We start from the raw sequence: 57671 nt of genomic DNA, 5'->3' as shown, positions 1-57671 counted from the left end.
CCTCGCCGTGGCGGGCAAGAAGATCGCCCCCACCTGGGGCCGCGCCCTCGACATCATCGAGGCGCTGCTCATCGTGTCGATCCTGCCGCTGGTCGGCTGGGTCTGCGGCCTGTACACGATCGCCCTGGCGCTTCGCGGTTAGAGCTCCGGTTCCCTAGTCCCCTCGACTCCGAGAGAGGCGAATTCGAATGGCGCAGATGCGCTCCCGCCGCGAACAGGTGGAGGCCCACAAGTTCATCACCTCGCGCATGAACCAGGCGCTGGTGCTGGCCAACCCCGACTCGATCGAGCGTCCGCTGCGGCGCATCGGCGTCTCGATCTTCGCTTCGGTGATGGTGCTGGCGTTGATCTTCGGCGGCTTCGCGATCGCGACCCTGTTCGGCAAGGGCAACGCGGAGCCGGTCGTGGGCAACATCATCACGATCAAGGGCTCCAACGCCGTCTACGTGTACATCACGCAGAACGGCGAGGAGCACCACCCGACGGACAACCCGGCCCGCCTCTGGCAGGTCACCAACTACACCTCGGCGCTGCTGCTCGCGAAGCCCGGCTCCACCGGGATGCCGGAGGTCCAGGACCTCAAGCCGTCCTCGTTGGCGGGCGTTCCGCGCGGCTCCTTCACCATCGGCATCCAGGGCATTCCCTCGCAGCCGCCGGACAAGAGCGAGCTGCTGCAGAAGATCAACTGGAACGTCTGCTCGATGCCGCGCGAGGACGGCGGCACGGACGACTACCAGCTGACGCAGCTCGTGGTCGAGGACATGGAGCAGCCGAGCGAGTGGCTCAGCGACGACAAGTGGATCCTGGCGAAGACCACCGTCAAGCCGCAGAGCGACGAGGTCCCCAAGTACTACCTGCTGTGGAACGGCGCCCGGTACCCGATCGAGGACACCGAGGAGTACCCGGCCGCGACCCTCATCGACGACCTGGGGCTGCTCGCGAGCGATGCGATGACGCTCAACGCGAGCATGATCAACACGATCCCGCCGGCATCGCCGATGGCCCCGGAGGACCGGACCGAGTTCGGGACCGCGTCGCAAGTGGCGGCCGCGGGCGGCGGGACCATCACCTATGGTGTGCCCGTTGAGTCTTCAGGCGAAAAGTACGTGCTCATCAACGAGAACGGCGCGGACACGTTCGCGCGGATCTCGGACACGATGGCGAAACTGCTGGAGAAGCACAACGGCGCCACCCAGCAGGTCGATCCGACCACAGTGTCCGACCTCGGCAGCCAGGCTGCGTACGAGCACAAGAACTACCCGAAGGAAGACCTGAGCGAGAACCCGTGGACCTCCCAGTCCAAGCGCCCGGCGGTGTGCGCGGTCTACGACCCGCGCGCGCAGAACGACGAGTCGACGGTCATCAAGGTCGCGATGTACGAGGCGGCTCCGAAGACGCTGACCGACAACGCGAAGGCCGTCGAGGTGCTCAAAGACGGCACCATCTTCTCCGATGTCGAAGGACTGCAGGCGCAGACGGTACTCCCGCAGGGCACGGCCGCGCTGGTCGACAGCCGCACCGACCGGGGCGCGACGATCTCGGGCATCACGTACATGGTCAGCGACCAGGGCGTCAGGCACGGCATCTCCGACGACGGCAAGACGGACACGACCCAGACGATGCTCGGCTACGCCGGGGTCGATCCGGTCTCGGTGCCGGACACGATGATCCACTTGATTCCCAAGGGCCCCGACCTCGATCCGTTCGAGGCGAAGAAGCAGATGACCTCGAACGCGGAGGACGTCCCGGTCTTCGAGACCGCCCCGGCGGAGGAAGAAGGAGCGGGCGGCTAAAGCCGTATGACGCTTGAGCAACGCCGGGACCTGGAAGGTTCCGGCGTTGCTCGTTCCCCGGCCGATTCGGGGGACTGAGGCGGTGGCGTCTGCGTGTTAACCTGGCGCAACCCACTCCCGACTAACCGAGGACTCGTCATGGCCTACCCGCCCCAGCAGCCGGGGTTCGACCCGAACCAGCAACCGCCCCAGTACGGCCAGCAGCCGGGGTACGGTCAGCAGCCTCCGCAGCAGCCGGGCGGTTATGGCCAGCCCGGTGGGGTGCCGCAGCAGCCCGGCTACGGGCAGTCCCAGCCGCAGCAGCCGGGATACGGTGTGCCGCAACAGCCCGGCTATGGACAGACGCCGCCGCCCGCCGGTTACGGCCAGCAGCCTGGTTACGGCCAGCAGCCCGGATTCGGCCAGCAGGGTGGGGGGCAGCCGCTGCCCCCGGCCCCGAAGAAGTCGAAGACCGGCCTCTTCGTCGGCGTCGGCGCCGGTGTCGTGGTGCTCGTCGCCGTGATCGTCATCCTGGTGGCCAACCCCTTCGGCGGCGGAGCGCCTTCGAAGTCGGACTCCCCTGAGGACGTCGCGAACGAGCTGCTCCCCAAGATGGGCGAGATCTTCGAAGCCGCTTTCAGCGGGGACACCGAAGCGGTCCAGGGCATCATCGAAGACATGAAGCCGTACATGTGCGAGGACATGCAGTCGGAGATGACCGCCACGACCGAAGAGCTCGACTTCAGCGGGCAGATGGAGGAGCTCGGCTTGTCCGATGTGCCTCCGATCGACATCGCGGTCGACTTCGAGTACGAGGTCGGGGAGACGACCGAGGACGGCGACACCGCAACTGTCGACTACACCATCAGCTACAACCTCCCCGAGCCCGAGATGTCTGCCGACGGCCTGTCCATCACCGGCTGGACTGAGACCCGCACGGAGGACGAGGCGGACACCATGGACTTCATCAAGGAAGACGGTGTCTGGAAGGCCTGCGGCGAGGTGTAGCGCCGAACTCGAGAAGGGCTCCGCCGGGATTCCGGCGGGGCCCTTTTTCGTTGCGGGTCAGTGCTTCAGGAGCTCAGACGAAGTCGTCGAGCACTTCGAAGTAGCCGTCTTTCTGGCCGGTCTTGTTGGGGTGGTAGGACTCGGCGATCGGGTAGGAGATGCCGTTGAGCCATTCGGCGTCGTCGCAGACGGCGTGGTCGTCGAAGGCGGCGCGCACGTCGGCGTAGGCGAAGTCGTGGCTGGCGGCCACGGTGCCGATGACGTCGCCGAGGAGGTCGGCGGCGTCGTTGAGGGCGGCCTGCTCACCGGGGCTGATGCGGGTGATGGCGTTGCACTCCTCGCCGTTGAACAGGAGCGGGTAGCCGAGCACGATCACGTCGGCGTTCGGGGCGGCGTCCTCGATGGCGTTGTAGACGTCGTGGAGCTTGGCGGGCAGCTGGTCGCGGACGAAGGCCTCGGCCGCGTCGATCTCCTTGGTGCAGGTCCACGGGTACGGGTAGGCGCATTTCTGGACCACGCCGGTCCAGCCGGTGTCGTTGCCGCCGATGGTGATCGTGACGAGGTCGGTGCTGGAGGAGAGGCCGCCGAGCTGGTTGTCGAGGACGTCGCCGGTCTTCGCGCCCGAGCAGGCGGCGAACGTGAGGTCGGCGCCGATCGCGTCGGCGAGGAGCGAGGGGTAGGCCGCATCCGAACGGCGGCAGGAGGAGTCGTCGATGTAGTCGCGGGTGCCCACGCCGGAGGCGTAGGAGTCGCCGAGGGCGACGTACTCGATGGTCTGGGCTTGGGCAGCACCGCTGGTGAGCGCCATTACGGACACGAATGCCGCGGCTGTCGCCGCGGCCATTGTGGAGATTCTCCGGGGGATGGACATTATGGGCTCCGTTTCGGATTTTGTCCGGAAGTGGGGCCCTATTTATAACTGTTGGGTAACATACAAGTCCACCAACAGAACGCAGATTGTCAGAATATTGACAATGAACGATCTATGGCGGATCGCCGTGCAGCCCTTGCTAGATCCCCTCGGGAAGATCGAGGCGGTCGAGCGGCTGCGGCTCGTCCGGGGTCTCGGCCAGGAGCCGGTCGGCGTCGTCCTCTTTGGCCGTCTCGGGTTCGGAGAGGAGGCGGCGGACCTCGGCGTCGAGGTGCGCGCGCATCAGCGCCGTGAACCGCTCGGCGTCCTCGGCGGCCAGCGCGTCGACGAAGGCCGCGTGCTCGGGCACGAGGTCGACGGCGACCTCGAAGTGCTCGTACATGGAGAAGGTGCACAGGCGCGTCTCGATGAGGAGCGTGGCCATCATGCGCGCCAAGCGGATCGAGCCACCCCAGGCGGCTAGGCCGCGGTGGAAGTCGAGGTAGGCGTCGCCGAGGGCGCGGGCGTCGTCCTTCTTGAGGGCGCGCTGCATGCGCTTGACCTCGGTGCCGAGTTCGGCGAGGACGGTCTTGCGCTCGGCGAGCGGGCGGGCGAGGATGCGGCGGCCGAGTTCGGGTTCGATGCGGGCGCGGAGCCAGTGGATGTCGCGCACGTCTTCGGGGGTCATGGTGCGCACGGCGAGGCCGCGGCGGCGCGGGATGACGAGGAGGCCTTCGGCTGTGAGGCGCTGCATGGCCTCGCGGAGGGGGCCGCGGCTGACGCCGAGCTGGAAGGCGAGTTCGGCTTCGCCGAGTGCGGCACCGGGCGGGAGCGACCCGTCCACGACCGCTTCGCGGAGCCGGTCGGCGATGAGGTCCACCGTCGAGGCGCGTCGCACCGGGGCCAGGCGTCCCACCTGGCGGGCGCTCGTGAGCCCGCTCAATCCGCTGCTGCGCGTCGACACTCTGGATGCTCCCCCTCTGTCTCTTCTGGGCAGCATCTTAGCGCTGCCGGTACATCACGTTCAGGTGCAAGCTCCGGTTGCGTCCCCCGTCAACATGCTTGCTTTTTTGTTATCGAACGTCGATCATCGTATTGTCGACAAACTTACAATAGAACGTTAGTGTCGGCAACGTACCTGACCCCCGAAACAGGAGGCGACCACCGTGTCGAACCAACTGCACCTCAATCGCCGCCATATCCTCGGCGGGGCCACCGCCGGAGCGGCGGCCCTCGCGCTGGCGGCGTGTTCGCGCACCGACAGCGGCGGCGGCGACGGGCTGCTCAAGCAGGCCCAGGACGGCGGGACGCTCCGCATCGGCTACGCCGACGAGGCCCCATACGCCTATACGGGCGACGACGACTCCGTCACTGGGCAATCGGTGGCGGTTCAGCTGTATCTGCTGGACAAACTGGGCATCGGTGAAGATCAGATCGAATGGAAGCTCACCGAGTTCGATTCGCTCATCCCGGGCCTGGGAACGAACCACGACATGGTCATCGCGGGCATGTACGTCACCCCGGACCGCTGCAAGGCCGTGGCGTTCACGAACCCGGACTACATCATGCCGGACGCGCTGATGGTCATGGCCGGAAATCCGGGCGGCTGGACGACGCTCAACGACATGGCCGAGACCGACGGCGTCATCGGCGTCATGAACGGCACCAGCGAACAGGAGGTCGCGGACGCGATCTTCGACGAGGAGCGCATCAACGTCCAGGCGAACCTGCCCGCGCTCATCCTCGAGCTCAAGGCCGGGCGCTGCGACGCGATCGGGCTGACCTCGGCGAACCTCAGGCTCGCGGCGGAGGCCGACAATGAACTCGAGGTCACCGAGGGCTTCTGGCTGGTCGACCCCGAGTCCGGCGAGGACATGATCGGCGCCGGCGCGGCGGTCTTCCAGCCCGACGACAAGGACTTCCGGGACGCGGTGAACGAGGAGCTCGAGAAGCTCCTGGCCGACACCGCCACCTGGGAGGGCCTGGTCGGCGAGTTCGGCTTCACCGTCGAGGAGAACCACCCGGACGGCCTCACCGCCGAGGACCTCTGCCCGGACACCTACCAGTAGGCCACTATGGATGTCCAAGAAGTCATCGACTCGCTGCCCCGCTACGTGCAGCCGCTGCTGGTCACCGTCGAGGTCACGCTCGCCTCGGCGGCGCTGGCGCTCGTGGTCGCGTTCGCGCTGGGCCTCATGACGAGCTCGAAGCACCTGGCGGTGCGCACGCCCGCGCGCGTGTTCGTGGAGTTCATCCGCGGCTCCTCGGTGGTGGTGCAGCTGTTCTGGTTCGCCTTCGCCATGCCGGTGGTGCTCGGCATCCAGTTCGACTACGCGATCGTCGCCGGCATCATCGCCCTCGGCCTCAACTACGGCGCCTACTGCTCCGAAGTGGTGCGCGGCGCGATCGCCGCGGTCCCCAAGGGACAGCTGGAAGCCAGTCTCGCCGTGAACTTCACCCCGTTCCAGCGGCTGCGCCTCGTGGTCCTCCCCCAGGCCTGGCCCGAGATGATCCCCTCGCTGTGCGCCTTCGCGATCATGCTGCTCAAAGCCAGCGCCCTGGTGTCGCTCATCAGCGTCACCGACCTCACCGCGATGGCCGGCCTCATCGGCGGGCGCGACGGCGGCGTGAACCAGCTGCCGCACTACGCCCTCATCCTCGTCGTCTACTTCATCCTCGCCTGGCTCATCTGGACCGGGATGCGGGCGCTCGAACGGAAGGCCAAGCGCGGCCTCGGCGTCGACGCGAAGCAGGTCAAGGGCCGCCTGACCCCGGCCGTCGCCGAGAAGGGGCTGACCTGATGAACGAGTGGAACAACGAGACCCTCGTCGAGGTCTTCCCCGCCATATGGCAGGGCTTCCTCGTGGTCCTGCAGGTCACCCTGGTGGCCGGACTGATCGCGGTGGTCCTGGGCCTGTCGGTGGCCATCGGAGAGCGCATCGGACCGCCCTGGGTCAAACGCGTGCTCTCCCTGGTCTTCCAGTTCATCCGGAACACCCCGCTGCTGGTGCAGGTGCTGTTCGTGTGGACCGCGACGAGTCTGTACATCAACCCCGAGTGGAGCGCCTTCGCGGTCGGCTCGGCCGTGCTGGGCGTGCACTACGCGTCCTACACCTCGGAGTCCTATCGCGCCGGGATCGAGGCGATCCCGTTGGGGCAGTGGGAGGCCGCGACCGCGCTGAGCCTGCCGACCCACCGCGTCTGGGGCGCGATCGTGCTGCCCCAGATGATGCGCCGCTCGACCGCGGCCGTCGCGAACTGGGTCATCGCCATGTTCAAGGAAGTGCCGACGCTGTTCGTGATCGGCGTGCTCGAGATGATCGCCCAGGCGCAGAAGTACCAGGGGCAGCACTACGACGGCGCCGTCGAGGGCTACACCATCGCAGGAATCCTGTTCCTGGCCGCCTCCTACCCGGTGGCGGTCGCTGCAAGGAGATTGGAGAACCGCCTTGCAAAATCCCACTTCTGACAGTCGACCGCTGATCCGCTTCGACCGCGTGAACAAGTCCTTCGGGGACTTGACGGTCCTCGACCGGCTGAGCTTCGACGTCGCCCCGGGCGAGCGCGTGACGCTCATCGGGCCGTCCGGTTCGGGCAAGACCACGATCCTGCGGCTGCTCATGACCCTGGAACACGTGACCCCCGCCAAGGACCCCGCCGCCGAGGGCGGCGTCATCTGGGTCGAGGGCGAACCGCTGTCCCACATGGAGAAGGGCGGCAAGCTGGTGGTCGCGAACGAGCGCCACCTGCGGCAGGTGCGCAAGAAGATCGGCATGGTCTTCCAGTCGTTCAACCTGTTCCCGAACATGCGGGTGCTGCGCAACGTCACCGAGGCGCAGGTCCACACCCTCGGCCGCTCCAAGGACGAGGCCGAGGCCAAGGCCCGGGAGCTCCTGGACCTGGTGGGCCTCTCGGCGAAGGTGGACAACTACCCGTCGCAGCTCTCGGGCGGCCAGCAGCAGCGGGTGGCGATCGCCCGGGCGCTGGCGATGGACCCGGACATCCTGCTGCTCGACGAGGTGACCAGCGCGCTCGACCCGGAGCTGGTGGCCGACGTGCTGGGCGTGCTGCGCGACGTGGCCGACACGACCAGCATCACGATGCTCATCGTCACGCACGAGATGGGCTTCGCGCGGGACGTCTCGAACCGGGTGATGATGTTCGACCGCGGCCAGATCGTCGAGGAGGGCGCCCCGGACGAAATCTTCTCCGATCCGCGAGAAGCACGCACGCAGGACTTCCTCCGGGCCGTGCTCGCGGAGTAGACTTGGGCTCTCCTCCATCCTTGGAGAGTGTTAGGGGTGTTCGAGGGGGGCGGCCATGAGGGGTTATCGGCCGCCTCCCTCTTCTCTTCGCCCCGGATCCTCAGTGGACGGCTCTTCGCAGCGGTGCGGCGGCGCCCCGGCACGGGTACGGACCCGCCCCCGCCGCGGGCGGGTGGCAGAATCAGACCCCGTGTCAGCACCAAACGTCAAGGCAGCGCTCCTCCACGAGGTGGCCCGATGAACCTGTTCGGTAGAGGCGAGAGCCCCACGGAGGAGACCGTGGCCGTGATCGGCCTGGGCCGCTTCGGGTCCGCGGTCGCCGAGTCCCTCACCCGCCTCGGCCACGAGGTCCTCGCGATCGACGAGCGCCCCGAGATCGTCCAGCGGGCCTCCGAGACCCTCACGCACGTGGTGCAGGCCGACTCCACCGAGTCGACCGTGCTGAGCCAGCTCGGCATCGGCGAGTTCGACCACGTCGTGGTCGCGATCGGCACCGACATCGAGGCGAGCGTCCTCACCGTGCTGGCCTGCGAGGAGGTCGGCGTCCGCGAGATCTGGGCCAAGGCCATCAACGCCAAGCACGGCCAGATCCTCCACCGCACCGGCGCCCACCACGTGGTCTACCCCGAGGCGGCCATGGGCGAACGGGTCGCGCACCTGGTGAGCGGCAAGATGCTCGACTTCATCGAGTTCGATGACGGCTTCGCGATCGTCAAGACCAAGGCCCCCGCGGAAGCCGTGGGCAGGACCCTCGGCGAGTCGAAGCTCCGCAGCAAGTACGGGGTCACCGTTGTCGGCGTCAAGCAGCCCGGCGAGGACTTCACCTACGCCACACCGGAAACCGTGATCGCCGAAGGGGACACCCTCATCGTCTCCGGAGCCACCACCAAGGTCGAGCACTTCGCGTCCACGACCTGACATGGCCACCCGACTCCAAGCCTTCTTCCGACACCCCGCGCGGATCATCCCGCTGATCTTCCTGGCCGTGATCATGGCCGGCACGCTGCTCCTCATGCTGCCGCTCGCGCACCTGGAGAACGACGTCACGCACTTCACGGACGCGTTCTTCACCGCGACCTCGGCCGTGTCCGTGACCGGCCTCGCGGTGGTGGACACCCCGTTCCACTGGAGCTGGTTCGGGCAGTTCGTCATCATGCTGCTCTTCCAGGTCGGCGGCCTGGGCATCATGACCAGCGCGGTGCTCGTCGGCCTGCTCGTGTCGAGCAAGCTCGGGCTGCGCACGAAGCTCATGACGCAGACCGAGATCAGCCAGGCGCTGAGCCTCGGCGACGTGAAGGCCGTGCTGCTGCGGACCGTGGCGCTCTCGCTCGTGGTCGAGGCCGCCACCGCGCTGGTGCTCGCGATCCGCTTCTCCACCTACGGGTTCGGGCTCGGCGACGCGATCTGGTACGGCATCTTCCACGCGGTGAGCGCGTTCAACAGCGCCGGTTTCGCGCTGTTCTCCGACTCGCTCATGAGCTACGCGACCGACTGGTGGATCTGCCTGCCGCTGTGTCTCAGCACCATCATCGGCGGCCTCGGCATGCCCGTGATCTTCGAGGTCACCCGCCGCAAGTGGGGCCGCAGGCAGTGGTCGGTCCACACCAAGATCACCCTCGTCGGCTCGGGCATCCTCCTCATGGGCGGCTGGATCGCGTTCCTGCTCTTCGAATGGTCGAACCCGGCCACGTTCGGGCAGTGGCCCTGGTACGACCGCATCCTGCCCGCGTTCTTCCAGACCTCGATGGTCCGCGCGGCCGGGCTCAACTCGGTCGACATCGGCGCGATGAACCAGGACTCGCAGCTCGCGTCGATCATCCTCATGTTCATCGGCGGCGGCTCCGCGTCCACCGCGGGCGGCATCAAGGTGGGCACGTTCTTCGTGCTGCTCCTGGTGATCTGGGCCGAAGTGCGCGGCGAACCCGACGTGACGGCCTTCCGGCACCGCATCAACCCCTCGGTGATCCGCGAGGCGCTCACCGTGGCGCTGGTGTACGTGGCCTGCAACGCCTTCGGCGTGTTCCTCATGCAGCGCTTCGAGCCCGGGCTGGACCTGATGTCGATCATGTTCGAGGTGACGAGCGCGCTCGCGACCCTCGGCCAGTCCACCGGCGTCACCTACGACCTGTCCGAACCCTCCAAGTGGCTCTTGGCGATCGCCATGTACACCGGCCGCATCGGGCCGGTGCTGTTCGCCGCGTCCCTCGCCCTCCGCTCCCGTCACCGCCTGTACCGATACCCGGAAGGACGGCCGCTCGTGGGCTGAACGGCCGACTATTGGAGTGAGCCCCGCCTCATACAGCCCTGAAAGCACAAGCGAAGATGGTCACCAGCACGCCGCAGCGCTTTCGCCCCTCAGAAAGGACGCCCCCCGATGGCTCGTAAAAGCCGGCAGCGCACCAGTCGCCTCCCGATTCGGGCGCAGTTGATGCTGCCGATCGCGGCGGCGCTCATGGGGATGCTGGTGCTCGGGCTGTTCCAGACGGTCACGGTGTGGGACGAATACCAGAACGCCGCCGACGCCGAAGTCCTCGCCGAACTCTCGGAGGGCCTGAACAACACCCTGGACCGGCAGCAGCTCGAGGTCGCCCCGCTCGCGAAGGCGGTGATCAACCAGGGCGGCGGCCAGTTCGACTCGGCCGTGGCCCGCCGCGAGACCGACAAGGCCTACAAGGCGCTGGAAGGCATCTCGGACGCCGCCGTGGCCCGCTTCACGGAGCTCGAGGACGACATGCGGTTGCTGTTCGAGAAGGCCGCGAACCTCGACGGCGCGCGGACCACCTTCGACGAGATGGCCAACGGCGACGCCGCCTACACCGACGAGGAGGTGACCGCCGCGTTCCTCGCCTACCGCGAGGCCGCCGACCACATCGTCGGCGTCGCCGCGATCCTCCCCCGCCTCGTCAACGACGCCGACGTCTCCTCGCACCTCGACTCCCTCGCCGCGGTGATGCAGGCCGGACGCATCGCCGCTGAAATCCAGTTCACCGTCTCCGCCGACCTGGCGATGCTCGAGCAGTCCGGCGAGATCCGGGTCGACCGCGACGCCCTCGGCCAGGTCGCGACCCTCTCCGGCAAGTTCGACCAGCAGATCATCGAGTTCAGGTCCAACGCCTCCAACGAGACCAGCACGACCTACCAGACGGCCATGGAGTCCCAGGAGGTCAAGGACGCGCGGACCGCCCTCGGGGTCTACCTCCGCGGCAACATCCCCACCATCTCGCCCGCGGACTTCCTGCAGGCGCAGGGCGCGGTCGTCGCCTCGCTCGACACCACCCAGGTCGCGGTCCTCTCCTACATGAGCGACGACGTGAACCTGATGCGCGAGAGCGCCTCGCGCACCCTCCTGACGACGTTCGCGCTGGTGCTCGTGCTGGCGCTGACCTCGATCATCTCCGCGGCGATGCTGGCCCGCCGGATCAGCCTCCGCGTCGACGGCGTCCGCGAGGCGACCCTGACCGCCGCGTACGACACCCTGCCGAAGACGGTGGCCGCGGTCTCCCAGGCCGCCAACGCGAACGAGGTCGACCGGCTGCTCCAGGCCGCGAAGCAGCAGACGGTGCTGCAGACGGACTCGCGCTACGCCGACGAGCTCGACAGCCTCGCCGAGGCCTTCAGCGCCGCGCACCACCAGGCGCTGCGGCAGACCGCGAACCAGGCCCTGCTCCGCATCGACGTCGAGGCGATGATGAAGACCCTGGCCCGCCGCGGCCAGAGCCTCATCCGCCGCCAGCAGCAGGTCATGGAGTCCCTCGTCGAGGACAAGGGCACCACCGCCGCCATTCCCGACGAGTGGCGCAGCGTCTACCACCTGCTGGCCCGCATGCGCCGCAACGAGGAGAACCTGCTCCTGCTCGCCGGCGGCGACCCGCAGCGCCGCTACAACCACCCGGCCGGGCTCGACGCCATCATCCGCGACGCGGTCGCCGAGATCGAGGACGCCGGGCGCGTCGTCGTCGAGAACCAGGTCGGGGCCCGGCTCGAGACCAAGCCCGCCGGTGACCTCGTGCGCATCCTCGCCGAGCTGCTCGACAACGCCGCGTCCTACTCGCCGCCGACGCAGTCGGTGCGGGTCACCTCCCGCCGTTCGGGTTCGGAGATCGTCATCTCCATCGCCGACGACGGCATCGGCCTCGCCCCGGAGCCGATGGCCGCGATCAACCGCCGCCTCGCCGAGCCGACCCAGCTCAACTCCGAGCTCACCGCGACCATGGGCCTCCTGGTGGTGGGGCGGCTCGCCGCCGAGCACTCGATCAGCGTCCAGCTGCACTCCACGATGGGCAAGGGCACGCTCGCGCTCGTGCGCATCCCCGCGAGCGCGCACGCCGAGGACCCGGTGGGCCTCTCGCCGAGCGACCGCTCCGGGACGGCCGCGCAACTCGCGCTCTCGGCCCGCGCCGCGAACCTGCCGGTGACCGGGACGGGCGCCGACACGGGGGTGCCGGGCGCCGTCGAGCCGATCGTGCCGCGCCCGCGCCGCGCCGGCTCCGCCCCCGAACCACTGCCTGTAGCTGGTACGACACTCAACGGCGGGAACGGTTCCCACGCCCCTGCGGGGCCTGCGCCCGAGACGCTGGATGTTACCTTCAGGAAAGTGAACCGAGCACTCGAAACCTCCGGCAGGGTCAACGGCGCGGAACTGCCCCGTCGCGCGCCCGGTTCCCGGCTGCTCCCCGGCTCCGTCCCCAGCTCGCGTGCGGGCGGCGGCGGAACCGACCTCGACCCTGCCGAGATCCGCGACCGGCTCGCCGGTTTCGCCTCCGGCATCGCGGCGGCCGCCGCGCACGAACAACGCCAATAGAAAGCAGCGAGATGGACAACAAGGACAAGAACGTCGGTGAACTCGACTGGCTCCTGACCTCCTTCGTGGAGAAGGTCCCGGACGTCTCCGAGGCGCTCACGGTCTCCGTCGACGGCCTCGCCATCGCCGCCTCGCGCGGCCTGTCGACCGACCGTGCCGACCAGCTCGCCGCCATCACCTCGGGGCTCGCGAGCCTGACGACGGGGGCGGCCAAGGTCCTCGACGCCGGCCGGATCCGCCAGTCCGTCATCGACATGGACGAGGGCGTGCTGCTCCTCATGGCCGTCGGCGACCGCGCCCAGCTCGCCGTGCTCGCCAACGCCGGCTGCGACCTCGGACAGGTCGGCTACGAGACGGCCCTCCTGGTCAAGCGGGTCTACGCCGCGCTCGAGCCCGACGCCCGCGGCAGCCTGTAGCACTGTAGGAGATTGCTCACCCGCGGGCGCCGGCCCGATGGCGCCGCCCGCGGGCACCACTCCTCACCGAAAGCCGGTCGCACGGCCCACCTGCGACAACCACGATGAGCGCAGCATCCGATCACGCTCCGCCACGACGCTACCGCAATCCCCCTCCGCATCGGCGGCCGTTCTCGGGGCTATGCTGCGTTCGCTACCTGGAAATGAATCATGGAGGCCCACAGGTGACCACGGTTGAGCCGAAGCTTGAGCCAACGCCTATCGTCGCGCGCCCCTGGCCGGTACGCCGGGAGCCCAACGGTTCCTGGCTCGCCCGCACGCTCCGCACGACGGACGCGAAGCAGATCGGTCTGCTCTACTTCGTGACGTCCTTCGCGTTCTTCGCGATCGGCGGCATCCTGGCCCTCCTGATCCGCGCCGAGCTGTTCCAGCCGGGCCTTCAGATCGTGTCCTCCGAGCAGTTCAACCAGCTGTTCACGATGCACGGCACCATCATGCTGCTGATGTTCGCGACCCCGATCGTGTTCGCGTTCGGCAACTACCTGGTGCCCTTGCAGATCGGCGCGCCCGACGTGGCGTTCCCGCGGCTCAACGCGTTCGCGTACTGGCTGTACCTGCTCGGCTCGATCCTCGCGGTCTCCGGTTTCATCACCCCGGGCGGCGCGGCCGGCTTCGGCTGGTTCGCCTACCAGCCGCTGTCGAACGCGGTCAACTCGCCGGGCATCGGCGCCGACATGTGGTTCGTGGGCCTCTCCATCTCGGGTATCGGCACCATCCTCGGCGCGGTCAACATGATCACCACGATCATCACGATGCGCGCCCCGGGCATGCTCATGTTCCGGATGCCGATCTTCACCTGGAACATCCTCATCACGAGCCTCCTGGTGATCCTGGTCTTCCCGATCCTCTTCGCCGCGCTCCTCGCCGTCATGGCCGACCGCCAGCTCGGCGCGCACGTCTTCGACTCGGAGACGGGCGGGGCGATCCTGTGGCAGCACCTGTTCTGGTTCTTCGGCCACCCCGAGGTGTACATCGTGGCGCTGCCGTTCTTCGGCATCGTCTCCGAGATCTTCCCGGTGTTCAGCCGCAAGCCGATCTTCGGCTACAAGACGCTGGTCGCCGCGACCCTCGCGATCGCGGGCCTGTCGATGGCCGTGTGGGCGCACCACATGTACGCGACCGGCTCGGTCATGCTGCCGTTCTTCTCGCTCATGACCTTCCTCATCGCGGTCCCCACGGGCGTCAAGTTCTTCAACTGGATCGGCACCATGTGGAAGGGCCAGCTGACCTTCGAGACCCCGATGCTGTTCAGCATCGGCTTCCTGGTCACGTTCCTCCTCGGCGGCCTCTCGGGCGTCCTGCTCGCCAGCCCGCCGGTGGACTTCCACGTCTCCGACTCGTACTTCGTGGTGGCGCACTTCCACTACGTGCTGTTCGGCACGATCGTGTTCGCCGTCTACGCGGGCGTCTACTTCTGGTTCCCGAAGGTCGCGGGCCGCATGTACGACGAGCGGCTCGGCAAGGTGCACTTCTGGCTGACCTTCATCGGCTTCCACACCACGTTCCTGGTCCAGCACTGGCTGGGCGCCGAGGGCTTCCCGCGCCGCTACGCCGACTACCAGGCGACGGACGGCTTCACGACGCTGAACATGATCTCCACGATCGGCGCGTTCATCCTGGGCCTCTCGACCCTGCCGTTCATCTGGAACCTGTTCAAGTCCTGGAAGGCCGGCCGGGTCGTCGAGACCAACGACCCGTGGGGCTACGGCGGCTCGCTCGAGTGGGCGACCAGCTGCCCGCCGCCGCTGCGCAACTTCGACCGCCTCCCGCGCATCCGCTCGGAGCGCCCCGTCTTCGACGAGAAGTGGGGCCATCTGGTCAAGGAAGTCAAGGGGCACTAAAGCACGCGTAAGGAAGCCCGGGACCGTACGGTTCCGGGCTTCTTTCGTTCGCTGCAAAGGAAAATCGCGCGCTGGCGCGCACCGGGGCTTCCACTGGCATGCCCGCGTCACTAGGATCGGAGTATGAGCCGGGCATTGATCGTGGTAGACGTCCAGAACGACTTCTGTGAGGGCGGGTCGCTCGCGGTCGCGGGCGGCGCGGCCGTGGCGTCCGCGGTCACCGACCTGATCGGCTCCGCCCCGGGCCGGTGGGACCACATCGTCGCCACGCGCGACTGGCACATCGACCCCGGCCTGCACTTCTCCGCTGAACCGGACTTCCGCGACTCGTGGCCGCCGCACTGCGTGGTGGGCACGGCGGGCGCGGCCTTCCACCCCGGTTTCGACCACACCGTCGCCGAGGCCGTGTTCGACAAGGGCGCGTATGAGGCCGCGTACTCGGGCTTCGAGGGTTCGGCGGGCGAGACGGGCCTCGCCGAGTGGCTGCGTGAACGGGGCGTCGACGCGGTCGACGTCGTCGGCATCGCGACCGACCACTGCGTCCGCGCGACCGCGCTCGACGCGGCGGCCGAGGGCTTCGAGACTACGGTGCTCCTGGAGTACACGGCCGCGGTCGCGGAGGAGACGAAGGCGAAGGCCCTCAAGGAACTCGAAGCGGCGGGCGTCGCGTTCGCCTGAACCCCGATACGGCGGTCAGTCGGTCCCGTCGTAGTCGAAGAGGCGCTGGGCGCGGTTGTTCTCCCAGTCGGTTTCGAGGACCAGGGCGTCGATCAGGTTGCTGGGCATCTGGACGCCCACGATGAACTCCTGTCCGTACGCCCGCCCGCTCTCGGGCCACTCCTCCCTCGGGTCGACCTCGATGGTCCAGGTCGTCTCGTAGGAGTCGCCGGCCCCCAGGCCGTCGACGGTCTCGACCTGGGCCGGGCCTTCCGAGCAGTCCCTGCTGTCCTCGCCTTGGAGGCGGATCGACTCGGTCGAGCAGATGTTGAGCGTGAACTGCGCGGCGTCGTTCTCGCCCAGGTTGGCCACGGTCACGACGACCTCCCGGGTGCCCTCCCCCGAGGCGACCACTTCGGCGGAGACGGCGAGGTCGGTGATGAACACGCCGGGCACGTCGCCGGTCAGCTTCTGGGAACCGCCGTCGCGGTACCGCTCGATCCAGCGATCGAGGTCCTGGATCTGCGTGGAGCAGCACGGCTCCTCCTCGAGGAGCCCGAGGAGCACGCCGTAGTCGGCATCGGGGGCGATGTCGTACACCGAGGCGGTCGCGCCGTAGTCGTAGAGGTGCAGCTGCTCGGTGGCCGCATAGCCGTCCCCTTCCGCTTCGATGACGAGGACCTGCCGGATCATGGCCTCGCCGGGTCGGCAGCCGACGAGCGCGACGGCCCGCTGCGGCCCGTCCTCGGAGAGGCGGGCGTGGACGACCTTGATGAGGTGGACCGGTCCTTCCCCGTCCGCCGCAGTGAGCTGGGCGGGTCCGGTCGGGCAGGCGAGTTCTGTGGAGTCGCCGAACGACGGCAGTTCGAGCTCTTGGCCCACGAGGTCGTCGAAGCTGGGCGGGGGCGCGGTCTCGGAGGTCCCCGTCTCGGTCTCGAGTGAGGGTTCGGTCGAGGGCGTGGGTTCTTGGGGTTTCGCGGACTCCTCGCCGCCGGTGGGGTCGCCGGTCCGCTCCTCGGCGATGACCGGCTCGTCGCGTTCTTCGGCCGTCGCGGCCTGCTGGAGGGCCCACGAGGCGGGGGCGAGGAGCGCCAGGGCGGCGACGGCGGCCACGGTGACGCGGGTGGCGCGGCGGCGGCGGAGCTTGCTGCGGATGGCGGCGGCGGTCGGCGGCTCGACCATGAGTTCGGCGGATTCGCCGAGCTCGTTGAAGGCCTCCGCGAAGCGGATCTCGTCTTCGGGGGTGCTCATCGCTGCTCCCTCTCGTCTTGGATGGTGAGTCGTGCTGCCAGTGCGGCTTTGCCTCTGAAGAGCCAGGACCGGACGGTGGCCTCGGCGGCGCCCTCCTGCTCGGCGATCTCGGTGACGGTGAGCCCGGCCATGTACCGGAGGATGACGGCCTTGCGGTGGTTGGGGGTGATCCCGGCGAGGGCGCGCATCAGGTCGACGCGGTCGCCGTCGGGCGCGGTCTCGTGGGTCTCCCGCTGCCGGTTGAGGAACCGCTGGATGACGCCGCGGCGGCGCAGCTGGCTGGTGGCGAGGTTCCAGGCGACGCGGCGCACCCAGGCCACCGGGTTCTGGTACTCGCGCACCTGCCTCCAGCGGGCGAGCGCCCGGCAGAAGGCCTCGGCGACGAGGTCCTCGGCTTCGGCCTTGTTGCCGGTGTAGGCGAGGAGCTGGCTGGTGAGGGCGCGGACGTTGGCGGCGTAGAAGTCGTCGAACTCCTGGTTCGCGCGCAGCGGCGGCTGCTCTACGGACACACTGTCCAATATGGCGTCTGGACTGTCGCGGGTCATCATCGGGGCTCCTCAACTCGGGTATGGCGGGGGTCCGCACTAGATACACGAGCGGCGCCCGCAAAGTAATGCAGCGGATGCCGCATGCGGTTCCAGTGGCGTCGCCCACTGTGGTTGGGGTGGCCGCTGCAGACGCGGCGAGGCCCCCGCGAGCGCTGCTCGCGGGGGCCTCGCCGCACGCTATTACTGGTAGAAGTAGTACACGCCGCCCTCTTGTCCCCAGAAGACGGTCTGCACCAGCTCGGGCCGCTCCTCCCACGGCTCGGTCGCTTCGAGGCCGACGTCGAACCGCGGCGAGATCCCGTCGTCGTCTCGGTCGGCGTCGACGGACACGGTCCACTCCTGGCTGTAGGACTGGCCGACCCCGAAGTCGTCGAGTTCGCCGAGCGTGGTCCAGATCCCTTCCTCGATGTTGCCGAGCGGCTCCCCGGACACGACCTCGATCTCCTCGTCGGCGCCCGCGTTCAGCACATGGTCGCTGATGTCCCGCGGCCCGTTGTTGCGGACCTCGAGGGTGACGGTCCAGATCCCCGCCTCCTCGGTCTCGGTCGCGGTGATCTGGACCGACAGGTCGGAGTAGCCCGCCTCGTCGAGTTCGGCGAGCACCTCGCGCACCGGCGCGCCCGCGGCGTCGAACCCGACGCTCTCGACCCAGTAGGCGAGGTCGTTCGCGGCGGGGTCGTACCGTTCGGCGAAGCCGATGAGGACGCCGTCGTCGTCGGTGCTCTGCAGGTACTGCGGCGATTCGCCGCCGGGCACCGAGTGGACGATCTGCTCTCGGGCCGCCCACGTGTCGTCCTGGACCTCTTCGAGGACGACCGCCTGGTACAGCGTCTCCTCGCCGTACCGGCATCCGAAGAGCCCCACCTCGGCCCAACCGCCGCCGTCACCGGCCAGCGTCCCCGGGAGGGCCTCTTTGAGGAACACCGAGCCGTGCTCGACGGGCTCCTCGTGCCTGCCGTCGCCGAGCACGACGCCGTCGAGCCCGCAGACGGCATCGATCTCGGCGTCGCCGGGGACGAACGGCGGCAGGTCCAGCTCGGCTCCGACGAGGTCGGCGCCCGGACCGAGCATGTCCAGGTAGTCCTCCTGCTCCTCGGTGGGCGTGGAGGTCTCGTCCGGGACGGTCGGCTCAGGGGTCTCCTCGGCGGCGGTCTCCTGCTCCTCGGGGGCCACGTTCTGCTGGAACGCCCAGGTCGCCGAGCCCGTCAGCGCGAGAGCGGCGACGCCGGCGGCGGCGACCTGGCCGATGCGGCGGCGCTTCGCCCTGCGCCACAACCGGTCGGCGTCGCCGGTCGAGGTAGCGGTGATCTCGCCGGTGTACCGGGCGAAGATCTGTTTCATCGGGTCCGGGGTGTTCATTGCGGCTCCTTCACGTCGTCGATGCGCAGTCGTTCAGCGAGGGCGGCGCGCCCTCGGGCCAGCCAGGTGCGGACGGTCGATTCGGCGACCCGCTCCTGGTCGGCGATCTCCGCGCCCGACAGCCCGGCGATGTAGTGGAGGATGATCGCCTTGCGGTGGCGCTCGTTGAGTCCGGCGAGCGCCCGCTCGAGGTCGACGCGGTCGGGTTCGGGCCCTTCGACGTCCACGACGCGCTGGCGGCGCATGAACGTGCGGATGAAGGCGCCGCGCCGCAGCCGGGAGGTGGCGAGGTTCCATGCGACGCGGCGGACCCAGACCGCGGGGTTGTCGTAGGTGCCGACGGTCTTCCAGCGGGTGAGCGCCCGGAGGAAGGCCTCGGCCACGAGGTCTTCGGCTTCCGCGGGATCGCCCGTGTACGCGCGGATCTGCGCGGTGATCGGGCCGATGTTGCTGGCGTAGAAGGCGTTGAACTCGGCGCGGTGGTCGGCCGGGCCCGCTCGGTCCAACGCGGCGGTGTTCGCGGCGATGCTGGCTGCCATAGGGCTCCTCTGGGGGTCAGCAGGGGCGATCGGTCGATCGCCTCATCCACACGAACGAGCGGTCCATAAAGTCTCACCCCGGAACCGGGTTTTCTCCAGGCGGAATCCGTCGGGTCCGCCTCGATCGCGGACGCGGGCGCTGCCCTCATGGTGAGGCGGAGCGCGAGCGGGCAGAGCATCGGACGGCGAAGGCCCCCGCGAGCAGCGCTCGCGGGGGCCTCGTTGTCGCTCAGGCGATCAGGGTGTGGACTCCTCCGAAGCCGAGGGCTCCTCGTCGTCGCCGGTCGTGGGCTCGTCGCCCCCGCCGGGAGTGGACTCCCCGGTCGGTTCCTCCTCGCCCGCTTCCGTGGGCTCCTCCCCCGCGTCCGTGGGCGCCCCTGCGGATTCGGTCGGCAGCTCACCGGTCTCCGACCCTTCCTCGGTGGGCTCGTCGCCGGGCGTGCCGCTCTCCTCGGAAGGCTCCTCACCGGTCGGATCAACGCAATCGGCCGCAAGTTCCTCAGCTCGCGCCTCCTCGTAAACGGCGACCACGAATTCCTCCTCAGATGCGAGGGTGAAGCCGTACTCCTCGACATCGAGGTAACCGTCGAGGTCCACATCCCCGGGAATGACCACGATCTTGATCTCAGGGTCGTCCCGGTAGCCCCGGATTTCGGAGCCCTCCGGGAGGGCCAGCATCATCGCCCGGGCCTCTTCGGAGGCGATGAACTCCTCCAGTTCGGTGCCTTCGGCATCCACGATCGGCGTCATCGTCAACACCGTCATCGGGCAGGTCGCGGCCTCCTCGCTCGGTTCCGCGGCGCCCTGGTCGGCGGCACCGACCGGTTCGTCGGCTCCGGCATTCTGGAGCGCCCAGACCCCCGGTACGGCCAGGACCGCGGCCGCGACGCCGACAGCGGCGAAGCGGCCGGCGCGGTGGCGGTGCATCCGGCGGCGCAACTGCCCGGTGGTCGACCGGGTGGTCTCGGCGGCGGTGGCGGCGGCGTACTGGTCGAACATGTCGCCCAACGGGTCTCGCTCAGGGGTGGTCATCGGTTCTCCTCGAACTCTTCGATGCGCAGTCGCTCCGCGAGCGCCGCTTTTCCTCGGGTCAGCCAGGAGCGGACGGTCGACTCGGCCACCCCCTCCTGATCGGCGATCGCCGCGGTGGTCATCCCGGCCATGTACCGGAGGATGACGGCCTTGCGGTGCCGCTCGTTCAGCTCCGACAGCGCCTGCTCCAGGTCGATCCGGTCGGGACCGGGCGCCTCGGCGGTCGCTGGCCGCTGCCAGCGCAGGAACCGCCGCAGCACGGCGGCGCGGCGCAGCCGCGAGGTCGCCAGGTTCCACGCGACCCGGCGCACCCATGTGGCCGGGTTGTCATAGGCGCTGATCGAGCCCCAGCGGGCCAGCGCCCGGCAGAAGGCCTCCGCCACCAGGTCCTCGGCCTCGGCGAGATCCCCGACGTAGGCGCGGATCTGCGCGGTGATCTGGTCGACGTTGGCGGCGTAGAACCCGTCGAAGTCGGCGCGGGCCGGGGGCGACGCGCGAGACACAATGGACTGTTGCGCTATGGGGCTCGCAGTCATCCGGTCCTCGTTTCCAGGATTGTGGCGTGCAGTCGGTTTGATCGCACTCTCCACACGAAGGACCCGGCCCGAATGACGCAGCGCGCGTCAGGAAATCTTCGGCGAGAACGCCGTCACTTGCCGTAGCGGCGGTCGCGGATGGCGAAGGACCGCACCGCGCGCAGGAAGTCGACCCGGCGGAAGTCCGGCCAGTTCGAATCGCAGAAGTAGAACTCCGAGTACGCCGACTGCCACAGCAGGAACCCCGAGATCCGCTGCTCGCCGCTGGTGCGGATCACGAGGTCGGGGTCGGGCTGGCCGGTCATGTAGAGGTGGCGGGCGATCGAGTCGGCGTCGATGGACTCGGCGACCTCCTCCAGGCTCGCTCCGGTCGCGGCCTGCTCGAGGATGAAGGAGCGCACGGCGTCGGCGATCTCGCGCTGGCCGCCGTAGCAGACGGCGAGGTTGACCTGCATGCCCCGCTTGTCGGCGGTGCGCTGCTGGGCGCTTTTCAGCGCGGCCTGGTGCTCTTCGGGGAGGAGGTCGAGGGCGCCGACCATGCGGAGCTGCCACGGCTGGCCGTCCTCGGCGAGTTCTCCGGCGAGTTCGTCGATGATGTCGAGGAGCGGGTCGAGCTGCTCTTTCGGGCGGGAGAGGTTCTCGGTGGAGAGGAGCCAGATCGTGACGTGCTCGACGCCCAGTTCGTCGCACCAGCCGAGGAAGCGCTCGATGTGCTTCGCGCCGGCGCGGTGGCCGTCGTTGGGGTCGGTCAGGCCCATGTCGCGGGCCCAGCGACGGTTGCCGTCGACCATGACGCCGATGTGCCGGGGCAGCGGCTGGCCGGTCAGCTCGCGCGCGAGCCGACGCTCGTAGATCCGGTAAAGCAGGTTCGAGATCGCCACAACCGGCAATTGTAGGCTGTGCCAAATTCACGGCTCGCAAGCTTCACCGTGGGGACCGAATCCACGGCTCGCGAGCGTCACCGTGCGGCCGGGGAATCACCGCTCATACGCGCCACTGGTGGTAGACCGCGGCGGACGCGCCACCGCCCGCGCGCTGGGAGGCGCGCGGGCGGTGGAAGTCGGCTTACTGCAGGTCGAGGCGCTGCTTGAGCGCGTCGAGTTCGCTCCAGAGCACGGTCGGGAGCCGGTCGCCGAACCGCGCGAACCAGCTTTCGACCAGCGGGATCTCCGCGGCCCATTCGTCCCGGTCCACCTCGAGGGCGGCCTTGAGGTCGGCCTCGCTCATGTCGAGCCCGTCCACGTCGAGCGCCTTCGGGGTCGGGCAGTACCCGATCGCGGTCTCGACGGCCTCGGCGCGCCCTTCGAGGCGCTCGACGACCCATTTGAGGACGCGGGAGTTCTCGCCGAAGCCGGGCCACAGGAAGCGGCCGTCTTCGGAGCGGCGGAACCAGTTCACGTAGAAGACCTCGGGCAGGAGCTCCTCGTCGGTGGCGGCCTTGCCGATCTCGAGCCAGTGGCCGAAGTAGTCGGCGGCGTTGTAGCCCATGAACGGCAGCATGCCCATCGGGTCGCGGCGGACCACGCCGACCTGGCCGGTGGCGGCGGCGGTGGTCTCCGAGGACATGGTCGAGCCCATGTAGACGCCGTGGGCCCAGTCGCGGGCCTGCGTGGCGAGCGGGATCGTGGTGGCGCGGCGGCCGCCGAAGAGGATCGCGTCGATCGGGACGCCGCGCGGGTCGTCGTACTGCTCGGCGAGGATCGGGCACTGCTTGATCGGCGTGCAGAAGCGGCTGTTCGGGTGGCTGGACGGCTCCTCGGAGCGGGGCGTCCAGTCGCGGCCCTTCCAGTCGATCAGGTGGTCGGGGGCCTCCCCCATGCCCTCCCACCACACGTCGCCGTCGTCGGTGAGCGCGACGTTCGTGAAGAGCGTGTGGCCCTTCTCGATGGTGCGCATGGCGTTCGGGTTGGTCTTGTAGTCGGTGCCGGGGGCGACGCCGAAGAAGCCGTACTCGGGGTTGGTGGCCCAGAGGCGGCCGTCCTCGCCGAAGCGGAGCCAGGCGATGTCGTCGCCGAGGGTCTCGACCTTCCAGCCCGGGATCGTGGGCTCGAGCATGGCGAGGTTGGTCTTGCCGCACGCGGAGGGGAACGCGCCGGTCACGTGGTAGACCTTCCCTTCAGGGCTGGTCAGGCGCAGGATGAGCATGTGCTCGGCGAGCCAGCCCTCGTCGCGGCCGAGCACCGAGCCGATGCGCAGCGAGAGGCACTTCTTGCCGAGCAGCGAGTTGCCGCCGTAGCCGGAGCCGAAGGACCAGATCTCGCGGTCTTCGGGGAAGTGCGAGATGTACTTCGTCTTGCTGCACGGCCAGGGCACGTCGGCCTGTCCGGGTTCGAGGGGCGCGCCGACGGAGTGGAGGCACTTGACGAAGTCGGCGTCGCGGCCCATCGCGTCGAGCACCGGCGTGCCCATGCGGGCCATGATGCTCATGGAGACCGCCACGTACGCGGAATCGGTGATCTCGACCCCGAACTTCGGGTCCTCGGCGTCGATCGGGCCCATGCAGAACGGGACGACGTACATGGTGCGCCCGCGCATCGAGCCGCGGTAGAGGCCGGTCATGGTCTCGCGCATGTAGTCGGGCGCGGTCCAGTTGTTGGTGGGCCCGGCGTCCTCGGGGTCGTTCGAGCAGATGAAGGTGCGGTCCTCGACGCGGGCGACGTCGTCGGGATCGGTGCGCGCCAGGAACGAGTCGGGCTTCGCGGGCACGGGCTCCAGAGTCCCGAACGCGACGAGCTCGGCGGTCAGGCGCTCCCATTCGGCGCGGCTGCCGTCGCACCACACGATCTGGTCGGGGTCGGTCAGCTCGGCCACCTCGCCGACCCAGGCGAGCAGCCTGTGGTGGCGGGTGGGGGGATCGGTGAGTCCGATCGAGGCGGTGCTGGTGTCAACGACACTGGCGGTGGAGACTTCGATGCTCACGGTGGCTCCTTCGGTGCTGTTCTCTTGCACGGCGCGCTGTCCGCTGGTGGCGGCTCGCGGCGGCCCGTGCCGATGGGCCGGGGCTGGTCGCCCCGGCCGGGACCGGTCATTCGGACGCTACGGGAATACCCGGGCACGCGCAGGCAGTCGTGCGCGATTGGTCCGGTCCTGAACAGGAACTCCGTAGCCGCAACCCGGCCTCGTGCGCATTCAAGCTCGAAACGAGCATAACTACTCGCACTTTCTGCGTGAGCAAGCAGTAACGCGCATACGGGACTGAATTCGACCAACCCTCGCAACTAATGCGATCGGTTTCGATCATGGAACGAGCGCGTTAGCGCGCCGTCGCGAGCACGTTTCGAGCGCGAGTCATCGCCTTTTGACCTGAATCCCCGCATCACGACGCGTCTTGGGTGAAGATGCAGGTCTGCACAGCCGCATCCGAGTGTCGAAGCGTTGGAGAGGCCCATGGCGCACCGAGAACCGGAACCGCAGCCGAACCGCGCCAGAGGCGCGACGATCGGCTTCGTGGTCGCGATCCTCATCATCATGGCGATCGTCCTGGCCTACCTGCTGCTGAACTGAGCACGCGAAAAGGGCGGGAACGCACGCGCTCCCGCCCTCTCCACACGCCCTTCGCGCTACACCGAAGGCCCCCGGCGCCGCAGCTCGTCGACGCTCACCATCGCCTCGCGCAGCTCCTTGAGCCAGTCCTCCGCGTGCTGCTCGACCAGGCGCACGCACCAAGCGAGCGCATCCGAGCGCGAAGCGGCCACACCCGAACCCACCAGCGTGTCCAGCACCAGCCGCTCCGGCTGCCGCAACCGCGTCGTCACCGGCAGGGACTGATGCGTGAACACCATCGTCGTGGAACCGCAGCGCGCACCCCACGAGGACTGCCGGTGGTACCGGTACTGCAGCTGCTGCGCGATCTGCACGCGCATGTCCCGCGTCGCCTCCCGGAACCGCGAGATCCGGCCCTCCTCCGTCGCCGCCCGGTCCGACTCCGTCGCGTCGGCCGGGTGGTCCGGGGTCGGCAGCGGACAGATGATGATCATCTCGTCGCGGTCCACCGTCACATCGGGCATCCCGGCGATCCAGCCGTCCGGGACGATCCCGTAGATCCAGGCGGGGGCGTCGTCAGTGGACGGCAGGGGGCCGTAATGCCACGAGCCGGTGTCGTCGATGGCGGCCATTGACGGGACTCCTCACGTTTCGTTGACGCATCAGGTGTACCCCATGACGTCAACCGCCCTCTAGAGCCCCCTCATGAACAAGCCCGCCAGCACGCACACCCCGACGATCGCCGCCCCGACGCACACCAGCGTCTGCCCCGGCCGCGGCCGCACCCGGTACTGCCAGGACAGCCACGCCCCCAGCACGATCGGCCCGGCCCCGATACCGACGAACAGCATCAGCGACGCCAGCCCCTCCGCGAACGCGAGACCCCCGGACCTCAGCATCCCCAGCGCCGCCCACACCGCCAGCGCCCCCAGCCCGAGGCCGATCGCGGCCGCGGTGATCTCGGTGTGCCGCGGCGCCTCGATCGGCAACTCCCCCTGCCGGGCGAGCGAAAGCAGACGCTCAGAGCGCTCGAGCCGGGCCCGCACCCGCTCCGGACCGGGATCCGGATCAGGCTCGCCCGCCGAAGGCATCGGCCCGATACGGCGGTGCCCCACGAAGCCCCCGAGGGAACGCCACAGCACCGCCACAGTGTTGTCGGTCTCGGCCACGAGCGCCGCCGCGCTCGCCGCGGCGCTGTCGGCCCCCTCCCGGGCGACACGGGCGGACCCGACCGCAGCGGCGAGCCGGTCCGCCTCGGCCCGGTACGCGGCGACGGCCGCGCGGATCTCCGCCCCGGCCTCCGCGCGCTCCTTCAGATAGGCGGCGACTGCGGTGGCGTAGTCGGTGACGATCGGCATGGGTGGCACCTCATTGCGGCAGGTCGAGGACGGCTTCGGGCCGCGGCAGCAGCGCCGTCGCCCGGTACGGGATGACGACCTGCGGCGCCCGATGCCGGGCGCGGTCGAAGTACAGGCCGCGGCGCTCCCGCGGATACCAGGCGGGACCGCCGCTGGCGGGCGAGAGCGGGGCGAGCTCGGGCCCCTGCACGTCGAGGGCGAGCCAGGCGTCCACGGCGTCGAAGCGGGCCGAGAAGCCGCCGAGGTCCTCGCGCAGCCGCGGCACCGACCGCCACCACCCGAGCGTGTGGAGGTGCCGTTCGGGGCCGTCGATGAGCATGGCGCGCAAGGCGGCCGTCCCGGCGGCGTCGAACCGCGCGGACCCGGCGTCCACGGCGTAGACCAGGTTGAGGCGCAGGGTGCCGTCGCAGCGGCGGTCCCAGTCCTTGCAGACCTCGTCGAGCCCGTCGTGCCAGTCGACTTCGGCGCCTTCGGCTTCGAGGGCGGCGGCGAGCGCGAGCGCGGACGGGGCGGCGTCGGGTTCGAGGCAGCAGAGGTCGACGCCGATGCGCTGGCCGCGTGCGGCGGTGAGGGCGGCGGCGGCGAGGATGTCGGCGGCTTCGGCGCCTCTGGTGCCGAGGATGGCGAGGTTGCGTCCGGGCGCGCGGTGGAGCGCGAGTTCGGCGCCGCGGGAGGCGACGTCGATGGTCTGGCCGAGGAGCGCGGTCTCGGGCGCGGGTGCGGCCTGGGTGAGGGCGGGAACGTGGTCGCCGTCGAAGAGCGCGGGCGGTTCGTTGCCGATGGGCCGGGCTTCCCAGAGGCGTTTCTGGAGCGGTTCCCAGGCGTCGGCGTGCCCCGCGTTGGGGACGGCGACGATCCTGTTGGCGTTGGCGTGCCCGGATTCGTCGTTGACGACGGCGTGGAAGCGGGCGACGGTGTCGGCGGCGTGGTTGTTCTCGGCGAGGACCCTGCGGGCCTTGGGGAGGGCGATGCGCATGGTGAACTGGGCGACGAGGCTGGGGCGGCCCCAGAGGGCCTCGATCCCGGCGATGTCCTGCGAGGCGAGCACGAGGTGGATGCCTTGGCTGCGTCCGCGGCGGGCGAGGTCCTCGAGGAGCTGCACGGCTTCGTCGGTGACGGCGTCGCGGGTTTCGAGCAGCACCTGGAATTCGTCCACGATGGCCACGATGCGCGGCCAGCGGCCTTCGGGGTCGGCGGCGCGGAGTTCTTCGAGTTTGGTGGCCTCGTGGGCTTTGGCGGCCTCGGCACGGCGGCGCAGCTCTTCTTTGAGGTGGCGCAGGAGGGCGAGGCCGAATTCGCGGTCGTCGTTGATGTTGACGCCGACGAGGCGGACGTGCGGGAGCCAGGAGGGGTCGCGGCGGCCGGAGGCGAAGCGCGCGAAGGAGACGCCCTCTTTGAAGTCGAGCAGGTACAGCTCCAGTTCGTCGGGGCTGTAATTCGATGCGAGGCCCGCGATCCAGGCGTAGAGCAGGTTGGTCTTGCCCGATCCTGAAGGGCCGCCGACGAGCGCGTGGGGCGGGTTGTCGCCGAGCGCGAGGCGGGCGACGTCGCCGGCGGCGGTCTCGCCGATGGCGGCGTAGAGCCCGGTGGCGGAGGAGGCGGCCCAGAGGCGCTGTGGGAGGAGGTCGACGAGCCGGGCGGGTTCCCTTCCGGCGCTGTGCTTCTCGGCGATGGCTTTGGCGGCGGCGGTGATGGTGCTCAGGGGCGGGGGGCCGTCGAGTTCGATGGCGGCGCCGGGGAGGCCGGTGTAGGCGTTCGCGGTGAGGCGGGGCAGGTCGGCGGGTCCGGCGGTGTCGTCGCCGACGACGACGAGGTGCACCCCGGCGGCGACGCCGGTGCGGCGCAGCCGCGCGAGCTGTGCCTGGTCGTGTGCGGGCCAGGAGGCGAGGTCGGCGTTGAGGAGCACGAGGACCCGCCAGGGTTCGGGGCGCCGGCCGGTGGCGGCGGCCAGTTCGGCGAGCGAGGCGTGTTCGCCTGCGAGGACTTCGGCGTTGACGCGGCGGACGGTCTCGACGAGCGAGTCGAGGGTCTCGCGCAGGCCCGAGGGGCCGATGAAGGCGAGCAGTCCGGCCTTGCCGAGGCCGGCGAACGCGGAGAGCGATCCGCCGAGATGCTCGGGGTCGTAGACATGCAGCCGCATGAGCCCGGCCGGCACCGACCCGACGGCCCGCAGCAGCAGCCCGGGAAGCGCTTGGGCCGCACCGGAATCGATCCGCAGATGCGCCCGGTCGAGCAACGGCACGAGTGCGGGCAGTGAGATCGCGGTCACCGAGGGTGCTGAATTGTCGTACCCCCCTGCCACACTGGAACAGCCGGCGGATGCATCCGCTGCACCGGAACGAATCCGGAATTTTCCGGAGGCACCGGAGGCATCACCACGCTCGACCGGAGCGCGCCCGATCGAGCTGGAAGCCGGCAAGGCGGTGGTGGTGGCGGGGTGGGTGGGCGAGGGGGAGGGAGGGAGGCCCCCAGAGTCCGCGAGGTCGCCGATGCGCAGCATCGGGGCCGCGCCGCGGCCCAGGCCCGATTCGGGCTTCCATGCGCTCCATGCCGCTCCGGCGGCCGCCGGGGCCGCCGCGGACGCCGCCGCGAGCGCGGTGTCGTGGCCCGCTTGCACCGCAGCGGCTTTGCGCGCTTCGAGCGTGGCGAGCATCCGCTCGTGAATGCCCTTGAGCTGCGCCTGCTTGCGGATCGCGTCGGCGATCGCCTGCTCGGCCTTGGCCCGTTCCGACTCGGCCTCGGCCGCGGTCCGCGCGGCGAGGAATCGGGCCTCGCCGCGGGCGCGTCCGAGCTCGTCGCCCATGGCCGCCACCAGTCGTCGCCGCCAACTGCTCATGCTCAGGCCCTCCGCTCGCTCTTGCTCAACCGGTGCAGGGCCGCGACCAGGGCGGGGCCCATCGCCGCGGTCCGGGCGGCGTCGTTTTCGTCGTCAGTGCCCTTGCGCCCCAGGGTGCAGGCCGAGGCGAGTGCGGCGCCGATGTGGTCGGGTTCGGCCTTCGGGACGAGGGACCGCACCTTGTCGGCGCATTGGTCGCGCAGGCCGGGCACGTCGCGCGCGGTCGGGGTCCGTCCCAAGTGCTCGGCGGCGAGGGTGCGCACGAGCGGCCAGGCCAGGCCGGGCAGTTTCACGCCGGTGCGGGGTCCGGCGTCGCGCAGGCGCTTGCAGTAGGCCTCGGCGTTGCCGTCGCCGGCGGCTTTGAGCAGTTCGTTGAACAGCCGGGTGGGCGGCACCTGCTGCGGGTCGGCGGCGCCGGTGCGGTCGCAGAGCTCGTTCACGCGGTCGGTCCACCACCGGCGCGGGTCGACCTGCGGCGGTTGCACGGCGTTCGCCTTGGGGGCGGCGGCGGTCGGGGCCGCGGCGGCACCGGCGCCGATGCCGTCGAGGTAGTCGTCGATCGCGGCGGCGGCCTCGGTGAGGCGGACGCGGGCCGAGTCGAGCCGTTCGCGGGCGGCGCCGAGCTTGCGGAGCCCGATCTCGGCGTTCGACTCGCGCGAGGCCTCCTTGAGTTCCGCTTGGGCGGCTTCGAGGCACTGGTCGGCGGTGTCGAGGGCGGGCAGCGGGAGGTCGGCGGCCAGGGCCTTGAGGCGTGCGGCGAGGGCGGCGACGTCCACAGGGGCTCCGTTCTTGGGTCTAGAGGGTCGCGGCGTAGGCCTCGGCCTGCTCGGCGGCGGCGAACGTGGCGGCCAGGGACTGCTCGAGTTCGGCGGCCGCCTGCGCGAGCGCGGCCTGGGCGGTGGCGACCGAGTCGTGGCCCGACCCTGCGGTGACGGCGGTGAGGCTCCCTTGGGCGGCTTCGATGTTCTGGCTGGCGGAGGTAATGGCGGCCTGGCCGTCGCGCACCTGCTGGAGGGCGGCGGCGATGGCGGACTTGAGTTCGGCGACGCTCACGGTGGACACAGGCTCATTCTCACCGAGAAAACGTCCACTTTCAGTGATCGAGGCATAACCCGGCGTGTCTGCTTTGTCGGATTTCCGACGCGCCGGTGACTACCAGTGTTGCTTTCGATGCATTTAACGGTGGCGGAGTGACGTACCTCCCAACTAGAGTGTGAGTACCAACGGGGGCCCGCCCCCTACACATCGACACCCGGGAGGCGACCGTGCCAGTGCAACGCACCTACGTCCTCGACACCTCGGTTCTGCTATCAGACCCTGGTGCGTTCTCACGGTTCGACGAACACCACGTGGTCATTCCACTCGTCGTAGTCAGTGAACTGGAGGCCAAACGCCACCACCCCGAACTGGGCTGGTTCGCCCGGGAGTGCCTCAGGCGCCTCGACGAACTCCGCATCAGGCACGGGCGCCTCGACCAGCCGATCCCCGTCGGGGACCACGGCGGTTCCATCCGGGTCGAGCTCAACCACGTCGACACCTCCGGCCTCCCGGCCGGGTTCGCCGTGGACACCAACGACTCGCGCATCATCGCCGTCACCCGGGCATTGGGGCTCGAAGGCGCCGACGCCGTGCTGGTCACCAAGGACATGCCGCTGCGGGTGAAAGCCTCCGCGGTCGGCATCCCCACCGAGGAGTACCGCCACGGGCAGGCCGTGGACCCCACGTGGTCGGGGATGGCCGAGCTCGCCGTTTCCGACGAGGTGATCGACCAGCTCTTCGACGGCGGCGACGCGGACCTCCCGCACGACGTGGACCTGCCCTGCCACACCGGGCTCGTCCTCACCGGCAACAGCTCGAAGGCGCTGGGCCGGGTCACTGTGGACAAGCAGATCCGCCTCATCCGGGGCCGGGACGCCTTCGGCGTCCACGGCCGCTCCGCCGAGCAGCGGGTCGCGCTCGACCTGCTGCTCGATCCCGACATCGGGATCGTCTCGCTCGGCGGCAAGGCCGGCACCGGCAAGTCCGCGATGGCCTTGTGCGCCGGGCTCGAGCAGGTGCTCGAACGCGAGCTGTTCAAGAAGGTCATCGTCTTCCGGCCGCTGTACGCGGTCGGCGGGCAGCAGCTCGGCTACCTGCCCGGCTCCGAGGGCGAGAAAATGAGCCCGTGGGGCCAGGCCGTGTTCGACACGCTCGGCGCCGTCACCAACGACGTCGTGATCTCGGAGGTGCTGGAGCGCGGGATGCTCGAAGTCCTGCCGCTCACGCACATCCGCGGCCGCTCCCTGCACGACGCGTTCGTCATCGTCGACGAGGCGCAGTCGCTCGAACGCGGAGTGCTCCTCACAGTGCTCTCCCGCATCGGGCAGGGTTCAAAAGTGGTCCTCACCCACGATGTCGCCCAGCGCGACAACCTGCGGGTGGGCCGCCACGACGGGGTCGCCTCCGTGATCGACGTACTCAAGGGCCACCCACTGTTCGCCCACGTGACGCTCACGCGCAGTGAGCGTTCGGAGATCGCGGAGATGGTCACCAACCTGCTCGAAGGCTAGCGGAACAGCTCTGGCATGCTGTGTCCCGGGCGTCTGTGGACAGACGCCCGGGACACAGGAGTAGAGCGCATGATCCCACTGCTGACCCGCTACGGTGCGAAACTCGCCGCCGTGCTCGTCCTCGCACTCGGGGCCGTCATAGCCGTCAACGCCGCGACCGACAAGCCCTGGGAACGCGACGCCCAACACCCCAGTCAGGCCGCCGCCGAGCAGCAGGCCGACGCCGAAGAGGCGTACGACGAGGTCCGCTACCTGCACGTCAACTACATCGCCGAGACCGCCGGAGCCGACGTCACCGTCAAGGCCGAGGCGGTCTTCGAGTACGCCGCCGACAAGGCGAACGGCCTCAACGACGCCCAGAAGGACGCCGACGAGGCCGCGCAGGCAGCCGAGGAAGCCGCCGAAGAGGCCGCCAACGCCGGCCGGACCGATGTGGATATTCCGGGCAGCTGCAGCGAGTACTCCGGGAACAAGGCCACCGGCTGCGCCCTCGCGCAGGAGCACGGCTTCGACCTCGAGCAGGTCGGCTGCCTCGTGGCCCTGTGGGACCGCGAGTCCGGCTGGAACGAGCTCGCCGCCAACGGCATCGGCGCGTACGGCATCCCGCAGGCCCTCCCCGGCGACAAGATGGCCAGCGAAGGCTCCGACTGGGAGACCAACCCCGTCACCCAGATCGAGTGGGGCCTGGGCTACATCGAGGGCCGCTACGGCACGCCCTGCGAGGCCTGGAACCACTCCGAAGACGTCGGCTGGTACTAGATCCGAACCGCTGCCCGGTCCCCCCGGGCAGCGGTATTTTTTTGGAGCACCCCTTCATGATCCAGAAGCTGACCCGCTACGGCGCCCGCATCGCCGCCCTCGCGGTGCTCGCGATCGGCGCCGTCATCGCCGTCTCGGCCATTACCGACGATCCCGCCCGGATCGACGCCGAACACCCCGGCCAAGCCGCCGCCGAGCAGCAGGCCGAGGCCGAAGCGGCGTACGAGGAGGCGCGCGGCCATCACCGCGACTACATCGCGGCGACCGCCGGAGCCGACGTCACCGTCAAAGCCGAAGCGGTCTACGAATACGCCGCCGACAAGGCGAACGGCCTCAACGACGCCCAGGAGGACGCCGATCAGGCCGCTGCCGCGAACACGAACCCGACGTCAGTCGACATCCCGTCCGGCTGCGACGAGTTCACCGGGAACCGGGCGACGGGCTGCGCGCTCACGCTCGAAGCCGGATTCGACCTGGAGCAGTTCGCGTGCCTGGAGCTCTTGTGGGACAAGGAGTCCGACTGGAACGAACTGGCCGAGAACTCGATCGGCGCCTACGGCATCCCCCAGTCCTACCCCGGCAACAAGATGGCGGCGTTCGGCGACGACTGGCGCTCCAACCCGGTCACCCAGATCCTCTGGGGCCTCGACTACATCGAGCGCCGGTACGACGCCCCCTGCGACGCCTGGGCCAAATCCGAGGCCGAGGGCTTCTACTGAGCCCTTGAGCCAGGCGCCCACGAACGCCAGCGCCACCAGCTCCATCCCCACGGTGGTGCGCTGCAGCAGGCCCGCCGCGAAGGCGCCGGGTTCGCGCGGCACACCGAACCATTCGGCGACGTACGGCGCGGAGCACGCGGTGAGGGCGATGACGGCGATCCAGCTCGCGGCGAGGATCGATTTGCGGGTCTTCTCGGGGCATTCGGTGCCCTTCGCCCAGCGGGCGAAGGCGAGGCCCATGACGGCCATGGTGCTGAAGGCGCAGAATGCCGCGTACCGGTGGATCGCCGAGATCAGCGAGACCTCGGGGAGGCCGGGCGGGTCGGTCGGGAAGAGGGCCACGAGGCCGAGGAAGCCGGCCCAGACCAGGAGCATCGGGCTGAGCCAGCGCGGGGCCGCGACGCGGCGCGCGACGGCGGCGAAGGCGGCGGCGCCGAGCCCGAAGAGGCTGAGCGCGACGGGCAGGAGCCAGCCGAGCGGGGTGTAGAGGTGGAGGCTGATGACGACCTCGACGGGGTTGAGTCCGGAGGTCGCGTGGAGGACGACCATCGCGGCGAACCCGGCGCCGAGCGCGGTGAAACCGGCCGTCGTCAGTCCCTTGAGGGTGGTCGCAGTGTTGGCACTGTCGCCAAGGGGCGCATGAATGATCATGGATTAAGCCTCGCGAAATCGGGCTCCGGAATCAGTGACGCGGGCACCCGAATCGCTCCCCCAGCCAGCACCCGGTGGTTGGTACCGCCAGCACTACCGGCCCGCTCCCGCCCACCGCACCGCCCGCAGCTGTCGCCGGGCGCGCCTGGGTGCCGCGCTTTGGCGCCGCTCCCGCTCGCTTCCCGTCCGCGTGTGCGAGGCTTGGGGGGTGAACGAGTTGGCGGGAGCCCTGTCCCCGTACCTGCGTCAGCATGCCGCGAACCCGGTGGCGTGGCGCCAGTGGAGTGCGGCGGCGCTCGCGGAGGCCGCCGAGCGCGACGTGCCGGTCCTGATCTCGATCGGCTATTCGACCTGCCACTGGTGCCATGTGATGGCGCACGAGTCGTTCGAGGACAAGACCGTGGCGGACTCGATCAACTCCCGGTTCGTGGCCGTGAAGGTCGACCGGGAGGAGCGCCCGGACCTGGACGCGGTGTACATGCAGGCGACGATGGCGATCACGGGCCAGGGCGGGTGGCCGATGACGGTGTTCGCGTTCCCGGACGGGACGCCGTTCTTCGCGGGCACGTACTTCCCGAAGTCGCATTTCCTGCGCCTGCTGGACGCTGTGCACACGGCGTGGACGACGCAGCGGGAGGAGCTGACGCACCAGGGCGCGGCGATCGTGGAGGCGAGTGCGCGGAGCGGTCCGGCGTTCGCCGATGTCACCGTGGCGTGCCCGCTCGACGGGCCGTGCCCGCCCGCGCCGCCGATCCGCACGGACCTGCTGGACGCGGCGGCGGCGACGACAATGGCGTCGGCTGACACGATGAACGGCGGGTTCGGCGCCGCCCCGAAGTTCCCGAGCGTGCCGGCGCTGCGGTTCCTCTGCGACGCGTACGTGCGCACCGGGGACACGGCGCTGCTCGACCACGTGAAGCTCACTGCGGAGCGGATGGCGCGCGGCGGGATCTACGACCAGCTCGAGGGCGGGTTCGCGCGGTACAGCGTGGACGCGGAGTGGACCGTGCCGCATTTCGAGAAGATGCTGTACGACAACGCCGAGCTGCTGTGGCTGTACGCGCGGCTGTACGGCGAGGGCGCGCTGTTCGCGCGGGTCGCCGACGAGACGGCGGCGTTCCTGCTGGAGCGCTTCTCGACCGAGGAGGGCGGTTTCGCGGCGGCGTTCGACGCCGACACCGACGGCGTCGAGGGCCTGACGTACGTGTGGACCATGCGGGAGCTGGAGTCGGTGCTCGGCGAGGACGCCGCGTGGGCCGCCGAGGTCTTCGGGGTCGATCCGGCGAATCCGAACTTCGAGCACGGCGCGAACGTGCTGGAGCTGCCGCGCGATCCTCAGGACAGCGCCCGGTGGGAGGCAGTGCGTCACCGGCTGCTGGGGGCCCGGCGCCTGCGGGCGCAGCCGGGCCGGGACGACAAGGTGGTCGCGGCGTGGAACGGTCTGGCGATCGCGGCGCTCGCCGAGTACGCGTCGCGCACGGGCCACCGGGATTCGCTGCTGGCGGCGGAGCGGGCCGCGGAGCTGCTGCGGCGCGTGCACATCGGCGCTGACGGCCGCTTGGCGCGGGCGTCGCTCGCCGGTGCGGCCTCGGAGGCGCCGGGGATCCTGGAGGACTACGCGGCGGTGGCGCTCGGGTTCCTGCGGCTGGGCGGGGACTGGACGGCACGCGCGCAGGGGCTGATCGAGCAGATCCGGGAGCACTTCACGGATTTCGAGGGCGGGTTCTTCGATACGGCCGCTGACGCGGAGGCGCTGGTGACGCGGCCCGCGGATGTGCACGACGGCCCGACGGCCTCGGGTTGGGCGCTGGCGGCGGCCGCGATGCTGGAGGCGTTCCAGGTCACCGGCGATGAGACGTACAAGGACGACGCGTGGCGGGCGGTGGCGCGGGCCGAGCCGGTGATGGCCGCGAATCCGCGGTTCACGGCGGGTCTCCACGCGGCGGCCGAAGCGCTGGCGCGAGCCCTGCGCACGGAGTTATCCACAGGGCACGGCGAGTTATCCACAGGCGGAAACTTTCTGTTGCCGCTTGACTACCCGGCATGCTGTAGTAGATAGCAAAAACGCCATCTGGCACCGGCGGGATGGCGGCGACACAAGGGGATTCGCGAACGTCGCCATACCGAGACCGCGCGCGGGAAGCCTCCCGCGCGCGGCCCCCCCCCCGCCCCCCCCCCCCCCGCGCCCCCCCCGACCGCAAGAAATTGCGCGGCCGCCGGGTGTGAATCACACTCCGCTTCGTCGCATATCTGCTTGCCGCTCGGCAAGTGACATGCCTACGTTTGTGAGTTGTGAAGCCCAACCCACTGCGCCCCCCTGCCTTGTCCACCGCGGACATTCCAGCCGACCCGTGGCGGTACCTCTGGTACGTCGCCCGTGCCCAGACGGGCCTGGTCGCGCTCGGGTTCGTACTGCTCAGCGTCTCCGGCTCGGCGTGGATCCTGCTGCCGTGGACGATCTCGAAGATCATCGACGAGGTGCTCCTGGCGGGCTCGGCGGAGCCGCTGCTGCAATGGTCGATCGTGCTGGTCGTCGTGGCGATCGCGTCGTCGTGGGTGTTCGTGGCCGGGTACCGGTCGCTGTTCATGGCCGAGTCGCACGCGCGCGTGCGCACGGTCCGGAACCTCACCGACCACCTGAACCTGGCCGGGACGGGCGTGCGCGGCGCGATCTCCCCCGGGGAGATGGTGAACCTCTCCACTGAGGACGCCCACAAGACCGGGTCGTTCATCTTCCAGCTCGGCTTCGGCTGGATGGGGCTGGTCATGACGGCCGTGGGCGCGTTCCTGCTGTGGCGTGCCAGCCCGGCGCTCGGGCTGACGACGCTCGCCGGCGTGCTGCTCATCGGGTTCGTGGTGGGGCCGGTGCTCGGCCGCCTGCAGCACCACCAGATCGCGTACCGCTCTTCAGTCGCGACCCTCACGGGCCAGGCGAGCGACGTCGTGGGCGGCCTCCGCGTGCTGCGCGGAGTCGGCGGCGAGGCGCAGTTCTCGCAGCGGTACCGGGCGGCCTCGGCCGAGCTGCGCGAGGCGGGGTACGGGGTGGCGACGGCCGACTCGTGGGTGCAGGGCTTGAAGGCGAGCCTGCCGCTGGCGCTCATCGCGGCCGTCACCTGGGTCGGCGCACGCCTCGCATTGAACGAGACGATCAGCATCGGGGAGCTCTCCGCCGCGTTCGGCATGACCGCGCTGGTCGCCCAGCACTCGGGCGCGATGATCGGCATGGCCCAGGCCGTGATCGCCGCGCAGGTCGCCTCCCGGCGGCTGACCGCGTTCTTCAACACCCGCAGCGACATCGCCGACGACGGCACGGCGACGGGCGCGGCCGGGACGCTCCGCGATCCCGAATCGGGCCTCGCGATCGAACCCGGGCGGCTCACCGTGATCGTGAGTGCCGAGGCGAAGCCCGCCGAGGCCGCGATGGAGCGCCTGGCCCGCTACCGCGAGTCCGGCGCGGAGAGGTGTTCAGAAGCATCGCGGGGTTCAGCGGCAGAGTGGGGGTCAGGAGCAGAGTGGGGCGACGCGAAACTCGCCGGCCTCGCACTCGACGAGGTGCGCGAACGCGTGCTGCTCCTGCGCGACGACTACCTGTTCGCGCAGACCCTCGGCGAGACCCTGCGGGTCGACGGGGCGCGCGCGCTCACGGCGATCAACGCGGCGGGCGCGGGCGACGTGTACTCAAGCCTCGGATCCACCATGGACGGCGAGGTTCACAACGGGGGGCGCAACCTCTCCGGGGGCCAGCGCCAGCGTCTGCGCCTCGCGCGGGCCCTCGCGGCCGATGCGGAGATCCTGCTCGCGGTCGAGCCGACCTCGGCCGTGGACGCGCACACCGAGTCGCTGATCGCCGAGCGGGTGGCGGCGGTCCGGGCGGGGCGGACGACGGCGGTGGTGACGGCTTCGCCGCTGTGGCTGGCGCGCGCCGACCTGGTGGCGTGGATGTGGGACGGCAAGGTCCGTGCCACGGGGAGCCACGCCGAGCTTTTGCTGCAAGACGAGTACCGGTCCCTCACCTCGAGGCAGGAGTCCTGATGAGCGCCAAGGAAACCAGTGGTCGTCTGCCGGTGGCGGACCGCGCCGCGATGATCGAGGCGATCAAGCGGCTGATCTTGGAGGACAAGCGGGCATTCGCGGGTGTGGTCGCGTTGTATGTGGCGGCCGCGGGTGCGAGTGCCGCCTTGCCGGTGATGCTCGGTGAGGTCATCGACGGTATCGGGACGGGTTGGACGGCGTCCCGTGTGGACTTGGTGTGCGGGGTGATCGTCGCGTGCGTGGTGCTGCAGCTGGTGTTGATGCGCACGGGTCGGCGTCTGGGCTACCGGCTCGGGGAGCGGGCGGCCGCGCGGTTGCGTGAGTCGTTCATCGATCGGGTGTTGCGGCTGCCGCTTGGAACGGTGGAGCGGGCCGGGACCGGTGACCTGGCGACGCGCACGTCGGGTGATGTGGGGGCGGTGGCGGAGCTGCTGCGCAAGACCGCGCCGGAGGTGGCGGTCGCGATGATCGAGGGGACGGTGATCATCGTGGCGGCGTTCGTGGTGAGTCCGCTGCTGGGGTTGCTGTTCGTGGTCGGGTTGCCGATGCTGTTCATCGCGGGGCGCCGGTATCTGCGGGCGGCGAGCCCGGTGTTCTTGAGTGAGCGGGCCGCGATGAGCGAGATCGCGGAGACCGCGACGGCTTCGGCGGCGGGTGCTGCGACGGTGGTCGCCTATCGGATGCAGGACGAGCGGGGCGAGGCCGGGTATGCGCGGGCGGCCACGCACCTGGAGCGGCTCAAGGGCATTGTGCGGCTGCAGACCTGGTTCTTTCCTGCGACGGATTTGACGTTCTTGACGCCTGCCGTGGTGGTCACGGTCGTGGGTGCCTTGTGGTACTTGAACGATTGGGTGACGGTGGGCGAGGTGGTCGCGGTGGCGATGCTGACGCTGCGTCTGGACGGTCCGGTGTTCCGGTCGATGCTGTCGCTGAGCGAGTTCCAGATGGGCGGGGCGGCGATGGCTCGTGTCGAGGGCGTTCATCTGATGCCTGATGAGGTTCGGGAGGCGGCTCCGGAGGGCGCCGAGGTGCGGTTGGACGGGGTGACGTTCGGGTATGGCGACGGCCCTGACGTGCTGCACGGCTTGAGTTTGCATCCGCGTCGCGGTGAGCGTCTGGTCGTGGTGGGTCCTTCGGGGGCGGGGAAGTCGACGATCGCGCGGCTCGTGGCCGGGATCGACCGGCCGCGCGCGGGTGCGGTGACGCTCGGGGGTGCGCCTGTGGCTGATATTCCGTTGGAGACGTTGCGCCGCAAGGTGATCCTGGTGACGCAGGAGCATTACGTCTTCACCGCGTCGTTGCGGGAGAACTTGAATCTGGCGGCGCCGGAGGCCGATGACGAGGCGCTGCGTTCGGCGCTGGCCACGGTCGACGCCCGTTGGGCGGCCGACCTGCCTGAGGGTCTGGAGACGATGCTCGGCGACGAGCACCACCGGCTCAATCTGGCCGAGGCGCAGCAGCTCGCGCTGGCGCGGGTGATTCTGGCCGATCCTGACGTGGTGATCTTGGACGAGGCGACGGCGGGGATCGACCCGGGCAGTGCGGGGAACGTGGAGGCGGCGCTCGCGGCGGCCTTGGACGGTCGCACGGTGATCGCGATCGCGCACCAGTTGCAGGCGGCGGAGTCGGCCGACCGGATCGCGGTGGTGCAGGACGGGCGGATCGCCGAGGAGGGCAGCCATGCGGAGCTGCTCGAGGCGGGCGGCGCGTACGCGAGCCTGTGGTGGGCGTGGAAGGGCGTAGCGGTCTGAGACGCGAAGGCGGCCCGGGGCAGGTGTCCCGGGCCGCTTCGCCCGGGTCGCTTCGTCTGCCCCGGAAGGCGGACATGCGCGGGGCAAAATACTGGCAATTCGCATTTCGGTCGCTAGGGTGATCTCCCGTACCTGCGGCGGCCTCGATGCCGCCGTGCACCTCGGACGGGAGCTTCTATGCCGCGCAACGCCGCCACCCCCCAGGTCTGCAAGCACCGCCTCGCGGGCTACACGTACTGGTCGCGGCGCACCCGTTCCGACTCGCTCCGCTTCGCGCCGGTCGTGCTCGTCGGCGGTGCGCTGCACCGCAAGGAGGACTGGGGCCGGATCGAGCAGGGCCTCCTCGATCACGCGGACGTGATCTGCCCGGACCTGCCCGGCTGGGGCCGCGCCGACCTCCTGCCGCCGTATCTCGGGCCGGACATCCCCGCGCAGGCGCTGGTGCGCCTCCTCGACGACCTGGGCATCGAACGGGTGAACCTGTTCGCGGGCTCCTACGGCTCGTCCGTGGGGTACCGGCTGGCGCAGACCCACCCGGAGCGGATCGCCCGCATGGTCCTCGCCGGGACCATGGGCGGCGTCCCGCCCGAAGCGCGTCCGATGATGCGAGCGGCTGTGGCGCTTGCGGAGCGGGGCCCGCGCGGGCGGTTCGGCCCGGCCGCGGTGGACGCGCTCATGAGCCCGCATCCGGACATCGCTGCGAAGGCCGTGGTCCGCCGCGTCCTCGCGATGCGCTTCGGCGCCGCTGACGATGCGGACCTCGCGAAGTTCATCGCGAACACGAACCGCCTGCTCTCCCGCGACATCATCGACCCGTCGATCCCGCCCGCCGTCCCGACGGTCTTCACCACCGGGGAGCACGACACCCTCACGCCCCCGGAGCTCTGCCGCGAGCTCGCGTTCACCTGCCCCGAGAGCTGGTACGTGGAGCTCGCCCGCGCCGACCACCTCATCCATCTCGAGCGCCCGGCGCAGCTGGTAGACCTCATGGTGCGTTTCTTCTCCCGCGAGCCGCTCGAGGACCTCCAGTACGCGACGGTCGTGGAGGACCTCCGCAGGATCCCTGTCGGTGTCTGAGCGCGAGCACTTCGCTTGGCGGCAACCGGAGTCCGGGGTGCCGAAGGGTGTGTCACGGCCGGGACTCAAGAGCCGCATCCGGCAGCAATGTGGGCGGCGCTGTCGGACTCCGGCGCTACCGTGGAACGGTGGCAGCGCAACCGGGCTACGAGGAACGCTCACCGCGAGGGCCGCTGGGGCAGTGGTCGCCCTGCGTGTGGGTGCGCCGCGCGCCCGACCGGGGAGACGACGCGGCGCCCGGCCTCATCCGCGACCTGGATGCGGACGAGGCGCGGACACGTCTCACCGGTGCGAGCACCGCGCGGGCCATACCGGACAGCCCGGGTGCGGACGCGGAGCCGGAGCGGACACTCGCCACCGGCGCGGGCATCGCACGGGTCGTTCCTGACGGGTGCACCGACCTCCTGTGGCGGCGTGGCGCACTTGAGATCGCGGGGCCGGACACGGCCCATCGCGAGGTGCCGCTCGAGCCCGGTGAGCTCATCGTCGGCGTCCGCCTGCGACCCGGTGCCGCCCGCCCGCTGCTCGGCGCGGTCCCGGCGACCGCCGTGACGAACGCCCAGCCGGGCCTGCGCGAACTGTGGGGCGAAGCGGCCCTTCGCCTCTCGGATGCCGTCTCCGGGCAGCGCGAGCCTTGGCGGATCGCCGCGACCCTCGCCGAAGCGCTCATGGCCCGCTGCGACGCCCATGCGCCGGATCGGGTCGCGCTCGCGGTCGCGGAGGCCCTGGATCGCCCCCGGCCTCCCGCGGTAGCAAGCCTCGCTTGGGAACTCGGCTATTCAGAGCGTCACCTTCGCCGCCGAGTGAAGGCCTCGACCGGGTACGGGCCGAAGACGCTTGAGCAGATCCTGCGCTTTCGCCGCACGCTCGAAGCCGCTTCGCGTATGGCGCCAGCTTCGACCGGAATCGCCTCATCCGAATCGGTCGGCGCCGCCGCAATCGGATCGGCCAGCGCAGTCGTATCGGGCGGTGCGCCCGCTGGCGCGGTTGATCCGGGTGATGTTCTTGCGTCCGTGGCGAGTCGAACCGGATCGTCCGCACCTGATTGGAACCGTATCGCCGCCGAGCAGGGGTATGCCGACCAGGCGCACCTGAGTCGCCAGGTGCGGCGCTGGTCGGGTGTGTCCCCTCGCGCGCTCGCGGCTCAGACGGACTGATCCCAGGCCCTGAGGGTCCGCAGGGCGGCCAGCGTGAAGCCGGGCCGGGCCTGCTGCTCGATGGCAGGGTGCCAGCGCCGGTAGTAGATCGGCCAGCCGCCGTCGTCTCGCTGTTCGGCGGCGAGATGATCGAGCGAGGCGGCCAGTTCCTCCTTGGAGAACCACCCGGCCGCGAGGCTCTGCGGTTCGGCGGCGAACTCGCATGGGTGTGTGAACTCTTCTTCGGCGTATCCGGGAGGTGTGGGGATGCCTTTGGGGTTCGCCGGGTCGAGCAGTACGAGGTCGCCGTCGCGTACGAGTGCTCCGATTCGTTCGGCTTCGGTTTGGGCCCAGGTCCGGTCGGGGGTGTGGTCGAGGAAGCGCACGACGCTGAAGACCTCGTACGGGTGCGTGGTCTCGAGTTCGCTGATCGCCTTGCGGCAGAACGTGGTCGCCCCGGTCAGCCATGGATGTTCGATGCCGTGTCTGAGGAGCAGTCCGGCGCTTCTTGCGGTGGTGAGCAGGCCGCCGCGGTCTTGCGGCGGGGCCTCGACCCACGGCGGGTGCGGGTATGCGGAGATGCTCGGCAGTAGGTCGGGGACGCCGCCGTCGGGTGCGGTGCGGCTGAGCAGCCAGTCGCAGATCGGCGCGGCGGTCTCCTGGTCGAGTGCGTCGGCTTCGTCGAGGATTTCGAGTGCTGCCATCGCTGAGAGTGGCTGCGGCGCGGGTCCTTTCACGTCGGGTTCGAGCGCGTGCGCGTAGCCGCCGTCGGCGGTCCGGTGTGCGGCCAGTGCGGTGAGGACCGCGTCGCGGTCGCCGTCGCCGCGGAAGCGTGCGAGGCGGCGCTGGTCGAGTGTGCTTCCGGTCAGCCAGATGAATTCGGCTGCTCGTTCGGTCATGGTTTCGGTGATTCGTCCCATGCCTCCACGCTAGGGCGGATCGGTCGCGGGGTCTTGAACAGAACGGACGTCGTTGGGCGGCAGTGCTGGGGCGGGGTTTGTTGTGGCGTGTCGTGGGTCTCTGTCGGACCCTGAGCCTGGTAGTTGACATATCATTCATCTCGGCGTAGCTTAAATGATGCGTCATGCAAATGGTTCGGCCGAATCGCGACCGAGCATCCTGCCACCGACCTATCGTCCCGGTTGGAGACGCCCGGGACACCGAACCGAAAGGCAACACCATGACCGAGCAGAAGATCATCGCAGTCGTCGGCGCGACCGGGCAGCAGGGCGGCGGGCTCGTCCGCGCGATCCTCGACGCACCGGAATCCGGTTTCACCGTGCGCGCCCTCACCCGCGACGCCGGCTCCGAGAAAGCCCGCGAACTCGCGGAGCTCGGGGCCGAAGTGGTCGAGGCCGATCTCGACGACGAGGCGAGCATCGCGAAGGCCTTCGACGGCGCGTACGGCGCGTTCCTCGTGACCAACTTCTGGGAGCACATGTCCCCCGACCGTGAATACGAGCAGGCGGGGAACCTCGCCCGGGCCGCGAAGAGCGCGGGCGTCGAGCACGCGATCTGGTCGACGCTCGAGGACACCCGCGACTCGGTCCCGCTCGGGGACGACCGCATGCCGACGCTCCTGGGCCGGTACAAGGTCCCGCACTTCGATGTGAAGGGCGAGGCGAACGCCCTGTTCACCGAGGCCGGGGTCCCGACCACGTTCCTGCAGACGACGTTCTACTGGGAGGGGTTCACGACCTACTTCCCGCCGAAGCGGCAGGAGGACGGCAGCCTGGTCCTGGCGATGCCGATGGGCGACGACAAGCTCGCCGGGATCGCCGCCGAGGACATCGGCCGTACCGCGTTCGGGATCTTCAAGCGCGGCAAGAAGCTCGTCGGCAGGACGGTCAGCATCGCCGGCGAGCACCTGACGGGTTACGAATACGCCGAGGTGTTCAGCGAGGTGCTGGGTGAACCGGTCGCCTACTACCCGGTCCCGTTCGACGGCTTCCGGGCCGCCGGGTTCCCGGCCGCCGAGGAGCTGGGCAACATGTTCCAGTACTACGCGGAGTTCGACGACGAGTTCACCGGCCGCCGCGACCTCGCAGCCGTGCGGGACCTGAACCCGCGGCTCAAGACCTTCCGGGAATGGCTCGTCGCGAACAAGGACGCCTTCACGGGAGCCTGATCACCAGCAGTGGAGCAGAGGGACCGCCCCGGTGGGGACGGTCCCTCTCCCGTCTCGGCGCAGGTCCGCGCGCCGACACCGCGCCGACCAGGGCAGGAGCGCCGTGCGGTGGACGCGACGGCCCTGGTCGCGAAGGCCTCGACCGCGTTGACCACGGCCTCGAAACGCGGCGAATGGAACAGGTCGAAGCCGTGCTGGGCGCCGGGCAGTTCGGCGTAGACGACCGGCTGCGCCGAGACCCCGCGGAGGCGTTCGGCGAAGCGGCGGGCCCCGGCTGCCGGGACGACGGTGTCGTGGCTGCCGTGCACGATGAGGAACGGCGGGGCGTCGGCATGGGAGTGGGCCATCGGGTCGCTGTCCGGGTCGCCGCCGAAGTACGAGCCATAGAAACCGCCCAGGCCCACGACCGCTGCAACCGACGTGTCGATGGTCTCGAAGCCCTGCTGGAACCGCGGATGGCCGGGAGTGAGCGCCGCCAGCGCCGACAGGTGCGCGCCCGCGGAGGAGCCGGAGAGGACGATGCGGCCGGGGTCGATGCCGTATTCGCGGCCGTGGGTGCGGACCCAGGCGATGACGCGTTTCGCGTCGTGGAGGTGGTCTTGGAAGCCCGCGTCGGGGCGGAGTCGGTAGTTGGCGCTGATGCACACCCAGCCTTGGCCGGCGAGGCGGTGGAGCAGCGGCAGGGCTTGGGAGTTCTTGTAGCCGGTCGTGTAGTAGCCGCCGTGGAAGTGGATGAGGACCGGTGCGCCTGCGGGCGCGGTGCGGTGGCGGTAGAGGTCGAGGAGGTTGCGTTTGCCGTGCGGCCCGTAGGAGAGGTTCGCGATCCGTTGGACCGAGCGGGGTCGGATGCCGAAGGGCAGCAGGAGGATGCGGGTCCACGGCAGGCGGTGCGGGATGCGGAGGCCGCCCATGGCGCGCATGAGGATCGGCCGGGCGCGGAGGCTGCGCCACATGGTGAGGGTCAGGCAGGCTCCCGCGAGGACGGCGGCGGCGATGGTGAGGGGCGAGTCGAGGTCGCCTTCGGCGATCGCGAGCGCGGTGCTGGCGGAGAAGCCGGCCGAGGCGAGGAACGGCAGTTCGAGGACGGCGATGCTCGCGAAGAAGAACGAGGTGCCGGGGCCGGTCGGCATGCGCGGCAGCCGGAATGCGGGGAGGGCGAGGATGAGCAGGCCGATGAGGTAGCCCCAGGGGAGGTTCATCGCCGCACCAGCCCGGCGATGAGGACGCCGCCGGTGGCGACGTGCATGCCCATGAGGACGAGCATCGCGGCGGTGGTGGCGGCGGCGAGCGGGCCGGTGAGGGAGCAGGCGAGGACGGCCGCGGCGATGATCGACCAGATCAGTCCGGCTCGGGCCGTGAGCTTCTCGAGGAGCGCGAGGAGGCCCCAGGCGGCGAAGCCGACGGTGAGGCTCGCGAGGGCGATGAGGACCGGTCCGACGGTGAGCGGGGTGCCGGCCTGGTCGACGGTGAGGTCGACGCCGGCGAGCGGGGCGGCTGCGGCCCAGAGGAGGAGTGCCGCCGCGGCGGCGGCGATGACGGTGAGGAGTCGGCGGGTGCGCTTGTTCATGTGACCAGTGTCGTTGGGGCCGAGGGGTGCCCGCATCGGTCGCGGGGCCGCGCCGTCCCCTGCTCGGGAAGGGGCCGTCTCCTACTTTCGGAGGTGACGGCTCCGGCCGGTCCGGGGCTAGCATGAGCCCGGTGACCGAGCGCCGACATCCCCGCCCCGCTGATGCGATCCTCCTGGTCGGCGGTGTGGCGCTGCTGACCGCGCTGGGGTTGTGGGCTCGTATCGACCTGGGGCCCTTGGATGTCGCGGTCGCGGTGCTGAGCGTCGGGGCCGCGGTCGTGCAGGTGCGGCGGCCGGTCGCCGGGGCGTTCGCGGCCGCGGTGCTCGCCGTGCTCTCGCCGGTCGCCACTCCGGTGGCCACGATCGGTGCGCTCCAGGCGGCGTGGCGCGGGCGGTTCCGCACCGCCGCGGCCGTGGCGGCCGCCGGGGTCCTGGCGCACCTCCTGCAGTGGCGGTGGTATCCGAACCCGGCGCTCGGGTTCGAGTGGTGGGCGTTGCTCGTCGTGGTCACGTACGGCGCGCTGCTCGGGTGGGGCGCTCTGGCCAAGGCACGCCGCAGGCTCCTCATCTCCCTGCACGAGCGCGCCGAGCGGGCCGAGGCCGAGCAGGGCCGCCGGGTCGCCGAGGCCCGCGCGGCCGAGCGCCGCGCCCTCGCCCGCGACATGCACGACGTGCTCGCGAACCGCCTCTCGCTGGTCGCCACGCACGCGGGCGCCCTCGAGTTCCGCCCCGACGCCCCGCCCGAGAAGGTCGCCATGGCCGCCGGGGTGGTCCGCGACGGCGTGCACCAGGCCCTTGAGGAGCTGCGGCAGGTGATCGGCCTGCTCCGTGAAGACGACGAGGCCGCGACGGGCGGCCCCGTGACCGTGGCGGACCTGGAGCGCCTGATCGAGGAGTCCAGGGCCGCAGGGCAAACCGTCGAAGTGCGCAACGCTCTCTCCGTAGCAATCCTCCCGCCTTCCATCGGCCGCACCGCGTTCCGGGTCCTCCAGGAAGGGCTGACGAACGCCCGCAAGCACGCCGCCGGGAGCCCGGTCGACCTCGCCCTGAGCGGCGCGCCCGGCACCGACCTGACCGTCGAGCTCGCCAATCCGCTTCCCGCGCAAGGCGACGCCCCGGTCGTGCCCGGCAGCGGACTGGGGCTGGTCGGCCTCACCGAGCGGGTCCGCTTGGCGGGCGGGCGACTCGACCACGAGCGCGGCGACGGCCGGTTCCGGCTGCGGGCCCGGCTACCATGGCCGACGTGATCCGAGTGCTCCTGGTCGACGACGACGCCCTGGTCCGGGCCGGACTGTCGATGATGCTCGACGGGATCGGCGACATCGCCGTGGTCGGCGAAGCGGGCGACGGCCGCGAGGCCCTCACCGCCGCCGACGCCCACTTTCCCGACGTCGTCCTCATGGACCTCCAGATGCCCCACGTCGACGGCATCACCGCCACCCGCAGGCTCCGCGCCCGCCCCAACCCGCCCGAGGTCATCGTCCTGACGACCTTCGACACCGACGAGAACATCGTTCACGCCCTCCGCGCCGGCGCCGGCGGCTTCCTCCTCAAGGACACCCCGCCCGCCCAGATCGCCGACGCCGTCGCCCGCGTCGCCGCCGGAAACCCCATGCTCTCCCCCGCCGTCATGCGGCGGCTCATGGACCGCACCGTCGCCCACACCGGCGCCTACGAGCGCGCCCGCACCGCCCTCGCCGCCCTCACGCCCCGCGAACACGACGTGGCGGTCGCGATCGCCAACGGCCGCTCCAACGCCGAGATCGCCGGCGCGCTCCTCATGAGCGTCACCACCGTCAAATCACACGTCTCGAGCATCCTCATCAAGCTCGGCCTCGACAACCGCACCCAGATCGCCCTCCTCGCCCACGACGCCGACCTCGTCTGAACCGGCTCCGAGCGCCCGCGCACGTAGGATGGGCTGATGCCCGAACGCGAACCGCCTGCACCTGCACCGAAGTCGCATCACGACGCCCCGAGCGGTGAGCAGTTCACCACCGCCGCAAGCGTGTTCGCCCTCCTCGCCGACCCCACCCGCCTGCACCTGCTCTGGACACTCGCGCAAGGCGAATCCGACGTGACCGGCCTGGCCGAACGCACCGGCGCCGCCCGGACCGCGGTCAGCCAGCACCTGGCGAAACTGCGCCTCGCCGGCCTCGTCCAGCCGCGCCGCGAAGGCCGCCGCGCCGTCTACAGCCTCACCGACGGCCACCTGCGCCGACTCGTCGTCGAAGCCCTCAGCCGCGCCGACCACCAGGTCACCGGCGAACCCTGGCACGCCTGAACCGGCGCACCGCCGCCCACGAACACGCCCATCTCCACAACTGATCAGTCGCGCGCCCCTTCCACCGGCGTGGAGGGGCGTTCGGGCGCCGACCACGAGCCGAGGAGCCGGAGCGCCTCGTGCGATGCGGTGCCGGGCTCGGCCGACCACAACACGAGTTGCTGGTCGGGCTCGCCGGTGTGGGCGAACATGTCCCAGCTGAGGGTCATCTCGCCGACCACCGGGTGGTCGATGGCCTTGGTGCAGATGCTCTTGGTGGCCACCTGGTGCTCGGCCCACCAGCGACGGAAGTCCGCGTCCTGCACCGAAAGCTCGCCGACAAGGGCGGCCAGCGCGGGGTCGTCGGGGTGTTCGGCGGCTTCCAGGCGCAGGTGGGCGACGCTGTAGCGGGCGATGAGCTCCCAGTCTTTGAAGAACTCGCGGGAGCCGGGCTCGCTGAACAGGAGCCGCACGTAGTTGCGGCGTTCGGGCGGCATCGCCGCGAAGTCGCCGAGGAGGGCCGCGGCGAGGGCGTTCCAGGCGAGGATGTCCATGCGCCGGCCGAAGATGACGGCGGGGACGTCGGTGAGCTGGTCGAGGAGGCGCTGGAGCTGCGGCCGGACCTTCTGGGCGGTGCGGCGGCGCGGGCGGGCGGTCTGCTTGCCCGCGAGTGTGAACAGGTAGGCGCGCTGGACCTCATCGAGGCGCAGCACTCGGGCGAGCGCGGTCAGTACGGGCGCGGAGGCGTTGATGCGGCCCTGTTCGAGCCGCGTGTAGTAGTCGTTGCTGATGGCGGCCAACTGCGCGACCTCCTCGCGGCGCAGGCCCGGAACCCGGCGCACGGCGGCGGTCCCGGGGAGTCCGACAGTCTCAGGGGTGAGTTCGGCGCGGCGGGCCTTGAGGAATTCGCCGAGTTCGTTGAGCTGCGGATCGCTGCCGGTCATGGGATCAGTGTGACAGGCCTGAAGGCTTCCAGGCAGGGAGAGATCTGTCCTAGGCAGCGGCGGTCCCAGGAGGGAATTCGACCATTGGCACGGTTCGGAGGGGCGGTGATGATCGTTCCGGGAGCCGGTGGCCGGCTTCCGCTTCGCGATGAGGAGGCGAACATGGAATACACGCGGCTGGGCGGATCGGGTCTGAAGGTCAGTCGGCTGGCGCTGGGGTGCATGAGTTTCGGTGTGCCCGGCGGGTGGTCGCCGTGGACGCTCCAGGGCGAGGACGCCGAGGCGGTCTTCAAGCAGGCCGTGGAGCTGGGCATCACGTTCTGGGACACCGCCAACGCCTACGGGGCCGGCTCCTCGGAGGAGCTGGTCGGGCAGGCGATGCGGAAGTTCTCGCGCCGTGAGGACATCGTGCTCGCGACCAAGGTCTTCTTCCCGATGCACGAGGGCCCCGGCGGCTCCGGTCTGTCGCGGAAGGCGATCTTCGAGCAGGTCGACGCCTCACTCGAGCGGCTCGGCACCGATTACGTGGACTTGCTCCAGATCCACCGCTTCGACCCCGAGACGCCGGTCGAGGAGACCATGGAGGCCCTGCACGACGTGGTGAAGTCCGGCAGGGCCCTCTATGTCGGCGCCTCGTCGATGTGGGCGTGGCAGTTCGCCAAGATGCAGTACAGCGCCCGGGCGAACGGCTGGACTCCGTTCGTCTCGATGCAGGACCAGTACAGCCTGCTGCAGCGCGAGGACGAGCGCGAGATGTTCGGCCTCCTCGAGGATGAGGGCGTGGGCTCGATGCCGTGGAGTCCGCTCGCCGCGGGCCGGGTCGCACGCCCTTGGGGAGCGAAGGGCACCTCGCGTTCGGAGGTCACCGGTGACACCGACTTCGACGGGCGCCCGACGGTCTTCGACACCGACAAGGCGATCGTGGACGCGGTCGGCACGATCGCGGCCGACCGCGGGGTCTCGATGGCGACGATCGCGATGGCCTGGGTCCTCAAGAACCCGGTCGTCGACGCGCCGATCATCGGCGCGACCAAGGCGCACCACCTGACCGACGCGGTCGCCGCGCTGGACATCGCACTCACCGACGCGGAGATCGCCGCGCTCGAGGAACCGTACGCGGCCCGCCAGCACACGTTCTTCTGATCGCGACAGGGCGCTCGCCGGTTCCGAGCACCTTGGCACGTGGTCGGTCCCCGAGCCCAGTGCTTCGGCACCGCGGCCGAGTGGGGCCGTGCTTGGCAGATGGCGAGGCGTCGGCTCTTATTGTCAACCCGCTCAACGAAACATCGCCTGAGTCCCTTGCCCAGAAGGGACCGGCTTGTTATGTTGGGTCTCAAAATTAAGTAAACGGTTACATATCCCTACCACCCCCATCACTCCTCTCCCATTTGGAGCACTCGTGCGACGACGCACTCTCGCCGCTTCACTCGGCGCCGCCGCTGTCGCGGCCGCCGCTGTTCCCACTGGCGCCCAAGCCAAGACCTCCGGCCGCTGCGAGGACGCCTACACCTGGCGCAACGCGATCGTGAACGGCGGCGGCTGGGTCCCCGGCATCGTCTTCAACGAGACCGAAGCCGGCCTCATCTACGCCCGCACCGACATCGGGGGCCTCTACCGCTGGCAGGAACCGACCCAGACCTGGAAGCCGCTGCTGGACTGGATCGGCTGGGACCAGTGGGGCTGGACCGGCGTCGTCTCGGTCGCCACCGACCCGGTTGAGCCGAACCGCGTGTACGCGGCGGTCGGGACTTACACGAAAGACTGGGACCCGACCTCCGGCGCGGTCCTCTACTCCGACGACTACGGGCAGACCTGGGGTGCGGCCGAGCTGCCGTTCAAGCAGGGCGGCAACATGCCCGGCCGCGGGATGGGCGAGCGCCTGGCCGTCGATCCGCACGACAACGCGGTCGTCTACTTGGGAGCCCCGAACGGCAACGGCCTGTGGCGCTCCCACGACCATGGCCGCACCTGGGCCGAGGTCACCGACTTTCCGAACCCCGGGAACTTCGTCGTCACCCCCGGCGACCCCTACTCCGGCGACAACCAGGGCGTCATCTGGATCGAGTTCGCCCAGGACGGCCGGATCCTCGTCGGCGTCGCCGACCCGGCAGACCCGCTGTACGTCTCCGCCGACCGCGGCCGGACCTGGCAGCCCGTCCCCGGCGCGGCGACCGCGCTCGGGACCGCCGACGGCAATCGCACCATCCCCAAGCAGGCCGCGATCGACCACGAGAACGGCCACCTGTTCATCGTCACCAGCTGGGACCCCGGCCCCTACAACGGCCCGCCCGCCACCGGCAGAGGCGGCTCGATCCAGCGCCTGGCGCTGGCCACCGGCGAGTGGACCGACGTCACCCCCGCGTACGACCCGCTCGGCACCATACCGGGATTCGGCGGCATCACCGTCGACCGGCAGCGACCCGGGACGCTGATGGCCGCGACCGAGAACCACTGGTACCCCGACGAGATCCTGTTCCGATCCACGGACTCCGGCGCCACCTGGCAGACCAGTTGGGACTACGCGTGGGACGCGAACTGGTCGTGGCCTCCGGAGCGCACCGACCGGTTCACCCTGGACCCCACCGGGAATGAGTGGCTGACGTTCGGCAAGGTCGACGACGGCCCGGCCTACGCGATCAAGCACGGCTGGATGATCGACGCCCTCTCGATCGACCCCCACGACTCCGACCGCGTCATGTGGATCGGCGGGACCATCTGGGGCACCGAGCAGCTGACGGCCTGGGACGCGCAGGGCCCGCTGGTCGGCTGGGACGACGCGGCCGGACGCCAGGTGCCGCTGCCGGTCGAGCCGTTCGACGTGGGCATCCGCGTCCAAGGGATCGAGGAGACCGCGGTACAGGACATCGCCGCGCTCGGCGGGACCCTCGTCTCGGCGATGGGCGACCTCGGCGGGTTCGTCCAGACCGACCTCGATCAGCCGGGCGTCATGATCCGCCGCCCGAACTGGACGTCCGGCCGCAGCCTCGACTTCGCCGGCCTGAACCCCGACGTCGTCGTCGGCACGGGCGATGTCGAAGGCGAGGCCGACGGGCACGTGGGCGTTTCCCTCGATCGCGGTGCGGCCTGGTTGACCACGAAGCGCCTGGACGGCGTCGCGGGCGGCGGCAACGCGGGCACCGTCGCGGTGAGCGCCGACGGGGCGGTGATCGTCTGGTCCCCAGGGGACGGGGAGACCACGCCGGTGTGCAGTACCGACCTCGGCCAATCCTGGACCGCCGTCGAGGGACTCCCCGCCGGAGCGCTCGTGCGGTCCGATAGGGCCGACCCGAACCGCCTGTACGCCTTCGCCTCAGGCGTCTGCTACGCCAGCACGAACAGCGGCCTGGCCTTCGCCGCGACGGGCGCGACCGGTCTGCCTTCCGAAGGGCCCGTGGAGCTCCGCGCGGTCCCCGGCAAGGCGAAGCACCTGTGGCTCACCGGCGGCGAAGCCGGCAAGGCGTACGGCATGTGGCGCTCGGTCGACGGCGGCAGGACCTGGCGGCGGGTGCGCGACTTCGAGGAGGCCGACGCGGTCGGCTTCGGCAAGAGCCGCACCCGGTACGGCTACCCGGCGATCTACACCTCGGCGAAAGCCGGTGGCGTTCGCGGGATCTGGCGCTCGACCGACGAGGGCCGCAACTGGCAGCGGATCAACGACGACGCCCACCAGTGGGGCTGGACCGGCAAGGCCGTCTCCGGCGACCCGGACGTGTACGGCCGGGTCTACATCGCCACCAACGGCCGCGGCCTGATCTACGGCGACATCATCGACTGAGACGTTGCGGGCGGCGACCAACGGGTCCACGCGGTACTCGATCGGTCTTTCGAGTGCGAAGAGAGCAGGGAACAGAGCGGCGTGAGGGTCCTCCTCGTCTGAGAGATCCTCACGCCGCCGTGTCAGTGCCTTCTAGGAGGCCGTGCCGGTCACGGTCGAGCCGTTCTTGGTGACGGTGTAGTCGACGGAGTCGCCGCCCCAGAAGTGGTACGTGATCGTGACGGGCTCGCCGTCCCTGATCGCGTTCACGAAGGAGGCCGGAACGGTGATCGTGCCGCCGCTGTAGTTCGGCAGCCAGCTCACGTTGGACTCCTGGTAGGGCGTCCATTCGGCGGGGCCGGCGTTGGAGCCGTCCGCGTAGTGCGCCTCCATCTGCTCGATGCGGTCGCCGTTGAACTGCGTCGGGATCGTGAGCGAGGTCGTCCCGGTCGCGTCCGAGAGCACGGCCTGATCGAAGGTGATGATGTTGATGCGCCACGGGACGCCCGCGGAGAAGCGGGCCTCGATGGTGGCGTTGGTGCCGTAGGCCCGGTCGCCCGCGAGACGGGTGAGGGCCGCGGCCTTGAAGGTCAGCGTGTCACCCGAGAGCGTGTAGTCGGTGCCCTCGACGAGCTGCGTGTCCCCGTCCCACAGGCCCTCGAACTCGAGGCCGTTGAGGTCCAGCGTCTGCGACACGTCGCCGATGGTCCCGGCCTTCTCGAGGTAGATCCGGTCGAACGAGGTCGCACCCGAGCGGGTCGTCCAGCTGGAGGAGATCCGATCTTGGAGGTACTGGTCGTGCCACTCCAGGGTGTTGCGGTTGAGGAACTGGATCGCGTCCCAGATCATCGTCGTGAAGTGGTACTCACGGGCCTGGAACTGCAGGTCCTCGAAGAACTTCAGCATCTCCCCGTACTCGACCACCTCGGGACCGGTCACGCCGTAGTTCAGGATCGCCCACTCGCCCACGATGACCGGGATGCCGTTCGCCACGAAGGTGTCGTGCGTCCGCTGGAAGGAGCCCGCGAGGTCCGCCTGGGACTGCTCCTCGTAGGTCGGGAACCCGGCGACGTTCACCGAGAACGGCCAGAAACCGTAGTAGTGGATCGTCGCGGCGACCATGTCGTCGTTCAGGCTGTCGATCATGGCCTTGAGCGGGTCGAGTCGCTCCTGCGCGGCGTTGGTGTTCAGCGTCGGCAGGACCAGGAGACGGTCGGTGTTGTTCCCACCCGAGGCCCGGACGATGTCGTAGAAGGCACGGTTGAGCTCCTCGTTGTACGGGTCACCCGCGTCGCCTTCCTTGCCCACGAACTGGGGTTCGTTGTTGCTCTCGAACGACAGCGCGTCCGGGTAGTCCTTGAACCGCTCGGCGATTTGCGTCCACATCGACTCGAACTTGGCCAGCACGTTGTCGTGGTCGTTCGGCAGCTCGTCGAGCCACATCCACGAGTCGTGGTGGAGGTTGATCATGACCTGGAGGTCGTTCTCCAGCGCCCAGTCCACGACCTGCGCGACGCGCTCCATGCGCTCGGGCGCGATCGTGTAATCCGGTGCCGGGCCGGTGAACTCGTCCCAGGTGACCGGCAGGCGGATCGAGTTGTACCCCTCGGCCTTGTAGGTCTGGAGCAGTTCCTCCGTGATCATCGGGTTGCCCCAAGCGGTCTCGCCGCCGAGGGCGTCGAGCGTGTTGCCGATGTTCGTGCTCGGCTCCATGTCAGCGACCTGGTCCATGGCGTTGTCCCACTCCTGCGGGCCGCCTGTGGGCGTCTCGGTGGGCTCGCCGGTGGTGCCGTCGCAGAGGCGCCCGTTGAGGCGGAACTCGGTCGGGTCGGTGTTCTCACCCGACCAGGAGCCGGTGAAGCCGAAGGCGGTGGTGTCGCCGGTGGCGACCTTCTTGTTGTAGCCGCGGCTCTCAGCCGTGGCGGTCTCGCCGGAGCCCGTGTGCTCGGCGTTCCACATGTTGGTGACGCGCTGGCCGTCGGGCCAGGTCCATTCGAGGCTCCAGCCGTCGACCGGGTCGCCGAGGTTGGTGACCTCGACGGCGGCGATGAAACCGCCGGGCCATTCGCCGGTGACCTCGTAGTCGACCTGGCAGCCTTGGGCCGCTTGAGCGCTGACCGCGCCGAAAAGACCGGCCGTCATCGCGGCGACCGCCGCGCCGGCGATCACGCCGAGACGCAGCCGCCGTCTGTGGTCAGTGGTTGGACTCATTCAAGACTCCTTGCCGAGAAAGGGGATTGTGCGCGGGACCAAGGGTCGGATGCATCGAGATATGTAGATGTTGGCCCGCCGGGAGTACGGTACGCAGACATCGTGGCATTTGTCAAACGATGAAACGAAAGAAAGCATCATCGAGGCGTCTGCCCGAGGAATGCAGGCGATGCTGCACACCAGAACACCCGATTTCCGGCATTTTGACGGGACTTGGGAAGGACGTAGGCATCGTTTTTGTTACATGATCTAATTAATCACATCGCGATACATTCATGAATGTCGCGGGAGGAAGCCGAGTTCCTCGAGGAAGGCGTGTCCTTCATCCGACGCGGATCGCTCCTCGCCGCCGCACCGCGGGCCACCCGAGATCACTTCCTCGGCCGGCGGCGCCGACTTCACGGCAACAGCTTCGCGCTCTGGACCTAGCGGGCGCACCGGCCGCCAGGGCTGGCCCGCGCATCGCGCTCCACCTCCCGGCCTGGTCTTCGCCCGCGAGGGCGCCCTCGCCGATCTGAAGCCGCCCCGCGCCTCGCGGGGCGGCTTCAGTCTGACAGTGGAGCGTCCACTACCCGTTTGCACCGGTCAGTCAGATGGTCGATCCGCCGCCGGAGGTGTTGCTCCACCAGGCACTGTAGGCGTTCAGCGAGTACCGCTTCTGCTGATTGTTGGTGGAGGTGATCTCGAGGCCGAACTGCATCGTGTCGAAGGTGGTGTTGCGCAGGAGGTTCCACGAGGCCGCCCATCGCCAGACCGCCGCGGCGTCGATGGTGCCGCTGTTGGTCTGCTGGGCGGGGATGAGCTGGAGGACGTTCCAGCCGGGATCGGCCTGCCAGACCGACGCGTAGAGGACGCCGCCGATGGTCACGTTGGAGGCGATCTGCCTGCCCCAGCCGCCTGCCGTCCCCCCGGACCAGCTGGTGAAGACCATGATCTCGTCCTGGTTGTTGGTCGACCAGAGGTCGCTCGTCCAGTTCCAGTGGTCGCCGCTCGCGACGGGTGCCGACGACGTGTTGTACCAGAAGCCCGCCGAGTTCAACTGCGACAGCGGGGTCTGGGGCCGGACCGAGGTGTTCGGGTAGGACTTGATGCCGCCGCCCGTGTGGGTCGCATCGACGTACCAGGACTTGATGCTGTTGACCGTGAGGCACTGTCTGCCATGGATGTCGCCCCAGATGTTGTTGTAGACCGTCCAGGAACCCTGGGTGTAGCTGCCCCACCGATCGCACGTCGAGTACACCTGGGCCTGCGCCGGAGACGCGAGACCCAGCAGCCCCGCGACCACGAGCACGATCAGGGCCAACCGGCTGATCACTGCCGGCTTCAAAATGGATTTCATCTGACCTTTCCTTCCTGTGTGCAGATGCCTGGATCAACCGCCTGCACACGAATCGCGTCGGATCCGAAGCTCGCGGACCGCGAGCTAGTCGAGTCTCCATTGCTCATTGGCACCGCCGCGGCAGGTCCACAGGTGCACCTTGGAGCCGTTGGCCGTGCCCAGCCCTCGACATCCAGACACAGTCCTGATTGGACTGCCATGATGGTGCCGTCGCTGTTCAGCCGCCACTTCTGGTTCGACCCGCCGTTGCAGTCCCAGATGACCGCGGCTGTGCCGTTGGCGGTGCCGCCCCCGTAGGCGTACTCGATCCACTGGCCGTTGTAGCGGACCACCGTGGGGTCCTTGACCGCGACGACGGGATGGTTCGCGTCGGGCTTGGGCCCGATCAGCGGCCCGGTCGAGGACCACTGGAACGAGGTAGCGAGGTCGGCCGCTGCGATCGGCGGCGATTCCTGGGCGGTGGCGGATTGGGCCGCCGCCGTCGCGGTGGTGATCATCGCGACGATCGTGAGCGCCGCCAAGGCGATCCGCGATCCGATGCGCCGTGAGCGTTGCATGGTGTCCTTCCTGAGGTGAGGGCTGCCGGGGCGGGGATCGGACGGGGGAACCGGGAAAGCCGCCCCGCGGGAAGCGGGGTGTCAGGGCAGGGGCGGCGAAGTCGCTGAGGATTGCGACGGAACCCGTTATATCGACGTATGTACATTCCTGATCTGATGCGGAGTACGGTACGCGGCACGCATCAAATTTGTCAACAGATGAAACCAATTCCTGCGCTGCAGAGTTCGATGGCGCTCGCAGTAACAGACAACAAGGGGCAAATATCTTGCGGCGTCGCAGGGGCTACCGTAAGTCCTGAACAAATCGAAGGGATCGGGATGGAGCAGACGGCGGCTTCGGCGACCAAGGAGCCACCGGCGCGGGCGGCGATGACCGGCCTGGAACGCAGCACGCTTCGCGAGCTGCTGATCCGCGGCCCGCAGACCCGCGCGGCGATCGCGCGGGAACTCGGCATGTCTCGGGCCAGCCTCACTCGTGTCACCCGCACACTCATCGAGCAGGGCCTGATCGGGGACAGCGCGGTCGAGCTGCGCAGCGCCGCCGGTCGGCCCGGCGAGGTCCTGCGCATCCGTCCCGAAGGCAGGCGGTTCCTGGGCGTCAAGCTCACCGGCGACCGGCTGTTCGCCGTGGTCACCGACCTCACCGCACAGGCCCTCGCCGAGTACGACGAGCCGCTGGCGTCGCAGAGCGTGGAGCAGGTCGTCGGGCAGATCGGCGCCGTCCGCGAGCGCCTCGCGGGCGAATACCCGGACATCACCGCGGCCGGGATCGGCCTTGCCGGCGACGTGGCATCCGCCAACGGGCGCCAGATCGTCCTGGAGTCGCCGTTCCTCGGGTGGAGCGACGTGCCGCTGGCCGACCTCGTGAGCGAGCGCCTGGGCATCCCCGCCACCGCTGAGAACGACGTGCACGCCCTGACTGCGGCCGAGCACTGGTTCGGCGTCGGTGCGGGATACGACTCCATGGTGCTCATCGCCATCGGCGCCGGGATCGGTGTGGGGATCGTCGTCGACGGCAAGGTCGTGACCGGCACCAGCGGCAGGGCCGGGAGCCTTGAGCACCTGCTGGTCGACCCGGCGGGGCCCCGTTGCGAGCACGGCCATCGCGGTTGCGTCGCAGCGTACCTCCCGAAGGCCGCGATCGTGGGAGCACTGCGCACCCCGGGTCTGGACTACGCGGCCGTCCTGGACCTCGCGCGAAGCGGGGACCCCGCCGCCAGGCAGGCGTTCCGCGACGCCGGGCACGCGCTCGGCGTCCTGACCGCGACGGTGGCGAACTTCATGGATCCCGAGAAGGTCGTCATCACCGGCGACGGCATCGCGGTGGCCGAGCTCGCGCGCGGCGAACTCGACGCCGCGATCGCGATGTACCGCCGCCGCCCCAACGGCGCGCCCGCCGCACCCGACATCCAGCCGTTCGACTTCTCCGAATGGGCGCGGGCCGGAGCCGTCCTCGCGATCCGCGACTTCCTCAAGTTCTGACCGCCACCCGTCTCTAAGCGATGTCCCGCAAGTTGCTCTCGGTTGTGTGAAAGCCAGAACAACCGAAGACCGATCGGCCGGTCAGCCGGTCATCGTGAGGTTGTGGAGGCGGGCGATACCGGCCATGGCTTCAGCGACAC

At 69.7% G+C, this 57671-nt stretch carries 50 protein-coding genes and 2 pseudogenes (1 of these 52 running past the window's edge); 29 read left to right on the top strand and 23 right to left on the bottom strand.

Features of this window, described 5'->3' with window-relative positions:
• The 3 genes from eccD to O1R50_RS22635 all read left to right on the top strand — a co-directional run.
• A protein-coding gene (gene eccD / locus O1R50_RS22645; protein ID WP_270112516.1) for a type VII secretion integral membrane protein EccD crosses the window boundary here: on the top strand, positions 1–142 show its 3' portion. Its footprint begins 1232 nt before the window's first position; the window shows 142 of its 1374 coding nt (coding positions 1233–1374); its start codon lies off the left edge, out of view; it ends in the stop codon at positions 140–142.
• A gap of 46 nt (positions 143–188) precedes the next feature.
• A complete protein-coding gene (eccB, locus tag O1R50_RS22640) occupies positions 189–1793 on the top strand; it encodes a type VII secretion protein EccB (protein WP_270112515.1) in 1605 nt (534 codons plus the stop codon).
• A 138-nt stretch (positions 1794–1931) separates the two neighbouring features.
• On the top strand, positions 1932–2780 hold the full coding sequence (locus O1R50_RS22635; protein WP_270112514.1) for a nuclear transport factor 2 family protein: 849 nt from the start codon (positions 1932–1934) through the stop codon (positions 2778–2780).
• A gap of 73 nt (positions 2781–2853) precedes the next feature.
• On the opposite strand, the gene O1R50_RS22630 is transcribed toward O1R50_RS22635, so the two are convergent.
• Together O1R50_RS22630 and O1R50_RS22625 are read right to left on the bottom strand one after the other, a co-directional pair.
• The gene (locus O1R50_RS22630) at positions 2854–3624 is read right to left on the bottom strand and encodes an SGNH/GDSL hydrolase family protein (RefSeq protein WP_270112513.1); all 771 of its coding nucleotides are present in this window, start codon (positions 3622–3624) and stop codon (positions 2854–2856) included.
• A 166-nt stretch (positions 3625–3790) separates the two neighbouring features.
• Positions 3791–4594, bottom strand: coding sequence for a GntR family transcriptional regulator (locus O1R50_RS22625; protein ID WP_270112512.1), 804 nt, complete (start codon positions 4592–4594; stop codon positions 3791–3793).
• Between the two features lie 202 nt (positions 4595–4796).
• On the opposite strand from O1R50_RS22625, the gene O1R50_RS22620 reads away from it, so the two are divergent.
• The 10 genes from O1R50_RS22620 to O1R50_RS22575 all read left to right on the top strand — a co-directional run bounded on the left by O1R50_RS22620 (position 4797) and on the right by O1R50_RS22575 (position 15691).
• Positions 4797–5699, top strand: coding sequence for a transporter substrate-binding domain-containing protein (locus tag O1R50_RS22620; protein ID WP_270112511.1), 903 nt, complete (start codon positions 4797–4799; stop codon positions 5697–5699).
• Between the two features lie 6 nt (positions 5700–5705).
• Entirely contained in the window at positions 5706–6431 is a 726-nt protein-coding gene (gene ehuC / locus O1R50_RS22615) for an ectoine/hydroxyectoine ABC transporter permease subunit EhuC (protein ID WP_270112510.1), read from the top strand.
• Positions 6431–7099, top strand: a complete 669-nt coding sequence (locus tag O1R50_RS22610) for an amino acid ABC transporter permease (protein ID WP_270112509.1) — start codon at positions 6431–6433, stop codon at positions 7097–7099. The genes ehuC and O1R50_RS22610 overlap by 1 nt, the downstream gene beginning before the upstream one ends.
• The gene (ehuA, locus tag O1R50_RS22605; protein ID WP_270112508.1) at positions 7080–7895 is read left to right on the top strand and encodes an ectoine/hydroxyectoine ABC transporter ATP-binding protein EhuA; all 816 of its coding nucleotides are present in this window, start codon (positions 7080–7082) and stop codon (positions 7893–7895) included. The genes O1R50_RS22610 and ehuA overlap by 20 nt, the downstream gene beginning before the upstream one ends.
• A 237-nt stretch (positions 7896–8132) precedes the next feature.
• Positions 8133–8813 carry a potassium channel family protein gene (locus tag O1R50_RS22600; protein ID WP_270112507.1) on the top strand — a complete coding sequence of 227 codons (681 nt, stop codon included), beginning with the start codon at positions 8133–8135 and terminating at the stop codon, positions 8811–8813.
• A 1-nt stretch (position 8814) separates the two neighbouring features.
• Entirely contained in the window at positions 8815–10161 is a 1347-nt protein-coding gene (locus O1R50_RS22595; RefSeq protein WP_270112506.1) for a TrkH family potassium uptake protein, read from the top strand.
• A gap of 108 nt (positions 10162–10269) precedes the next feature.
• The gene (locus O1R50_RS22590) at positions 10270–12696 is read left to right on the top strand and encodes a sensor histidine kinase (protein ID WP_270112505.1); all 2427 of its coding nucleotides are present in this window, start codon (positions 10270–10272) and stop codon (positions 12694–12696) included.
• An 11-nt stretch (positions 12697–12707) separates the two neighbouring features.
• On the top strand, positions 12708–13112 hold the full coding sequence (locus tag O1R50_RS22585) for a roadblock/LC7 domain-containing protein (RefSeq protein ID WP_205324330.1): 405 nt from the start codon (positions 12708–12710) through the stop codon (positions 13110–13112).
• 224 nt (positions 13113–13336) lie between these two features.
• Positions 13337–15013: an aa3-type cytochrome oxidase subunit I gene (ctaD, locus tag O1R50_RS22580; protein ID WP_270112504.1), complete on the top strand. Its 1677-nt coding sequence runs from the start codon at positions 13337–13339 to the stop codon at positions 15011–15013.
• Between the two features lie 123 nt (positions 15014–15136).
• Positions 15137–15691, top strand: coding sequence for an isochorismatase family protein (locus tag O1R50_RS22575; RefSeq protein WP_270112503.1), 555 nt, complete (start codon positions 15137–15139; stop codon positions 15689–15691).
• Between the two features lie 15 nt (positions 15692–15706).
• Here O1R50_RS22575 and O1R50_RS22570 read toward each other — a convergent pair whose 3' ends face one another.
• From O1R50_RS22570 to O1R50_RS22510, 13 genes are all read right to left on the bottom strand, one after another.
• Positions 15707–16921, bottom strand: a complete 1215-nt coding sequence (locus O1R50_RS22570; RefSeq protein WP_270112502.1) for a hypothetical protein — start codon at positions 16919–16921, stop codon at positions 15707–15709.
• Positions 16918–17430, bottom strand: coding sequence for an RNA polymerase sigma factor (locus O1R50_RS22565; RefSeq protein WP_270112501.1), 513 nt, complete (start codon positions 17428–17430; stop codon positions 16918–16920). The genes O1R50_RS22570 and O1R50_RS22565 overlap by 4 nt, the downstream gene beginning before the upstream one ends.
• Before the next feature lie 219 nt (positions 17431–17649).
• The gene (locus O1R50_RS22560) at positions 17650–18828 is read right to left on the bottom strand and encodes a hypothetical protein (protein ID WP_270112500.1); all 1179 of its coding nucleotides are present in this window, start codon (positions 18826–18828) and stop codon (positions 17650–17652) included.
• Positions 18825–19367, bottom strand: coding sequence for an RNA polymerase sigma factor (locus O1R50_RS22555; RefSeq protein WP_270112499.1), 543 nt, complete (start codon positions 19365–19367; stop codon positions 18825–18827). Before O1R50_RS22555 ends, O1R50_RS22560 begins: the two co-directional genes overlap by 4 nt.
• A 237-nt stretch (positions 19368–19604) precedes the next feature.
• Positions 19605–20399, bottom strand: coding sequence for a hypothetical protein (locus O1R50_RS22550; RefSeq protein WP_270112498.1), 795 nt, complete (start codon positions 20397–20399; stop codon positions 19605–19607).
• Positions 20396–20902: an RNA polymerase sigma factor gene (locus O1R50_RS22545; RefSeq protein ID WP_270112496.1), complete on the bottom strand. Its 507-nt coding sequence runs from the start codon at positions 20900–20902 to the stop codon at positions 20396–20398. The genes O1R50_RS22550 and O1R50_RS22545 overlap by 4 nt, the downstream gene beginning before the upstream one ends.
• 146 nt (positions 20903–21048) lie before the next feature.
• Positions 21049–21816, bottom strand: coding sequence for an isoprenyl transferase (locus tag O1R50_RS22540; RefSeq protein WP_270112494.1), 768 nt, complete (start codon positions 21814–21816; stop codon positions 21049–21051).
• Positions 21817–22000: 184 nt separating this feature from the next.
• On the bottom strand, positions 22001–23803 hold the full coding sequence (locus tag O1R50_RS22535; protein ID WP_408612794.1) for a phosphoenolpyruvate carboxykinase (GTP): 1803 nt from the start codon (positions 23801–23803) through the stop codon (positions 22001–22003).
• A gap of 692 nt (positions 23804–24495) precedes the next feature.
• Positions 24496–25050, bottom strand: a complete 555-nt coding sequence (locus O1R50_RS22530; protein ID WP_205324320.1) for a hypothetical protein — start codon at positions 25048–25050, stop codon at positions 24496–24498.
• Positions 25051–25110: 60 nt separating this feature from the next.
• Positions 25111–25776, bottom strand: a complete 666-nt coding sequence (locus O1R50_RS22525) for a hypothetical protein (RefSeq protein ID WP_270112492.1) — start codon at positions 25774–25776, stop codon at positions 25111–25113.
• Between the two features lie 10 nt (positions 25777–25786).
• On the bottom strand, positions 25787–27916 hold the full coding sequence (locus O1R50_RS22520; protein ID WP_408612793.1) for an FtsK/SpoIIIE domain-containing protein: 2130 nt from the start codon (positions 27914–27916) through the stop codon (positions 25787–25789).
• A 698-nt stretch (positions 27917–28614) separates the two neighbouring features.
• Entirely contained in the window at positions 28615–29388 is a 774-nt protein-coding gene (locus O1R50_RS22515; protein WP_270112490.1) for a hypothetical protein, read from the bottom strand.
• Positions 29389–29407: 19 nt separating this feature from the next.
• On the bottom strand, positions 29408–29674 hold the full coding sequence (locus O1R50_RS22510) for a hypothetical protein (RefSeq protein ID WP_270112488.1): 267 nt from the start codon (positions 29672–29674) through the stop codon (positions 29408–29410).
• Positions 29675–29856: 182 nt separating this feature from the next.
• Here O1R50_RS22510 and O1R50_RS22505 point away from each other — a divergent pair, with 182 nt between their 5' ends.
• From O1R50_RS22505 to O1R50_RS22495, 3 genes are all read left to right on the top strand, one after another.
• Positions 29857–31161, top strand: coding sequence for a PhoH family protein (locus O1R50_RS22505; protein WP_374199488.1), 1305 nt, complete (start codon positions 29857–29859; stop codon positions 31159–31161).
• Positions 31162–31230: 69 nt separating this feature from the next.
• A complete protein-coding gene (locus tag O1R50_RS22500; RefSeq protein WP_270112486.1) occupies positions 31231–31920 on the top strand; it encodes an aggregation-promoting factor C-terminal-like domain-containing protein in 690 nt (229 codons plus the stop codon).
• Between the two features lie 56 nt (positions 31921–31976).
• Positions 31977–32639, top strand: a complete 663-nt coding sequence (locus tag O1R50_RS22495) for an aggregation-promoting factor C-terminal-like domain-containing protein (RefSeq protein WP_270112485.1) — start codon at positions 31977–31979, stop codon at positions 32637–32639.
• Positions 32640–32714: 75 nt separating this feature from the next.
• Here the strand turns inward: O1R50_RS22495 and O1R50_RS26535 are convergent.
• Positions 32715–33188: pseudogene (locus O1R50_RS26535) on the bottom strand (DUF998 domain-containing protein); the annotation flags it as partial.
• Positions 33189–33498: 310 nt separating this feature from the next.
• Between O1R50_RS26535 and O1R50_RS22485 the strand changes: the two are divergent.
• The 5 genes from O1R50_RS22485 to O1R50_RS22465 all read left to right on the top strand — a co-directional run bounded on the left by O1R50_RS22485 (position 33499) and on the right by O1R50_RS22465 (position 41307).
• Positions 33499–35349, top strand: coding sequence for a thioredoxin domain-containing protein (locus O1R50_RS22485; RefSeq protein WP_270112482.1), 1851 nt, complete (start codon positions 33499–33501; stop codon positions 35347–35349).
• A gap of 233 nt (positions 35350–35582) precedes the next feature.
• Positions 35583–37322, top strand: coding sequence for an ABC transporter transmembrane domain-containing protein (locus O1R50_RS22480; RefSeq protein WP_270112481.1), 1740 nt, complete (start codon positions 35583–35585; stop codon positions 37320–37322).
• A complete protein-coding gene (locus tag O1R50_RS22475; RefSeq protein ID WP_270112479.1) occupies positions 37322–39073 on the top strand; it encodes an ABC transporter ATP-binding protein in 1752 nt (583 codons plus the stop codon). Before O1R50_RS22480 ends, O1R50_RS22475 begins: the two co-directional genes overlap by 1 nt.
• Positions 39074–39250: 177 nt before the next feature.
• A complete protein-coding gene (locus O1R50_RS22470) occupies positions 39251–40150 on the top strand; it encodes an alpha/beta fold hydrolase (protein WP_270112478.1) in 900 nt (299 codons plus the stop codon).
• A 194-nt stretch (positions 40151–40344) separates the two neighbouring features.
• Positions 40345–41307 (top strand): DUF6597 domain-containing transcriptional factor, encoded by a 963-nt coding sequence (locus tag O1R50_RS22465; protein ID WP_270112477.1) that lies wholly within the window; start codon positions 40345–40347, stop codon positions 41305–41307.
• Here the strand turns inward: O1R50_RS22465 and O1R50_RS22460 are convergent.
• Positions 41295–42206, bottom strand: a complete 912-nt coding sequence (locus O1R50_RS22460; protein WP_270112476.1) for a hypothetical protein — start codon at positions 42204–42206, stop codon at positions 41295–41297. The two genes, O1R50_RS22465 and O1R50_RS22460, sit on opposite strands and share 13 nt — an antisense overlap.
• A 260-nt stretch (positions 42207–42466) precedes the next feature.
• Here O1R50_RS22460 and O1R50_RS22455 point away from each other — a divergent pair, with 260 nt between their 5' ends.
• Positions 42467–43414, top strand: coding sequence for an NmrA/HSCARG family protein (locus tag O1R50_RS22455; RefSeq protein WP_408612791.1), 948 nt, complete (start codon positions 42467–42469; stop codon positions 43412–43414).
• 194 nt (positions 43415–43608) lie between these two features.
• Here O1R50_RS22455 and O1R50_RS26530 read toward each other — a convergent pair.
• Positions 43609–44325 (bottom strand): annotated as a pseudogene (locus O1R50_RS26530) (alpha/beta hydrolase); the annotation flags it as partial.
• A 284-nt stretch (positions 44326–44609) separates the two neighbouring features.
• Positions 44610–44981 carry a DUF6069 family protein gene (locus O1R50_RS22445; RefSeq protein ID WP_270112474.1) on the bottom strand — a complete coding sequence of 124 codons (372 nt, stop codon included), beginning with the start codon at positions 44979–44981 and terminating at the stop codon, positions 44610–44612.
• Between the two features lie 122 nt (positions 44982–45103).
• Between O1R50_RS22445 and O1R50_RS22440 the strand changes: the two genes are divergently transcribed.
• The 3 genes from O1R50_RS22440 to O1R50_RS22430 are packed head-to-tail and all read left to right on the top strand — an operon-like array spanning position 45104 to position 47265.
• Positions 45104–46228, top strand: coding sequence for a sensor histidine kinase (locus tag O1R50_RS22440; RefSeq protein WP_408612790.1), 1125 nt, complete (start codon positions 45104–45106; stop codon positions 46226–46228).
• Positions 46216–46869, top strand: a complete 654-nt coding sequence (locus O1R50_RS22435) for a response regulator transcription factor (RefSeq protein WP_333490275.1) — start codon at positions 46216–46218, stop codon at positions 46867–46869. Before O1R50_RS22440 ends, O1R50_RS22435 begins: the two co-directional genes overlap by 13 nt.
• Before the next feature lie 36 nt (positions 46870–46905).
• On the top strand, positions 46906–47265 hold the full coding sequence (locus O1R50_RS22430; protein ID WP_270112471.1) for an ArsR/SmtB family transcription factor: 360 nt from the start codon (positions 46906–46908) through the stop codon (positions 47263–47265).
• A gap of 44 nt (positions 47266–47309) precedes the next feature.
• Here O1R50_RS22430 and O1R50_RS22425 read toward each other — a convergent pair whose 3' ends face one another.
• Positions 47310–48188: a helix-turn-helix domain-containing protein gene (locus O1R50_RS22425; protein WP_270112469.1), complete on the bottom strand. Its 879-nt coding sequence runs from the start codon at positions 48186–48188 to the stop codon at positions 47310–47312.
• A 162-nt stretch (positions 48189–48350) separates the two neighbouring features.
• Here O1R50_RS22425 and O1R50_RS22420 point away from each other — a divergent pair, with 162 nt between their 5' ends.
• Both O1R50_RS22420 and O1R50_RS22415 read left to right on the top strand, forming a co-directional pair.
• Positions 48351–49331, top strand: a complete 981-nt coding sequence (locus O1R50_RS22420; RefSeq protein WP_270112468.1) for an aldo/keto reductase — start codon at positions 48351–48353, stop codon at positions 49329–49331.
• Positions 49332–49587: 256 nt separating this feature from the next.
• Positions 49588–51963, top strand: coding sequence for a xyloglucanase (locus O1R50_RS22415; RefSeq protein WP_270112467.1), 2376 nt, complete (start codon positions 49588–49590; stop codon positions 51961–51963).
• A 132-nt stretch (positions 51964–52095) separates the two neighbouring features.
• On the opposite strand, the gene O1R50_RS22410 is transcribed toward O1R50_RS22415, so the two are convergent.
• Positions 52096–54153 carry a cellulase family glycosylhydrolase gene (locus tag O1R50_RS22410; RefSeq protein WP_270112466.1) on the bottom strand — a complete coding sequence of 686 codons (2058 nt, stop codon included), beginning with the start codon at positions 54151–54153 and terminating at the stop codon, positions 52096–52098.
• A 279-nt stretch (positions 54154–54432) separates the two neighbouring features.
• Here O1R50_RS22410 and O1R50_RS22405 point away from each other — a divergent pair, with 279 nt between their 5' ends.
• On the top strand, positions 54433–54582 hold the full coding sequence (locus O1R50_RS22405) for a hypothetical protein (RefSeq protein ID WP_270112465.1): 150 nt from the start codon (positions 54433–54435) through the stop codon (positions 54580–54582).
• 160 nt (positions 54583–54742) lie between these two features.
• On the opposite strand, the gene O1R50_RS22400 is transcribed toward O1R50_RS22405, so the two are convergent.
• Entirely contained in the window at positions 54743–55492 is a 750-nt protein-coding gene (locus tag O1R50_RS22400; protein WP_270112464.1) for a glycoside hydrolase family 12 protein, read from the bottom strand.
• A complete protein-coding gene (locus tag O1R50_RS22395) occupies positions 55489–56049 on the bottom strand; it encodes a ricin-type beta-trefoil lectin domain protein (protein ID WP_270112463.1) in 561 nt (186 codons plus the stop codon). Before O1R50_RS22395 ends, O1R50_RS22400 begins: the two co-directional genes overlap by 4 nt.
• A gap of 318 nt (positions 56050–56367) precedes the next feature.
• Between O1R50_RS22395 and O1R50_RS22390 the strand changes: the two genes are divergently transcribed.
• On the top strand, positions 56368–57531 hold the full coding sequence (locus O1R50_RS22390) for an ROK family transcriptional regulator (protein ID WP_270112461.1): 1164 nt from the start codon (positions 56368–56370) through the stop codon (positions 57529–57531).
• Positions 57532–57671 lie beyond the last annotated feature (140 nt).

The organism is Glycomyces luteolus (genome assembly GCF_027622875.1).
In the GTDB taxonomy this organism is placed as follows: Bacteria; Actinomycetota; Actinomycetes; order Mycobacteriales; family Micromonosporaceae; genus Glycomyces; species Glycomyces luteolus.
This window is presented reverse-complemented; position numbering and strand designations above follow the sequence as displayed.

Bases quoted from the DNA above. Each gene is read 5' to 3' on its own strand.
- eccB (WP_270112515.1), top strand. From the start codon at position 189: ATGGCGCAGATGCGCTCCCGCCGCGAACAGGTGGAGGCCCACAAGTTC.
- O1R50_RS22635 (WP_270112514.1), top strand. From the start codon at position 1,932: ATGGCCTACCCGCCCCAGCAGCCGGGGTTCGACCCGAACCAGCAACCG.
- O1R50_RS22630 (WP_270112513.1), bottom strand. From the start codon at position 3,624: ATGGCCGCGGCGACAGCCGCGGCATTCGTGTCCGTAATGGCGCTCACC.
- ehuC (WP_270112510.1), top strand. From the start codon at position 5,706: ATGGATGTCCAAGAAGTCATCGACTCGCTGCCCCGCTACGTGCAGCCG.
- O1R50_RS22610 (WP_270112509.1), top strand. From the start codon at position 6,431: ATGAACGAGTGGAACAACGAGACCCTCGTCGAGGTCTTCCCCGCCATA.
- O1R50_RS22600 (WP_270112507.1), top strand. From the start codon at position 8,133: ATGAACCTGTTCGGTAGAGGCGAGAGCCCCACGGAGGAGACCGTGGCC.
- O1R50_RS22595 (WP_270112506.1), top strand. From the start codon at position 8,815: ATGGCCACCCGACTCCAAGCCTTCTTCCGACACCCCGCGCGGATCATC.
- O1R50_RS22590 (WP_270112505.1), top strand. From the start codon at position 10,270: ATGGCTCGTAAAAGCCGGCAGCGCACCAGTCGCCTCCCGATTCGGGCG.
- O1R50_RS22585 (WP_205324330.1), top strand. From the start codon at position 12,708: ATGGACAACAAGGACAAGAACGTCGGTGAACTCGACTGGCTCCTGACC.
- O1R50_RS22575 (WP_270112503.1), top strand. From the start codon at position 15,137: ATGAGCCGGGCATTGATCGTGGTAGACGTCCAGAACGACTTCTGTGAG.
- O1R50_RS22570 (WP_270112502.1), bottom strand. From the start codon at position 16,921: ATGAGCACCCCCGAAGACGAGATCCGCTTCGCGGAGGCCTTCAACGAG.
- O1R50_RS22560 (WP_270112500.1), bottom strand. From the start codon at position 18,828: ATGAACACCCCGGACCCGATGAAACAGATCTTCGCCCGGTACACCGGC.
- O1R50_RS22555 (WP_270112499.1), bottom strand. From the start codon at position 19,367: ATGGCAGCCAGCATCGCCGCGAACACCGCCGCGTTGGACCGAGCGGGC.
- O1R50_RS22550 (WP_270112498.1), bottom strand. From the start codon at position 20,399: ATGACCACCCCTGAGCGAGACCCGTTGGGCGACATGTTCGACCAGTAC.
- O1R50_RS22530 (WP_205324320.1), bottom strand. From the start codon at position 25,050: ATGGCCGCCATCGACGACACCGGCTCGTGGCATTACGGCCCCCTGCCG.
- O1R50_RS22525 (WP_270112492.1), bottom strand. From the start codon at position 25,776: ATGCCGATCGTCACCGACTACGCCACCGCAGTCGCCGCCTATCTGAAG.
- O1R50_RS22520 (WP_408612793.1), bottom strand. From the start codon at position 27,916: ATGCGGCTGCATGTCTACGACCCCGAGCATCTCGGCGGATCGCTCTCC.
- O1R50_RS22500 (WP_270112486.1), top strand. From the start codon at position 31,231: ATGATCCCACTGCTGACCCGCTACGGTGCGAAACTCGCCGCCGTGCTC.
- O1R50_RS22495 (WP_270112485.1), top strand. From the start codon at position 31,977: ATGATCCAGAAGCTGACCCGCTACGGCGCCCGCATCGCCGCCCTCGCG.
- O1R50_RS22475 (WP_270112479.1), top strand. From the start codon at position 37,322: ATGAGCGCCAAGGAAACCAGTGGTCGTCTGCCGGTGGCGGACCGCGCC.
- O1R50_RS22470 (WP_270112478.1), top strand. From the start codon at position 39,251: ATGCCGCGCAACGCCGCCACCCCCCAGGTCTGCAAGCACCGCCTCGCG.
- O1R50_RS22460 (WP_270112476.1), bottom strand. From the start codon at position 42,206: ATGGGACGAATCACCGAAACCATGACCGAACGAGCAGCCGAATTCATC.
- O1R50_RS22455 (WP_408612791.1), top strand. From the start codon at position 42,467: ATGACCGAGCAGAAGATCATCGCAGTCGTCGGCGCGACCGGGCAGCAG.
- O1R50_RS22445 (WP_270112474.1), bottom strand. From the start codon at position 44,981: ATGAACAAGCGCACCCGCCGACTCCTCACCGTCATCGCCGCCGCCGCG.
- O1R50_RS22440 (WP_408612790.1), top strand. From the start codon at position 45,104: ATGAGCCCGGTGACCGAGCGCCGACATCCCCGCCCCGCTGATGCGATC.
- O1R50_RS22435 (WP_333490275.1), top strand. From the start codon at position 46,216: ATGGCCGACGTGATCCGAGTGCTCCTGGTCGACGACGACGCCCTGGTC.
- O1R50_RS22430 (WP_270112471.1), top strand. From the start codon at position 46,906: ATGCCCGAACGCGAACCGCCTGCACCTGCACCGAAGTCGCATCACGAC.
- O1R50_RS22425 (WP_270112469.1), bottom strand. From the start codon at position 48,188: ATGACCGGCAGCGATCCGCAGCTCAACGAACTCGGCGAATTCCTCAAG.
- O1R50_RS22420 (WP_270112468.1), top strand. From the start codon at position 48,351: ATGGAATACACGCGGCTGGGCGGATCGGGTCTGAAGGTCAGTCGGCTG.
- O1R50_RS22410 (WP_270112466.1), bottom strand. From the start codon at position 54,153: ATGAGTCCAACCACTGACCACAGACGGCGGCTGCGTCTCGGCGTGATC.
- O1R50_RS22405 (WP_270112465.1), top strand. From the start codon at position 54,433: ATGTCGCGGGAGGAAGCCGAGTTCCTCGAGGAAGGCGTGTCCTTCATC.
- O1R50_RS22400 (WP_270112464.1), bottom strand. From the start codon at position 55,492: ATGAAATCCATTTTGAAGCCGGCAGTGATCAGCCGGTTGGCCCTGATC.
- O1R50_RS22395 (WP_270112463.1), bottom strand. From the start codon at position 56,049: ATGCAACGCTCACGGCGCATCGGATCGCGGATCGCCTTGGCGGCGCTC.
- O1R50_RS22390 (WP_270112461.1), top strand. From the start codon at position 56,368: ATGGAGCAGACGGCGGCTTCGGCGACCAAGGAGCCACCGGCGCGGGCG.